This window comes from Pinirhizobacter sp. (genome assembly GCF_036499745.1).
GTDB lineage: Bacteria > Pseudomonadota > Gammaproteobacteria > Xanthomonadales > Rhodanobacteraceae > Pinirhizobacter.
This window is the reverse complement of sequence record NZ_DASYDG010000004.1, coordinates 1-56914: the sequence shown is the minus strand read 5'-3', so window position 1 is coordinate 56914 and position 56914 is coordinate 1. Positions and strand designations below refer to the sequence as shown.

At 64.3% G+C, this 56914-nt stretch carries 53 protein-coding genes and 1 riboswitch; of the genes, 33 read left to right on the top strand and 20 right to left on the bottom strand.

The window, feature by feature from the left end:
• The first annotated feature begins 153 nt into the window (after positions 1 to 153).
• From VGM61_RS01360 to VGM61_RS01335, 6 genes are all read left to right on the top strand, one after another.
• Complete coding sequence (locus VGM61_RS01360) at positions 154 to 2445, top strand: NADP-dependent malic enzyme (RefSeq protein WP_331520906.1); 2292 nt, start codon at positions 154 to 156, stop codon at positions 2443 to 2445.
• Positions 2446 to 2667: 222 nt separating this feature from the next.
• The gene (gene aceE, locus VGM61_RS01355) at positions 2668 to 5361 is read left to right on the top strand and encodes a pyruvate dehydrogenase (acetyl-transferring), homodimeric type (RefSeq protein WP_331520905.1); all 2694 of its coding nucleotides are present in this window, start codon (positions 2668 to 2670) and stop codon (positions 5359 to 5361) included.
• Positions 5362 to 5510: 149 nt separating this feature from the next.
• Positions 5511 to 6902: an SH3 domain-containing protein gene (locus VGM61_RS01350; RefSeq protein ID WP_331520904.1), complete on the top strand. Its 1392-nt coding sequence runs from the start codon at positions 5511 to 5513 to the stop codon at positions 6900 to 6902.
• Between the two features lie 107 nt (positions 6903 to 7009).
• Positions 7010 to 7891, top strand: a complete 882-nt coding sequence (locus VGM61_RS01345) for an aspartyl/asparaginyl beta-hydroxylase domain-containing protein (protein WP_331520903.1) — start codon at positions 7010 to 7012, stop codon at positions 7889 to 7891.
• The gene (locus VGM61_RS01340; protein ID WP_331520915.1) at positions 7891 to 8751 is read left to right on the top strand and encodes a DMT family transporter; all 861 of its coding nucleotides are present in this window, start codon (positions 7891 to 7893) and stop codon (positions 8749 to 8751) included. The genes VGM61_RS01345 and VGM61_RS01340 overlap by 1 nt, the downstream gene beginning before the upstream one ends.
• Before the next feature lie 96 nt (positions 8752 to 8847).
• The gene (locus VGM61_RS01335; RefSeq protein WP_331520902.1) at positions 8848 to 9795 is read left to right on the top strand and encodes a LysR family transcriptional regulator; all 948 of its coding nucleotides are present in this window, start codon (positions 8848 to 8850) and stop codon (positions 9793 to 9795) included.
• Positions 9796 to 9859: 64 nt separating this feature from the next.
• On the opposite strand, the gene VGM61_RS01330 is transcribed toward VGM61_RS01335, so the two are convergent.
• Together VGM61_RS01330 and VGM61_RS01325 are read right to left on the bottom strand one after the other, a co-directional pair.
• Positions 9860 to 10210 carry a hypothetical protein gene (locus tag VGM61_RS01330; protein ID WP_331520901.1) on the bottom strand — a complete coding sequence of 117 codons (351 nt, stop codon included), beginning with the start codon at positions 10208 to 10210 and terminating at the stop codon, positions 9860 to 9862.
• 93 nt (positions 10211 to 10303) lie between these two features.
• Positions 10304 to 10975: a glutathione S-transferase gene (locus VGM61_RS01325; protein WP_331520900.1), complete on the bottom strand. Its 672-nt coding sequence runs from the start codon at positions 10973 to 10975 to the stop codon at positions 10304 to 10306.
• 95 nt (positions 10976 to 11070) lie between these two features.
• Between VGM61_RS01325 and VGM61_RS01320 the strand changes: the two genes are divergently transcribed.
• The gene (locus VGM61_RS01320; protein ID WP_331520899.1) at positions 11071 to 11376 is read left to right on the top strand and encodes a DUF3247 family protein; all 306 of its coding nucleotides are present in this window, start codon (positions 11071 to 11073) and stop codon (positions 11374 to 11376) included.
• On the opposite strand, the gene VGM61_RS01315 is transcribed toward VGM61_RS01320, so the two are convergent.
• Both VGM61_RS01315 and VGM61_RS01310 read right to left on the bottom strand, forming a co-directional pair.
• Entirely contained in the window at positions 11373 to 12683 is a 1311-nt protein-coding gene (locus tag VGM61_RS01315; protein ID WP_331520898.1) for a thioredoxin family protein, read from the bottom strand. The genes VGM61_RS01320 and VGM61_RS01315 overlap by 4 nt on opposite strands.
• 65 nt (positions 12684 to 12748) lie before the next feature.
• On the bottom strand, positions 12749 to 14011 hold the full coding sequence (locus VGM61_RS01310; protein WP_331520897.1) for an MFS transporter: 1263 nt from the start codon (positions 14009 to 14011) through the stop codon (positions 12749 to 12751).
• Between the two features lie 104 nt (positions 14012 to 14115).
• On the opposite strand from VGM61_RS01310, the gene VGM61_RS01305 reads away from it, so the two are divergent.
• Entirely contained in the window at positions 14116 to 14820 is a 705-nt protein-coding gene (locus VGM61_RS01305; RefSeq protein WP_331520896.1) for a hypothetical protein, read from the top strand.
• A 46-nt stretch (positions 14821 to 14866) separates the two neighbouring features.
• Here the strand turns inward: VGM61_RS01305 and VGM61_RS01300 are convergent, their stop codons facing one another.
• Positions 14867 to 15685, bottom strand: a complete 819-nt coding sequence (locus tag VGM61_RS01300; protein WP_331520914.1) for a ferritin-like domain-containing protein — start codon at positions 15683 to 15685, stop codon at positions 14867 to 14869.
• A gap of 127 nt (positions 15686 to 15812) precedes the next feature.
• Here VGM61_RS01300 and VGM61_RS01295 point away from each other — a divergent pair, with 127 nt between their 5' ends.
• Positions 15813 to 16871, top strand: coding sequence for an NAD(P)-dependent alcohol dehydrogenase (locus tag VGM61_RS01295; RefSeq protein ID WP_331520895.1), 1059 nt, complete (start codon positions 15813 to 15815; stop codon positions 16869 to 16871).
• Here the strand turns inward: VGM61_RS01295 and VGM61_RS01290 are convergent.
• From VGM61_RS01290 to VGM61_RS01280, 3 genes are read right to left on the bottom strand one after another with little or no spacing between them, the layout of a single operon-like run.
• Positions 16868 to 17284 (bottom strand): universal stress protein, encoded by a 417-nt coding sequence (locus VGM61_RS01290; RefSeq protein WP_331520894.1) that lies wholly within the window; start codon positions 17282 to 17284, stop codon positions 16868 to 16870. The two genes, VGM61_RS01295 and VGM61_RS01290, sit on opposite strands and share 4 nt — an antisense overlap.
• Before the next feature lie 40 nt (positions 17285 to 17324).
• Positions 17325 to 17636: a glycine zipper 2TM domain-containing protein gene (locus VGM61_RS01285; protein ID WP_331520893.1), complete on the bottom strand. Its 312-nt coding sequence runs from the start codon at positions 17634 to 17636 to the stop codon at positions 17325 to 17327.
• A gap of 58 nt (positions 17637 to 17694) precedes the next feature.
• Entirely contained in the window at positions 17695 to 18588 is an 894-nt protein-coding gene (locus VGM61_RS01280; protein ID WP_331520891.1) for a YihY/virulence factor BrkB family protein, read from the bottom strand.
• A 212-nt stretch (positions 18589 to 18800) separates the two neighbouring features.
• Between VGM61_RS01280 and VGM61_RS01275 the strand changes: the two genes are divergently transcribed.
• From VGM61_RS01275 to VGM61_RS01255, 5 genes are all read left to right on the top strand, one after another.
• Positions 18801 to 19253 carry a hypothetical protein gene (locus tag VGM61_RS01275; RefSeq protein WP_331520889.1) on the top strand — a complete coding sequence of 151 codons (453 nt, stop codon included), beginning with the start codon at positions 18801 to 18803 and terminating at the stop codon, positions 19251 to 19253.
• Between the two features lie 120 nt (positions 19254 to 19373).
• Complete coding sequence (locus VGM61_RS01270) at positions 19374 to 19922, top strand: peroxiredoxin (protein ID WP_331520888.1); 549 nt, start codon at positions 19374 to 19376, stop codon at positions 19920 to 19922.
• A complete protein-coding gene (locus VGM61_RS01265) occupies positions 19922 to 20422 on the top strand; it encodes a hypothetical protein (RefSeq protein WP_331520887.1) in 501 nt (166 codons plus the stop codon). Before VGM61_RS01270 ends, VGM61_RS01265 begins: the two co-directional genes overlap by 1 nt.
• Before the next feature lie 82 nt (positions 20423 to 20504).
• Positions 20505 to 21251, top strand: a complete 747-nt coding sequence (locus tag VGM61_RS01260) for a DUF2884 family protein (RefSeq protein ID WP_331520886.1) — start codon at positions 20505 to 20507, stop codon at positions 21249 to 21251.
• 85 nt (positions 21252 to 21336) lie between these two features.
• Entirely contained in the window at positions 21337 to 21774 is a 438-nt protein-coding gene (locus VGM61_RS01255) for a PA2169 family four-helix-bundle protein (RefSeq protein ID WP_331520885.1), read from the top strand.
• A gap of 19 nt (positions 21775 to 21793) precedes the next feature.
• Here the strand turns inward: VGM61_RS01255 and VGM61_RS01250 are convergent, their stop codons facing one another.
• Complete coding sequence (locus VGM61_RS01250; protein ID WP_331520884.1) at positions 21794 to 24934, bottom strand: ATP-binding protein; 3141 nt, start codon at positions 24932 to 24934, stop codon at positions 21794 to 21796.
• Positions 24935 to 25014: 80 nt separating this feature from the next.
• Between VGM61_RS01250 and VGM61_RS01245 the strand changes: the two genes are divergently transcribed.
• From VGM61_RS01245 to VGM61_RS01215, 7 genes are all read left to right on the top strand, one after another.
• Entirely contained in the window at positions 25015 to 25677 is a 663-nt protein-coding gene (locus tag VGM61_RS01245) for a response regulator transcription factor (protein WP_331520883.1), read from the top strand.
• A gap of 19 nt (positions 25678 to 25696) precedes the next feature.
• Positions 25697 to 26368, top strand: a complete 672-nt coding sequence (locus VGM61_RS01240; RefSeq protein WP_331520882.1) for a M24 family metallopeptidase — start codon at positions 25697 to 25699, stop codon at positions 26366 to 26368.
• Between the two features lie 110 nt (positions 26369 to 26478).
• Positions 26479 to 27279, top strand: coding sequence for a DUF2884 family protein (locus VGM61_RS01235; protein ID WP_331520881.1), 801 nt, complete (start codon positions 26479 to 26481; stop codon positions 27277 to 27279).
• Positions 27280 to 27561: 282 nt separating this feature from the next.
• Entirely contained in the window at positions 27562 to 29304 is a 1743-nt protein-coding gene (aceF, locus tag VGM61_RS01230) for a dihydrolipoyllysine-residue acetyltransferase (RefSeq protein WP_331520880.1), read from the top strand.
• 14 nt (positions 29305 to 29318) lie between these two features.
• Positions 29319 to 31202 carry a dihydrolipoyl dehydrogenase gene (lpdA, locus tag VGM61_RS01225; protein ID WP_331520879.1) on the top strand — a complete coding sequence of 628 codons (1884 nt, stop codon included), beginning with the start codon at positions 29319 to 29321 and terminating at the stop codon, positions 31200 to 31202.
• A gap of 16 nt (positions 31203 to 31218) precedes the next feature.
• Positions 31219 to 32580 (top strand): APC family permease, encoded by a 1362-nt coding sequence (locus tag VGM61_RS01220; RefSeq protein WP_331520878.1) that lies wholly within the window; start codon positions 31219 to 31221, stop codon positions 32578 to 32580.
• 10 nt (positions 32581 to 32590) lie between these two features.
• Positions 32591 to 34759, top strand: coding sequence for a beta-galactosidase (locus tag VGM61_RS01215; RefSeq protein ID WP_331520876.1), 2169 nt, complete (start codon positions 32591 to 32593; stop codon positions 34757 to 34759).
• A gap of 7 nt (positions 34760 to 34766) precedes the next feature.
• On the opposite strand, the gene VGM61_RS01210 is transcribed toward VGM61_RS01215, so the two are convergent.
• From VGM61_RS01210 to VGM61_RS01200, 3 genes are read right to left on the bottom strand one after another with little or no spacing between them, the layout of a single operon-like run.
• A complete protein-coding gene (locus VGM61_RS01210; RefSeq protein ID WP_331520875.1) occupies positions 34767 to 35183 on the bottom strand; it encodes a hypothetical protein in 417 nt (138 codons plus the stop codon).
• A gap of 7 nt (positions 35184 to 35190) precedes the next feature.
• On the bottom strand, positions 35191 to 35658 hold the full coding sequence (locus VGM61_RS01205) for a DUF962 domain-containing protein (protein WP_331520874.1): 468 nt from the start codon (positions 35656 to 35658) through the stop codon (positions 35191 to 35193).
• Positions 35659 to 35680: 22 nt separating this feature from the next.
• Positions 35681 to 36577 (bottom strand): phosphoribosylaminoimidazolesuccinocarboxamide synthase, encoded by an 897-nt coding sequence (locus VGM61_RS01200; protein ID WP_331520873.1) that lies wholly within the window; start codon positions 36575 to 36577, stop codon positions 35681 to 35683.
• A 115-nt stretch (positions 36578 to 36692) separates the two neighbouring features.
• On the opposite strand from VGM61_RS01200, the gene VGM61_RS01195 reads away from it, so the two are divergent.
• The 4 genes from VGM61_RS01195 to VGM61_RS01180 all read left to right on the top strand — a co-directional run bounded on the left by VGM61_RS01195 (position 36693) and on the right by VGM61_RS01180 (position 39354).
• Positions 36693 to 37007 carry a c-type cytochrome gene (locus tag VGM61_RS01195; RefSeq protein ID WP_331520872.1) on the top strand — a complete coding sequence of 105 codons (315 nt, stop codon included), beginning with the start codon at positions 36693 to 36695 and terminating at the stop codon, positions 37005 to 37007.
• Entirely contained in the window at positions 37004 to 37804 is an 801-nt protein-coding gene (gene djlA, locus VGM61_RS01190; protein ID WP_331520871.1) for a co-chaperone DjlA, read from the top strand. Before VGM61_RS01195 ends, djlA begins: the two co-directional genes overlap by 4 nt.
• A gap of 26 nt (positions 37805 to 37830) precedes the next feature.
• A complete protein-coding gene (gene rpe / locus VGM61_RS01185; RefSeq protein ID WP_331520870.1) occupies positions 37831 to 38499 on the top strand; it encodes a ribulose-phosphate 3-epimerase in 669 nt (222 codons plus the stop codon).
• A 99-nt stretch (positions 38500 to 38598) separates the two neighbouring features.
• Entirely contained in the window at positions 38599 to 39354 is a 756-nt protein-coding gene (locus tag VGM61_RS01180) for an SEL1-like repeat protein (RefSeq protein ID WP_331520869.1), read from the top strand.
• Between the two features lie 82 nt (positions 39355 to 39436).
• Here the strand turns inward: VGM61_RS01180 and VGM61_RS01175 are convergent, their stop codons facing one another.
• Positions 39437 to 39679, bottom strand: a complete 243-nt coding sequence (locus tag VGM61_RS01175; RefSeq protein WP_331520868.1) for a hypothetical protein — start codon at positions 39677 to 39679, stop codon at positions 39437 to 39439.
• Positions 39680 to 39711: 32 nt separating this feature from the next.
• On the opposite strand from VGM61_RS01175, the gene pdsR reads away from it, so the two are divergent.
• The 5 genes from pdsR to VGM61_RS01150 all read left to right on the top strand — a co-directional run bounded on the left by pdsR (position 39712) and on the right by VGM61_RS01150 (position 45105).
• Positions 39712 to 40401 carry a proteobacterial dedicated sortase system response regulator gene (gene pdsR / locus VGM61_RS01170; RefSeq protein ID WP_331520867.1) on the top strand — a complete coding sequence of 230 codons (690 nt, stop codon included), beginning with the start codon at positions 39712 to 39714 and terminating at the stop codon, positions 40399 to 40401.
• A gap of 13 nt (positions 40402 to 40414) precedes the next feature.
• Positions 40415 to 42412 carry an ATP-binding protein gene (locus tag VGM61_RS01165; protein WP_331520866.1) on the top strand — a complete coding sequence of 666 codons (1998 nt, stop codon included), beginning with the start codon at positions 40415 to 40417 and terminating at the stop codon, positions 42410 to 42412.
• 45 nt (positions 42413 to 42457) lie between these two features.
• Positions 42458 to 43933: an anthranilate synthase component I gene (gene trpE, locus VGM61_RS01160; RefSeq protein ID WP_331520865.1), complete on the top strand. Its 1476-nt coding sequence runs from the start codon at positions 42458 to 42460 to the stop codon at positions 43931 to 43933.
• On the top strand, positions 43933 to 44634 hold the full coding sequence (locus VGM61_RS01155) for a hypothetical protein (protein ID WP_331520864.1): 702 nt from the start codon (positions 43933 to 43935) through the stop codon (positions 44632 to 44634). Before trpE ends, VGM61_RS01155 begins: the two co-directional genes overlap by 1 nt.
• 72 nt (positions 44635 to 44706) lie before the next feature.
• Positions 44707 to 45105, top strand: a complete 399-nt coding sequence (locus VGM61_RS01150; protein ID WP_331520863.1) for a hypothetical protein — start codon at positions 44707 to 44709, stop codon at positions 45103 to 45105.
• A 3-nt stretch (positions 45106 to 45108) separates the two neighbouring features.
• Here VGM61_RS01150 and VGM61_RS01145 read toward each other — a convergent pair whose 3' ends face one another.
• The gene (locus tag VGM61_RS01145) at positions 45109 to 45372 is read right to left on the bottom strand and encodes a DksA/TraR family C4-type zinc finger protein (protein ID WP_331520862.1); all 264 of its coding nucleotides are present in this window, start codon (positions 45370 to 45372) and stop codon (positions 45109 to 45111) included.
• A 125-nt stretch (positions 45373 to 45497) separates the two neighbouring features.
• A riboswitch (cobalamin riboswitch) is annotated at positions 45498 to 45731 on the top strand.
• 215 nt (positions 45732 to 45946) lie between these two features.
• Here VGM61_RS01145 and metE point away from each other — a divergent pair.
• Positions 45947 to 48238, top strand: coding sequence for a 5-methyltetrahydropteroyltriglutamate--homocysteine S-methyltransferase (gene metE, locus VGM61_RS01140; RefSeq protein WP_331520861.1), 2292 nt, complete (start codon positions 45947 to 45949; stop codon positions 48236 to 48238).
• 132 nt (positions 48239 to 48370) lie between these two features.
• Positions 48371 to 48646 (top strand): type II toxin-antitoxin system HicB family antitoxin, encoded by a 276-nt coding sequence (locus VGM61_RS01135; RefSeq protein ID WP_331520860.1) that lies wholly within the window; start codon positions 48371 to 48373, stop codon positions 48644 to 48646.
• On the opposite strand, the gene VGM61_RS01130 is transcribed toward VGM61_RS01135, so the two are convergent.
• Genes VGM61_RS01130 through VGM61_RS01105 form a run of 6 tightly spaced genes read right to left on the bottom strand, consistent with a single transcriptional unit; the run spans position 48601 to position 56102 of the window.
• Positions 48601 to 49386 carry an N-acetylmuramoyl-L-alanine amidase gene (locus tag VGM61_RS01130; protein WP_331520859.1) on the bottom strand — a complete coding sequence of 262 codons (786 nt, stop codon included), beginning with the start codon at positions 49384 to 49386 and terminating at the stop codon, positions 48601 to 48603. The two genes, VGM61_RS01135 and VGM61_RS01130, sit on opposite strands and share 46 nt — an antisense overlap.
• A 33-nt stretch (positions 49387 to 49419) precedes the next feature.
• Positions 49420 to 50490 (bottom strand): serine hydrolase domain-containing protein, encoded by a 1071-nt coding sequence (locus VGM61_RS01125; protein WP_331520858.1) that lies wholly within the window; start codon positions 50488 to 50490, stop codon positions 49420 to 49422.
• A gap of 32 nt (positions 50491 to 50522) precedes the next feature.
• The gene (locus tag VGM61_RS01120) at positions 50523 to 52079 is read right to left on the bottom strand and encodes a serine hydrolase (protein ID WP_331520857.1); all 1557 of its coding nucleotides are present in this window, start codon (positions 52077 to 52079) and stop codon (positions 50523 to 50525) included.
• Entirely contained in the window at positions 52066 to 53277 is a 1212-nt protein-coding gene (locus VGM61_RS01115; RefSeq protein ID WP_331520856.1) for a dipeptidase, read from the bottom strand. The genes VGM61_RS01120 and VGM61_RS01115 overlap by 14 nt, the downstream gene beginning before the upstream one ends.
• 13 nt (positions 53278 to 53290) lie before the next feature.
• The gene (gene lysA / locus VGM61_RS01110) at positions 53291 to 54553 is read right to left on the bottom strand and encodes a diaminopimelate decarboxylase (protein WP_331520855.1); all 1263 of its coding nucleotides are present in this window, start codon (positions 54551 to 54553) and stop codon (positions 53291 to 53293) included.
• Positions 54554 to 54578: 25 nt separating this feature from the next.
• Positions 54579 to 56102 (bottom strand): transglutaminase domain-containing protein, encoded by a 1524-nt coding sequence (locus VGM61_RS01105; RefSeq protein ID WP_331520913.1) that lies wholly within the window; start codon positions 56100 to 56102, stop codon positions 54579 to 54581.
• 178 nt (positions 56103 to 56280) lie between these two features.
• Here VGM61_RS01105 and VGM61_RS01100 point away from each other — a divergent pair.
• The coding region (locus VGM61_RS01100) for a DUF819 family protein (protein ID WP_331520854.1) at positions 56281 to 56914 on the top strand (634 nt) is incomplete at its 3' end.

Genomic DNA, 56914 nt, shown 5'->3' with positions numbered 1-56914 from the left:
GCATTGCCATAAAAGCGAATCTGTCCGCAGCCTGTCGTGCGGTGCGTGGCCGGAAGCTTCTTTCGAGGTAGGTAGCCGGGTGGGGTGCTAAGATTCTTCGTCTGATGGCAGCTGCCGTCGCTCCCTCTACTTCTTTCTTCACAGCGGACATTCATGGCCATTTCCGAGGATTTCAGGCAGGCGGCGCTCGAATACCACCGCCATCCGCGCCCAGGCAAAATAAGAGTCACCGCTACCAAGCCCATGGTCACCCAGCGTGACCTGTCGCTGGCCTATTCGCCTGGGGTGGCCTACGCCTGCGAGGCGATCGTGGAAGATCCGCGGCAGGCCAGCGAACTGACCGCGCGCGGCAACCTGGTGGCGGTGATCACCAACGGCACGGCGGTACTGGGCCTTGGCAATATCGGTCCGCTCGCCGGCAAGCCGGTGATGGAAGGCAAGGGCGTGCTGTTCCAGAAGTTCGCCGGCATCGATGTGTTCGACATCGAGATCGCAGAAAACGACCCGGACAAGCTGGTGGACATCATTGCCAGCCTGGAGCCCACCTTCGGCGGCATCAATCTGGAAGACATCAAGGCACCGGAGTGTTTCATCGTCGAGCGCAAGCTGCGCGAGCGCATGAAGATCCCGGTATTCCACGACGACCAGCATGGCACGGCGATCATCGTCGGCGCGGCGGTGGTCAATGCATTGGAAGTGGTTGGCAAGAAGATCAGCGAGGTCAAGCTCGCCACCACCGGCGTCGGCGCGGCTGGCATCGCCTGCCTTGACATGCTCGTGGCGCTGGGGCTGAAGCCGGAGAACATCCTCGGTTTCGACCGTGACGGCGTGCTCTACACCGGCCGCGACAACATGGACCCGGACAAGCAACGCTACGCTCGGGATACCGACAAGCGCATGCTGGCCGAGATCGTCGCGGGTACGGACATTTTCCTGGGCCTTTCCGCCGGCGGCATCCTCAAGCCGGAAATGGTCGCCAGCATGGCCGACCGGCCGATCATCCTGGCCCTGGCCAATCCTTCGCCGGAAATCCTGCCCGAGGATGCCAAGGAGGTGCGCCCGGATTGCATCATCGCCACCGGCCGTTCGGACTATCCAAACCAGGTCAACAACGCGTTGTGCTTCCCCTACCTGTTCCGCGGCGCGCTCGATGTCGGCGCAACGGTGATCAACGAGGCCATGAAACTGGCGTGCGTGCTCGCCATCGCTGAGCTGGCCCGCATGGAAGCGGGGGACCTTGCCAGTGCCTACGGTGGCGAGGTGCCGACCTTCGGTCCGGACTACCTCATCCCGCGTCCGTTCGACCCGCGCCTGCTGGTGATGCTGGCGCCGGCGATTGCCCGTGCGGCGATGGATTCGGGTGTGGCCATGCGTCCGATCCTGGACATGGAAAGCTACATCGAGAAGCTCGACCAGTTCATCTACCGCACCGGCCTGATCATGAAGCCGGTGTACGAGCGCGCGCGCGCCGACCGCAAGCGCGTGGTCTATGCCGAGGGCGAGGAAGAAACCGTCCTGCGCGCCGTGCAGACGGTGATCGACGAAAAGCTTGCTTTCCCCATCCTGATCGGCCGCCCGGACGTCATCGACACCCGCATCCAGCGCCTGGGCCTGCGCATGCGCGTGGGCGTGGATTTCGAGCTGACCAACATCAATGACGATCCGCGTTTCAACGACTACTGGCAGCAGTACCACGCCATGACAGAGCGCCGCGGCGTATCGCCGGCGGCGGCCAAGAACCTGGTGCGTTCGCGTCCGGCCCTGATCGCCTCGATCATGGTCCAGCGCGGCGAAGCCGACGCGATGATCTGCGGCCTGGTCGGTCGTTACCACAAGAAGCTGGGCTACATGCGCAGCGTGTTCGGCCTGGATCCGGGTGTCAGCTGCACCTCGGCAATGACCGGCGTGATCAACGACAAGGGCGCGTGGTTCTTCCTCGACACCCATGTGCAGATCGATCCGACCGCCGAGCAGATCGCTGCGGCCACCTTGCAGGCGGGCTATCGCCTGAAGCTGTTCGGCATCGAGCCGAAGGTGGCGCTGCTGTCGCACTCGAACTTCGGCAGCCACAACAACCCCAGTGCCGCCAAGATGCGCGAGGTCTACCAGATCCTGCGCAAGCGCGCGCCCAAGCTGGAGGTCGACGGCGAGATGCAGGCCGACACCGCCTGGGATCAGAACGTGCGTAGCCTAGTCTTCCCCAATAGCACGCTCAGCGGGCGCGCCAACCTGTTCGTGATGCCGAACCTGGATTCCGCCAACATCGCCTACAACATGGTGCGGGTGATGACCGACGGCGTGGCGATTGGTCCGATCCTCATGGGCGTGGACAAGGCCGCGCACATCCTCACGCCGGCCTCGACACCCCGCCGTGTGGTGAACATGACCGCCATCGCCGCGGTCGATGCGCAGATTCGTGCGGCCCAGGGCGAAATCCGCCGCTAAAGAGGACTGGCAAGGGCCATCCGGGCGGCCTGGTTCGAGCCAGGCACCGTGCGACACAGGGACGCATGGGTGACCATACGGCGCCGTATGTGATTGATTCATGGCAGCTAAGGCGGGCAGGACGGCCCGGGATGGCGCGGGTTTGCTAAACTCGGGGGTGGACCGATTTAAATTCCCCGCCACCCCCACGCCAGGCGCGCCCCACGCGCTGCGGAGAGCACCATGGACCAGATCACCGACATCCTCCACCAGGATCTCGACCCCACCGAAACCCAGGAATGGGTCGAATCGCTCAACGCCGTCATCAACCATGACGGCACCGAGCGCGCGCACTACCTGCTTGAGCGCATGGTGGATTCCACCCGTCGCGCCGGCGGCTACCTGCCGTTCGATCCCACCACTGAATACGTCAACACCATCGCGCCGCAGAACGAGGCCCGCAGCCCGGGCGACGCCGCGCTGGAATGGCGCATCCGCTCGATCATCCGCTGGAACGCGCTGGCGATGGTGGTGCGTACCAACCGCAAGCCCGGCGACCTGGGCGGCCATATCTCAAGCTTCGCGTCATCCGCCACGCTTTACGATGTGGGCTTCAATCATTTCTGGCGTGCACCCAGCGCCGACCATCCCGGCGACCTGGTGTTCCACCAGGGCCATTCCAGCCCGGGCGTGTATGCGCGTTCCTTCCTCGAAGGCCGCATCAGCGCCGAGCAGATGGACCTCTTCCGCATGGACGTGGCCGGCAAGGGCAAGGGGCTTACCTCCTATCCCCACCCCTGGCTGATGCCCGACTACTGGCAGGTGCCGACGGTGTCGATGGGCCTGGGCCCCATCCAGGCCATCTACCAGGCGCAGTTCTGGAAATACCTCGAACACCGCGGCCTGATCCCCAAGACCGACCGCAAGGTCTGGTGCTTCATGGGCGATGGCGAATCCGACGAGCCGGAAAGCCTGGGTGCGATCTCGCTGGCCGGCCGCGAAGGCCTGGACAACCTGATCTTCGTGGTCAACTGCAACCTGCAGCGCCTGGATGGCCCGGTGCGCGGCAACGGCAAGATCATCCAGGAACTGGAAGGCGTGTTCCGCGGCGCCGGCTGGAATGCCATCAAGGTGGTCTGGGGCAGCTACTGGGATCCGCTCCTGGCGCGCGATACCTCCGGCAAGCTGCGCCAGCTGATGATGGAAACCGTCGACGGCGAGTACCAGGCCTGCAAGGCTTTCGGTGGCGCCTATACCCGCGAGCATTTCTTCGGCAAGTATCCGGAAACTGGGGCGCTGGTGGCCAACATGTCCGACGACGACATCTGGCGCCTGAACCGTGGCGGCCACGATCCGCACAAGGTGTACGCGGCCTACCACGCGGCGGTGAACACCCAGGGCATGCCCACGGTAATCCTGGCCAAGACGGTGAAGGGCTATGGCATGGGTACGGCCGGTGAGTCGCAGAACCCGGCTCACCAGCAGAAGAAGATGGACACCGATGCCATCCGCGCCTTCCGTGACCGCTTCAACATCCCGGTGACCGACGCCCAGCTTGAAGAGGTGCCGTTCTACCACCCGGGCAAGGATTCCCCCGAAGTGCAGTACCTGCTCGAGCGCCGCAAGGCCCTGGGCGGCGCGCTGCCTCAACGTCGTCGCAAGGCGGACGAATCGTTCAAGGCGCCGGGCCTTGAGGCCTTCGAACAGATCACCAAGAGCTCCGGCGAACGCGAGATCAGCACCACCATGGCGCTGGTGCGTGGCATGAACCTGATGCTGCGCGACAAGGCCATCGGTCCGCGCGTGGTGCCGATCGTGGCCGACGAGGCACGCACCTTCGGCATGGAGGGCATGTTCCGGCAGATCGGCATCTACGCGCCGTTCGGCCAGAAGTACCGCCCGCAGGATGCCGACCAGCTGCTGTACTACCGTGAAGACCAGAAAGGCCAGGTGCTGCAGCAAGGCATCAGCGAAGCGGGCGGCATGAGTTCATGGATGGCCGCTGCCACCAGCTACAGCATCTCAAACGTGCCGATGCTGCCTTTCTTCATCTACTACTCGATGTTCGGCTTCCAGCGCATCGGCGACCTGTGCTGGGCCGCCGGCGACATGCGCGCGCGAGGTTTCCTGATCGGCGGCACGGCCGGACGCACCACGTTGAATGGCGAAGGCCTGCAGCATGAAGACGGCCATTCGCATTTGATGTCGGGCGCCGTCCCCAACGTGGTGTCGTACGACCCCACATTCTCGTACGAAGTGGCGGTGATCCTGCAAGACGGCACACGCCGGATGATGCAGGAGCAGGAAGACGTTTATTACTACCTCACGGTAATGAACGAAAACTACAGCCATCCGGAAATGCCCAAGGACAGCGCCGAAGGCATCATCAAGGGCATGTACCTGTTCAAGGATGCCGGCAAGCCGAAGAAGAACGAGCCGCGCGTGCAGCTCCTGGGTGCCGGCACCATCCTGCGCGAGGTCATCGCCGCCGCCGAATTGCTGGAGAAGGATTTCGGCGTGTCGGCCGATATCTGGTCGTGCCCGAGCTTCTCCGAAGTCCGTCGCGACGGTTTCGACGCCGAGCGCTGGAACCGCCTGCATCCGGAAGACGAGCCGCGCGTGCCGTATGTCACGGGCCTTCTGAAGGATCGCCAGGGTCCGGCCATCGCTGCCACGGACTACGTGCGCGAATACGCCGACCAGATCCGTGCCTTCATGCCCGATGGCATGCGTTACACGGTGCTCGGTACCGACGGCTTCGGCCGTAGCGACACGCGTGACAACCTGCGCGCCTTTTTCGAGGTCGACCGCTACTACATCGCCCACGCCGCCCTGGCGGCGTTGGCGAAGGATGGCAAGGTCAACGCCAAGGATGTCAGCCGGGCGATCAAGCAGTACAAGCTCGACCAGGACAAGCCGAACCCTTTGACGGTGTAAGCCTCCTGAATCGGACGGTGTCCGGTATAGGCGGACAAAACGTCCGCGGACAACGCCCTCCCTCGTGGAGGGCTTTGTTTTTCAGGCGATTGCGGTTGGCACGCCCGTTGCCATGGATACCGTGAAACCCTCGATACCGGAGTGCACACATGCCCCTTTCCCGCATCGTCATCGGCCTTGCCCTTGCCATCGGCAGCAGCCATGCACTGGCTGCCTCGCCGACCTTGCCCGTGCCCGCATCGGGTGTGATCGGTACCGATGACGCGATGTTCTCGCCGGACTACTGGATTGCCCGCGCGCCGTCGCCGGACAAGGTGATCTTCAGCCGCGGGGACCTACAGGCGCGCAACGCGCGCATGTTCGCCAATGATCCGTCGATGTACGTACTGGCGAAGATTCCCGCGCAGGTGAGCGGTGAGCAGGTCAAGGCATGGATCGGCAAGGTGTCCAAACTGCCGTCCAGCCCGCTGCTCGACATCCACAACAAGCCCCTGCCTGCATCGGTGGTCGATCCGATCGTGGCCAGTATCGCGCTGGAGAAGATTCCCGCGCACGTGACGGCCCGCTATGGCCTCTCCGTGGCCCGGCAGTCGTTGCGTAACTTTCCCACCGACCTTCGCGCCTTCACCACCCCCGACCAGCCTGATTTCGAAAGCTTTCAGGAGAGCATGTTGTTCCCGGGCGATCCGGTGGTGATCGTGCATGAAAGCGAGGATGGCCAGTGGTATTTCGTGGTGAGCCCGCGCTATGCCGCCTGGGTGAAGAAATCGGCGATAGCCGTTGGAACCCGTGACCAGGTGCTGGACTACGCCGAGAAGACGCCCTACCGGGTGGTGACGGGCGCCAAGGTGCGCACCGTGTTCACGCCGGAGGCCCCGGCGGTGTCGGAACTGCAGCTGGACATGGGTGCGCGCGTGCCGTTGGCTAACCTGCCGCCGGAGCAGCCGGTGAACGGGCAGGGGGCGTACGTGTCCTGGACGCTGCTGCTGCCGGTGCGTAGCGAGGATGGGTCGCTCAAGTTCCAGCCCGCACTGTTGCAACGTAACGCCGATAGCGCGCCGGACTACGTGCCACTGACGCAAGCCAACATCATCCGTCAGGCGTTCAAATTCCTTGGTGAGCGTTATGGCTGGGGACACCTCTACAACGGCCGTGACTGCAGCGGTTTCGTTTCCGACGTCTATCGCAGCCTGGGTGTGCAGATGCCGCGCAATACTGGCGATCAGGCCAAAAGCCCGGAGCTTGCACACCTGCCGTTCACCGCCGCCGATAGCCATGAGGCGCGGATGAAGGCGATCGGGCAGGCCCAGGTGGGCGACCTGATCTACATTCCCGGCCACGTGATGATGTTCCTGGGGCGCGTGAATGGTGAGCCGTATGTGATCCAGGATGTCGGCGGTGTGGTCTACCTTGATGCCAAGGGCAAGAAGCACTGGACGCGCACCAACGAAGTATCAGTAACCCCGCTTCTTCCCCTGCTGGTGGACGAGAAACTCTCCTACGTCGATGCCATGACCAGCCTGGTGCATATCCGGCCGTAGCCATCGCCGTCGCCGTCGGGGGATGTCGCTTTTTCTAACTATGTGGGAATACGCGTCGTTGTTAACGTGCCTGTGCTCAAGAACGAGCGGCTGACAGCGGACATGGAATGAGTTCACGCATCATTGCAAATATCGACTTCAAGGATTTCGACTTTACAAGCGCGATTCAATGTCTGGGCGACATCCCCTTCCAGCTGGAAGAGTACGACGAGTTCGGACAGGGACAATGGAGCAATATTTCCCTATACAACGAATCTGGCCTGGCAAGCGACACGCAGTATCGCAACGCAAAGTCCTGCCGCTCCACGCCGCATTGCCTGAAAGTGCCGGAAATTATCAGTTTCATCGAGGAAAATTTCGACACCCCGGCTCTTCGCATGGTCCGGGCCAGGAATCTGGTCGACGGGATGGTAATCCCGCACCGGGATTTTGTTGAACTGGACGAGGGTCAGCGGTACCTGCGGGTTTTTGTTCCGCTAGAAGATAATCTCGAATCCTTCCATTCAGACGATTCAGGTGTATTCCGCATGCGGCGCGGCGAAGTCTGGATGCTTGATGCTAGCCAGGTTCACGCGGCCATCAACTTCGGACGCCACAGTCGCATGTTCCTTTGCCTGGACTTCGCCTTCGACAGGCCCTTCCACGCCTCGGACATATTCTCCCCGGGGGCTGGCGTTTTTTCTCCAGGTGATCCGCTCTATATCCAGCGGTCTGCTATCACGCAGCAGGAGATCGACCAGCTGATCAGTTCTGTTGCCGGCATTATCAACCCGGATACATTCCGGGACGTCCTTTTCGCGCTCTCGAAAGTCCATTTTCGCCATGATGTGGAGGCCGGGGCGTGTTACGACTGGATAGAAAAGGCGGCACGCAGATCCTTGCAGCTGGACATCGTGGAAAAGACTAATGCACTGCGTCGATACCTGGTCGATTCGCGAGACAAAGGCCAGCGATTCTCGATTAACGACTGGGCGCGTGCGGCCGCGTGATGGCCGGGATTCTCCATGCCGCGCCCTGGGCTTTCCTACTTTTATGGGGGAGCGGCGCGGTGGTGGGGAAGATCGGCTTGCAACATGGATCACCATGGTCGTTCCTGTTGGCACGATCGGCCATGGCGCTCGCATTGATGTGGGTGATGGCACGATTCCGCCCGCGCTGGGTAGCTGTTCAAAGTGGGCAAGTGCGGCTATCGATCACTGCGGGCGAAGTGGCGAATGCAGTGCTTCTTCAGGTTGTTTACCAGGCCGCGTTTTTCCTGGCGCTTGCCGGCGGCCTTTCACCAGGAACCCTTGCGGTAATCCTTGGCCTTCAGCCGTTTGTCACTTGCCTGGCCGCCGGTGATCGACTCGACCGCTGGCGCTTTGCAGCGTTGGGGCTTGGCCTTCTCGGGCTGGTCATGGTGGTCTGGGGAACGCGCGATGTCGATGCGCAGGCCGGATGGGCGATGGTGCTTGGATTTGCGGCGATGACCGCACTGGCCTTGGGCACCGCTTTCCAGAGACGGATAGGAGGTGACCCACTGCGCTCGGCAACATTGCAATCACTGGTGTCGACACTGGTGTTCGGTGGCGTGGTGGCATTCACGGGCTGGGATGCAAAGCTTAACGCTGCGTTCGTGCTCTCGGTCATCTGGATGGCTGTCGCAGTGTCCGTGGTGGCGACGCTGCTGCTCCTGGTCATGATCAACCGCCAGCAGGCCAGTCGCGTCGGCATCTTGTTCTACATGGTTCCGGTGGTCACCGCGTGTCTGGACTACCTCGTGTTCGGCACGACCATCGGCTGGCTGGCTGTGTTTGGCGCCGTGATGGTCGTGATGTCCCTGCGTCTTTTTGCGATCGGCACCCGATGATCACGCTTAGATCCCGAGAAAGGGCGAATTCTGCAAATGACTTCTTTCTTCGACGCGTATGCTCGCCAGGCATCATCTAAGGACAGGCCAGCATCCATGCAACGCACGCGTACCAGGGACATCCCGCTCCCTATCCATCATCGCCCTGAAAAGAACCTTCAAACGCTCATCGACACGGCCCAGCTGCGCTCGTTCGTGGTGGTCAACGAGGCCGGCTCGATCGCCGCCGGAGCTGCATCGCTGCATCGCGTGCCGTCGGCGGTGAGCCAGCAGATCCAGCGACTGGAAGGGCAGATGGGTGGCGCCCTGTTCTTGCGTGGCCGCCGCGGGTTGGTACTCACCGAGCGCGGCCGCAAACTGCTGCCACTGGCCATGGACATGTTGGCTTTCAATGACGACGCGCTAACCGCCATGCAGGGCGATGCTTCGGGCGCACGCATTGTCGTGGGTATGTCCGATGCATATGCGTCGAGTTTCCTGCCGTCGATCCTGGCCACCTGCAGCCAGGTCTTGCCCGGCGTTACCGTGGAGTTGCGCACCGGATTCAGCCCGGGGCTCTGGGCAAGTTACGAGCGCGGGGAAATTGATGTCATCCTGGCGCAAGGCTGCCCTGCCGCTGTCATCGCCGAAGTCATACACGTTGAGACACTTCGTTGGGTGGGCAACCATGAAACCAACACGGTTGATGGCGAAGTTGATCTGGTCGTCTTCAGCGAAGGCTGTCCCGACCGCGAAATGGCCATCGATTCCCTGGTGCGGGAGGGCGTGGGCTATCGACTTCGCTTCGAAGGTCATTCGCATGCATCGGTGGTGGCCGCCGTGCGGTCGGGGCTGGGTGTCACGCCCATGTTGCCGAACACCACGCCATCGCGTATCCGTGCTTTCGTGCCCGGTATAACCTTGCCGCGCCTGGGCGCTATAGAGATCTCACTGGCATGCGCCGATCATTCCGAGGGTGGCGTCCCGGCGGCTTTCGCACACATTGTGCGCCAGTGCTTCCGACGTGTTCGCGAATCACCCGGCTCGCATCGCGACACACTTTAAGGGTCGGCTAAAAAAGGCCGGCGCATGGCCGGCCTTCTGACCTGACGCCGCCAGAACAACCGGGTCATTCGTCGCGGTTGTTCCAGATATGGCGCAACAGCAGGAATGTCCCCACGGCGACGGCGGCAATGCCAACGGCGGTCGCCGGGTGACGCTTGACCTGGCGACGCAGACGGCGGTACTGGTAATTCGCCTCATCGGCGAAGTCCTCCGCCAGATAGGCAATCGGGCGAGTTTGTCGAGCCCGTTTGCTCCATTTCAGGCCTAGTTTGCGGCTACGCTCGGCCAGGTCCGATGCGGTATCTCGGCCCCGATCGGCAAGGTCAGACGCCCGGTCAGCAGCTTCGCCCACATAACCACGCACACGGCCAGATACGCCGTTAACGGCACTTTCGAGATCCCGGTACTTGCTCATCAGCCACTCCCTCTCACCCATCATTCCTGATCGAGGTTGCCGCCCGCGTCGTGAGCCTGGCGTAAACAGTTCGCCGTGGGTCGATGACGTCGTTCAGCTAAGCAGGTCGTAAGCGCCGCCGCGATCCAGTGCGCGCTGATAGGCCGGGCGGGCGTGAATGCGTTGCAGGAAAGCGGCAAGCCGTGGATAGGCGCCGTCCAGGTCGATTCGCGCGGCCGCCGCTTCCAGGGGGAAACTCATCTGGATATCAGCGGCGGTAAACTCATCGCCAGCGAACCAGCCATTTTTACCCAATTCGTCTTCCAGGTAATCCAGGTGCAGGCGGATCTGCGGGTCGATGTACGTTTTCTGCCCTTTTTGGGCGATCTTCCTGGCGATCGGTTTGGCGAAGAATGGCATCGGCGCGGTCTCGATGCGGCTGAAGACCAGTTTCAACAACAGCGGCGGCATCGCCGATCCTTCGGCGTAATGCAGCCAGTAGGTGTATCGAAGCTTCCCTTCGCTGCCCGCCGGGGGCACCAGGCGGCCCCGGCCATGGCGTTCCAGGAGGTATTCGATGATGGCCCCGGATTCAGCGACGGTGCGGTTGTCTTCCGTGATCACGGGGGACTTGCCCAGCGGATGCACGCGCTTGAGTTCCGGCGGCGCCAGCATCGTGCGCGAATCGCGCTGGTAGCGCTTCAGTTCGTAATCCAGGCCGAGTTCTTCCAGCAGCCAAAGCACCCGCTGGGACCGTGAATTGTTCAGGTGATGGACGATGATCAAGGGCGTGGCTTTCCGCTGGAGTGAACAGAGAGTCTAGCCCGGCGTCGGCACTGGAGTTCACAGTGCATTGATCGGCCCCGGCTAGGCTAGGCGACATGAGTAAATATGCCCCCCAGGTATATACCGATCCCGGCGACATCGCCCGGCTGGAAACGCTGGTCAGCGATCTCCCCGACAATGCCTGCGTCAGCGTGGTGGAGCATGACGGCACCACCACGACGGGCGTGGTGGCGGCCCTTCCCACCGTGCAGAGCTTCCGCGATGAGAAAGAGAATGAAGGCATGAATGGCGTCGTCCGGTTGGAGGACACCGGCTTGCCCGGCGGCTATCGCACCATCTGGCTCGATCGCATTGAACGTGTGATCCAGCTGGATTCGGTGAAGGGATCGCCGGCCTCTTAGCCGATCACCTGACGTAGACGTGCAGCGGCCTCGGGGAAGGTTTTACCTTCCTGCGCCAACACTGTATCGACCACCTTCTTCGCTTCGTCCTTCCGACCCAACGCAATCAGCGCCTTGGCCCGGTAGGTCGCCACCTGCAGCCTGTTCGCGCCATACGCCTTGGTCGCGGCTTTTTCCAGGAAGGGCAAGCCTTCCTGCGCCCGGCCGTTCTCCACCAGGTTGCGGCCATGGCGGTAGGCGTAGACGTAGTCGTTCGGGTAAGCGGCGATCAGCTTAAGTTCGAGCGCATCTACTTCGTCACCGCGTTTGGCGCGCACCAGGTACACGCGCAGGTTGTCGGCGAGGTTGCGGTCGCTGGCAACGTTGCTGCCCAGCTTGCCCCGTGTCATGTCGATGGCGCGATCCAGGATGGCTTTCTCGCCGGCGGCATCGCCAGCCGCGGCGTCGACGTCGGCCAGCGACAGCACGCCACTGCGGATGTCGGCGCACGGTGGGTTGGCCACCAATACCTGGGTGTCGACATACGATTGCATGGCCTGCTTCTGTTCGGCAGCGGCCGCACGCTTTTCCTCCGGCGGCAACGATGCTGTGGCGCCCAGCAGGTCATCCAGCACATAGGGACGCTGGCAGCCGATACGGCCGGCGAGCACGTGTTTGGCCGCGTCGGCGATGGCGGTGTCGTTCTTGTCGGCTTTGGCCTTGAGCAGCAGCAACTGCTGGCGGCCCAGGGCGACATCGCGATCCTTGTCGGCGACGTTCTTCACCATCGAGGGAAGGGTATCGAACCAGGCCAGGCCCTCTGCCCCGGCGTAGCGCTTCTGGTAGTCGTCCAGCACTGCGGCTACGGCTGCCAGCGAGCCTTTCTGGGCGTCGCCCTTGAGCTTGTCCAGGCGTTGGCTACCGGACAGGATCGCGGCAACCTCGGGATAGAACTTGTCGCGCGGGCGCTCGGCGAGGATGCGGCCGAGCTCGTTGCCGTGTTCGTCCAGTGCCACGTAAGTGGGCAGGAAATGCACGTTGAGCTTTTTCATCCAGGCCTGGCCGTCCGGGTCGTCGGCATCGGCCTCGACGAACACCACCTTGCTTTCCAGGGCCTTGAACTCATCGCCGTTCAGGACGTGCGAAGCCATGAAATAGCACGAGTAGCACCACACGGCCTGGAAATCGATCAGCACCGGCTTGTGTTGGCGGGCGCCCTGCTCGAGCGCGGAGGTGATGGTGGCCGGACCCTTGGGAGGCGTGGCGGCCATGGCCGGGAGGGCGGCGGCGAGCGCCAGGGGCAGCAACACTGCGGCAAGACGCGTCATGGGTGTGCCTTTGGCGGTATAGACGTCCATCCTATGACCAAACCGACACGTTTTGCAAAGTGGCCCTAAAATGCGGTGGAAGCGCCTTCGGATTGCCCGGGCGCCTCGCGCAGCCCCTGGCGCCGCCTGAGTGAGGGAAACCACCACATCCACAGGCCCACCACCAGCAGCGTGCCGACCCCGCCGATCAGGGTGGCGTTGACGGCGCCCACGGCGGCCGCCAGCAGCCCCGACTCAAATTCCCCAAGCTGGTTGGAGGTGTTGATGAAGATGGCATTGACCGCGCTCACCCGGCCGCGCATATCGTCGGGCGTGTCCAGTTGTACCAGGGCGCCGCGGATCACCATGCTGACCATGTCGAAGGCGCCCAGGGCGAACAGGGCAGCCAAGGACAACCACAGCGATGTGGACACGGCAAAGACCATGGTAGCCACGCCGAATGCCGCGACACAGGCGAACATGATCGGCCCTACCCGGCGTTCGAGCGAATGCCGGGCCAGCCAGAATGACATCAGCAGCGCACCCACGGCTGGCGCGGCGCGCAACAGGCCGAGGCCCCATGGGCCGGTGTGCAGGATGTCGCGGGCGAACACGGGCAGCAGCGCGGTGGCCCCACCAAGCAGTACGGCGAAGAGGTCGAGTGAAATCACCCCCAGTACGGCAGGCCGATGGCGGATGAAGTGCACGCCGGCGAAAAGTACCTTCAGCGTCGCCGGTTCCCGCCGCGGTGGCACGTGCTCGTAGCGCAGGCGCCACAGCAAACCCAGGGCCGCCAGATACAGCAGGGCCGACACCCCGTACACCACCTCGGGCCCGAGGATATACAACAAGCCTCCCAGCGCCGGGCCCATGATCATCGCTGCCTGGCCGCCGGAGCCGTTTGCCGCCATGGCGCGGGTGAGCAACGACGGCGGCACCAGCCCTGGCAGCATCGACTGCATTGCCGGCCACTCGAAAGCCTTGGTCACGCCCAGCCCAAATACCAGGCAGAGGATCGATGTTTCGCTCAGCGCGCCCAGCACGGTTCCCAGTGCCAGCAGACCGATACAGCAGAACTCCAGGATATCGGCCCCCAGTACGATGCGCCGGCGTTCGAACTGGTCGGCGACGTGGCCGGCGGGCAAGGCCAGTAGCAGCGAAGGAATGAACTGCACCAGGCCGATCAGGCCCAGGTCGAAGGCGCGATGGGTGATGGCATAAACCTGCCAGCCCACCGCCACGGAAACCATCTGGAAACCGAAGCTCGAGGCGGTGCGTGCCAGCCAGAATTGCGCGAACGCCCGGTGAGCGAAGAGCGAGTCGCCGGTTTCGGCGGTGGAAGGGGACATGCGGGTCATTCGCTGGGACGAAGCCGCCATGGTAGCGGGCTTGCAGCGGCGGGGCGGGGCGGTCCAAGCTAGATGCCCCCATGAATCCAAACCGGATGCCTGCCATGCCCGTTCTCCGTCCTGCGCTCCTGTCGATGCTGCTGCTGGGTACCGTGGCCTGTTCGGGCCACGACGATGCCCAGCAGGCGGCGGCGCCTGCGCCGCAGGCGGATGAATCGGCCGGCAAGCTCGAAACCTACCGCAAGCTGTTGTCGATCCATAACGAGGCGATGGCGGTGCAGATGGGCGACGATATTCTCTCGCGCTATCCCGACACCCCTGCGGCCGCCGAGGTCAACAAGACCCTCCCTGACCTCCGGATCAAGGTCGAGAAGGACGCCGAAGAAGCACGGCTGAAGAACCTCTGGCAGTACCAGACGGCGCCCATGGCCGGTGGTACCCAGCTTACCGCCACGCTCTATTCCAGCCGCCCCTCCGGTGAAGACCGCGTGCGCCTGGTGCTGCGCCGGCACACCGCCTGGGGCCAGAGCGTGTTCCTCTTCGGTAGCGGCAAGGGCTTCACCTGCGCGGGCAATTGCAAGATCACAGCCACCTATGACGGAAAGCCGCACCCGTTGGTGGGCTACCGGCCCACCACGGGCGAGCCTGCGATGTTCATCAAGAACGACCAGGCGTTCATCAAGGAACTTCCGAAGGTGAAGAAGATCCAGATGGACATCGTGTCCGCTGATCGCGGCAAGCAGACACTGGTATTCGAAACGGCTGGCTACGACCCGTCGAAATTCCCAGCGTTGCCGAAGAAGAAGTAACGCGACGCCGTCGCACAGGGCAGCATTACTCGCCGGCGCGGTTTCACTAATGCAGGAGCAACCGCTCGGTGATCTTCGTCAGCGGCTTTTCCAGCGCATCGTGCAGCCGAGCCGGAAGATCCAGGGGTTTGAGTAACATCTTTACCGTCATCTCCGCCGGCAGGTGGCGCTTGAGCAGCCCCTGCGCGCGGCTGGTGATGCGGCGGAACTCCGCATGGTTGCCCGCGAGCCCCGGATAGCGCCGATCGAACACGTGGCGAAGGGCAATGTCACTGTCTTCGCTCTTGATCTCGTTCACGCGTTTCAACACTGCGCGGAAGATGCGGAAGCGGCCGAGCCGTTCGCGGTCGCGATACAGGCGGAAGTGTTGGTAGAAATGCTTGTAGTGGCGCACCTCATCGCTCTTGATGAGGTTGGTGAGGCTCTTCAGTACCGGCTCATCGGTGACATCGTTGAGTGCGCGATAGAAGCTGGCGGTACCTGTCTCCACCACGCAGCGCGCGGCAAGCTCCAGGCCACGGCTCGATTCCAGTTCCTCGGCGGTGCACACCGCGCCGTACTCGTTGAAGAATCCGGTGAAGCCCGCTTCCCAGTCGAACTCCGGCCATACATGCCGTACATAGGCCGACAGCGCCCGGCCGTGCTGCATTTCTTCCTGTTCCCAATGGTCGCGCAGCCACGCCTGCAGAGCGTTGTCGCCGGCGAAGTGGTCGATCAGGTTCTGCGTGTAGAGGTCCGAGCCGCTTTCGACGAATGAGGCGCCGCACAACAGCAGGAAGAGGTCTTCATTGTCGCGGACGCGAGCAAGGTCGATGCCGTCGAGATCGATGTTGTCCAGCGTCCAGGGAAGAGGGGAATAGCTCACTGCGACGACATCCTCGAAGGTGGGCGGTTGAAGGGTTACCGGATTGTTACAAAGCTTGGCCCCGAAGGCGACAGCGGCGGAGGCGATTGGCATACCATCAGCGCTTTCCCCTTCCCTGGAGCTTTCCATGATCCCCGCCGCTAGCTATGCCGCCCCGGCCGCCAGGGCGCCCTTGGGGCCCTATCATTTCCAGCGCCGGGATCCGCGTCCCTCGGACGTGGTGATAGAGATCCTCTGGTGCGGCGTCTGTCATTCGGACCTCCATCAGGTACGGGACGAATGGGGCCAGGGCCAGTTCCCGATGGTCCCCGGTCATGAAATCGTCGGGCGGGTGATCGACATCGGCCACGACGTGAAGAAATTTTCACGCGACCAGCTGGCCGGCGTCGGCTGCATGGTGGACTCTTGCCGGGAATGCGCCCAGTGCAGGGAAGGGCTCGAACAATTCTGCGAAAAAGGCTTCACCGGAACCTATGCCTCGAAGGATCGCCAGGACGGCACGCCCACCCAGGGTGGCTATTCGAGCGTGATCGTGGTGGACGAAGCGTTCGTGCTGCGTATTCCCGACAACCTCGAGCCTGCCGCCGTGGCGCCGCTGCTGTGCGCCGGCATCACCACTTATTCCCCGCTGCGGCACTGGAAGGTCGGGCCGGGAAGCAAGGTGGGCGTGGTCGGCCTGGGCGGACTGGGCCACATGGCGCTGAAGCTTGCCCATGCCTTCGGTGCGCAGGTGGTGCAATTCACCACGTCGCCTTCGAAGAAGGACGACGCCATGCGCCTGGGCGCCGACATCGTGGTGATGTCCAACGACATGCCCGCCATGAAGGAACATGCCGGCACTTTCGATTTCATCCTCGATACCGTCTCGGCCCCGCACGACCTGAACACTTATCTGCAACTGCTCAAGCGCGACGGCACCATGACGCTGGTCGGCTTGCCCGATACGCCACCGACCGTGCATGGTGGTCCGCTGATCTTCGGGCGCCGCCAGCTCGCCGGTTCGCTGATCGGCGGGATCGCCGAAACCCAGGAAATGCTCGATTTCTGTGCCGATCACGGCATCGTCTCGGACATCGAGGTGATCGCCATCCAGGACATCAACGAAGCTTACGAGCGCATGCTGCGCTCGGACGTGAAATACCGCTTCGTGATCGACATGGCCAGTCTTTCAAAGGATGCCGGTTAGCGGATCACCGTCACCGGCACGTGGGCGTGAGCCAGGATGTCGGTAGATACCGAGCCGAGCAGCCAGCGTGCCAACGCACCGCGGTCGGTATGGCCGATCACTACATGATCCACGCCATGCTGGCGCACCTGGTTCAGCAGGACATCGCCGGGGCTGCCGTGGACGATGTCGATGTCGACCAGCGCCTTGGCATCAGGTATCAGGCTGGTCAGTTCCGCCAGCAGGGCGGCACTGCGCTCGGAGCTGCAATCGGCCATCATCAGCACCGAGGCATCGGGTCCGCCCTCGGCCACCTGCAGCACATGGACCACACGAACCCTTCCCCCGGCCAGCCGGGCCAGTTCAACGGCGAAGGCAAAGGCGCGACGGGAGGTATCGGACCCGTCGTAGCCCACCAGTGTGTACTTGACCATGTGCTTCACCCGCTCCCATGCGCTAGCTATCGATGATCCCTCATTCCTCGTGGCAGCGCCGCTCGGTGGTGTAATAGGTGTGCTTGCGCTGGTTGTTCTGCTGGATCTTGTTACCGGCATAGCCGCCGCCGACAGCGCCGGCCACGGTGGCGAGGGTCTTGCCCTTGCCGCCGCCCACCTGGTGGCCGACCAGGCCGCCGGCCACGGCACCGATGGCGGTACCGGCAATGCGGTGGGTATCGCTCGATTCCTTATGCGCCACACGGACATTGCGGCAAACCTCGTGGGCGCCTACCGTCAGGCTGGCCATCGCAAGGCTGGCGGCGGCAACATGGGTGATGATCTTGTTCATGGCTTTCTCCTCCACGGTCTACGCCCTGCATGCTGGTTGCCGCGCCGTGACGCGCACATCAAAAATCGCTGTCTGGCGGCTGACCGGGCCGCGCAACGTGCACGCGCATGGCGTGGGGCCGCGGCTGGATCGCCACGCCACGCTCCTCGGCCACCGCTTCGGTGAGCTCGGCCCCCAGCAGCAGGATCAGCGCGGAGTAATAAACCCACACCAGCAGCACCACCACGCTACCGGCAGGGCCGTAAGGCCCGCCCACATTGGAGTGGTCCAGGTACAGGCCGATGCAGAACTTGCCCACGGCGAATAGCACTGCCGTGAGTGCCGCGCCGACCAAGGCATCCCGCCAGGCAATCACGGCGTCGGGCAACACCTTGAAGATGGCGGCGAAGACGAACACGAACACCGCCATCGCCACCACGGCTTCCAGGGCCGTCCAGGCCACGGTGCCGCCCTGGACGAACACCGCGATCAAGGCACTCACGGAAAACGAGACGATCAACAGGAAGGCAAGGGCAAGGATCAGCCCCACCGCGTGCATGCGCGAGCGGATCCACCCCATCACCGCCTTCCCGGGCTTCGGCTGCAGGCTCCAGACGCGGTTGATCGCGCCCTGCAATTGCGCGAACACCGCCGAGGCGCCCACCAGGGTAACGAAGAGGCCGATGATGCCGGCCATGCTGCCCACTCCCGGCCGCTGGCGGGCATTGTCCAGCACCAGCCGGGTGGTTTCAGCTGCGCGCGGGCCTACCATCTGGTTGAGTCCGTCGATCATCTGCTGCTGCCATTCCGGCCGCAGCGAGGAGGCAATCCAAAGCAGCAGCACCAACAGCGGGGCGAAGGAGAGCGCCGAATAGAACGCCAGCGCCGCGGCGCGGGTCATCAGTTCATCGTCACCGAAACCCCGGGCGGTATTGCGCACGATGCGCCAGCCACGCTGTGCCATGGGATGCATGGGTCTCTCCCTTCAAATGAGCAGTGTGCCCATGTAAGCGCCTGCTTGCGACCGCCCGGGATACCCGTGGGCGTGAAGGCGGGTTCACGCTACCTTGCCGTTGCTGAACAAGCCGTGGCGACATCGCAGAATATTCATGTTTGTGATTGGAGACTGCGCTGCATCCCGGGCCATGCCCGCCCCGTCACACTTTGCTGAAAGGAGAAACAAAAATGATCAAGCGCATGACCGGACTCGCTGTGCTCGCCCTCGTTGCCGCAGGTTCCTTCGCCGCCCCCGCCGCCCATGCGGACGACGCCGGCCTGAAATGCCATATGCGGTTCAACCTGAAGGGTTGGTCGGCCATCTACAAGCACGCTGAAGGTTCCGGCTCCCTCCGCTGTGACGATGGACGCACGGCCACGGTGAAGCTGGAGATCACCGGTGGCGGCCTGACGGCCGGTAAGTGGCGCATCAACGATGGCAAGGGCGAGATCAGCAACGTCCACAGCATCAATGAAGTATTCGGCGATTACATCACCGCCAACGCCGATGCCGGCGTGGTCAAGAGCGCAGGCGCCCAGGTACTGTCCAAGGGCACCGTCTCGCTGGCGCTCAGCGGCACGGGCGAGGGCGTCAACCTTGGCGTGGATGTGGGTAAGCTCACCATCTCCCGGGTCAAGTAAAATGTCTCTGTAAGCAGGGGCCAGCTGGCCCGGTCTGTGCCTTCGGGAGGCGCCCTCAGGTGGGCGCCTTTCTTTTTCCCGGCGTACACTTGCGCCGATAACCAACCCCGAGGGCTCCCCATGCGTCGCTTCCGCCTCTCCACCCTTTCTCTATCGGCGATCTGCCTGTTCCTGCTGGCCGCCGTCATGCCGGCATTCGCCGCCGCGCCCACCGTCGGTTCCCAGGCGCCAGACTTCCACCTGCAGGACCAGAAGGGCGACTGGCATACGCTTGAGACCCACAAGGGCCAGTGGCTGGTGCTCTACTTCTACCCGAAGGATTTCACCTCCGGCTGCACCACCGAGGTCTGCACCTTCCGCGATGACATCGCCAAGCTGCACAAGGCCGGCGCTACGGTGCTCGGCGTGAGCGTGGACGATGTGAAATCCCACTCGGAATTCGCCGCCAAGTACCACGTGCCGTTCCCGCTGCTGGCCGATTCGGAGAAGAAGACCGCCACCAGCTACGACGTGCTGGCCAACCACCTTGGCATGCAGTACGCCCGCCGCGAGACCTTCCTGATCGACCCGACCGGCAAGATCGTGAAGATCTACAAGGACGTCGATCCTGAGAAGAACTCAGGCCAGGTCCTGGCCGACCTCGATGCCATGAAGGCTGGCAAGGCCTGATGGCAAGGGTCGTCGGCTGGCGGATCGCCGCCTGGCTGATCGTCCTGGTCGCTGGCGTCGGCGCGTTCTTTTACGCGCGCGACGCCATCGGCGTCTCGCTCGCCTTGCGCGATGGCGCAACGGGCGTGGGCACGCCGGCCGCGCAGGCCCAGCTCGGCTGGGACATCGTTTCTTTCATTGCCGCCGCGGCCCTGGCCGTGCTGGCGGTTTTGGTCTTGCGCGGCAAGCGCCGCGCCGTATTGCCGCTGCGAATGGTATGCCTGCTGGTGGCGATCTGGGCGGCTACCGGCGTGTTTTCGATGTGGCGGGCCGTTGCCCAGGTACGCGAAGGACTTGCCGTGGCACTGGCCACCCCCGATGCGTCGGGCGATCTCGCCAGCGCCGTGGGACCGATCCTCACCTACATGTATGTATCGCTCGGTCTTAGGATCCTGGTGATTCCGGTGCTTGGCTGGGTGGCTTGGCGCCTGGGCAGGGCGGACGTAGCCCAGGCTGCCTGAAGGCCGCTTGCAGGCGCCGGTTCAGCTGCCATGCGGTCGGCGCGCCCGACGATACGCGCCATTATCGTTTTGGTTTAGATCCATGCGCATCTTCCTGGCGTTTGCCTTCCTGTTTGCTTCCTCCGCCGTCGTGGCCCAGGACCTGGCGACCGCGTGCCACGCCAGCAGCAGCTACGACCTCACAGTGCGCTCGCGTGGCATCTTGTTCGACCGCCCGCAACCCGCGCCGCGCCAGGTGGGCCTGGATGATGGCTCAGTGGTGGTCGACGGCCGTACGGTAGCCCTTCGTCCCGACATCCAGGACCAGGCGGCGCTGTTCGAACGCCAGCTTCGCGCGCTGGTGCCGCGCCTGCGCGCGGTGGCCGATGCAGGGGTGGACAGTGCCGCGCGCGCCGTGCGCGAGGAAGTGGCTAGAAGTGCCCCGGCGGCCTTGCAGGATGGTGAATTCGATCGAAAGCTCAGTGGCCATGTCGCGGATCTGCACGGTCGCATCGCCCGCAGCAACAGCACGCACGACTGGCAGGGCGATGCCTTCGAAAACTACGCCAATGGCATGGTTTCCGATCTTGCTCCCCTGGTAGCTGCGAGCCTCACTTCCGATGCCGTGGACCTGGCGATGAACGGCGACCTGGCCGGTGCCGCTGATCTTCGCGACCGCGCGTCGTCCTTGAGCACAGGCCTGGAAGCCCGGGTCCAAATGCGGGTAAACCGTGAACTCCGCCCCAAGGTGCAGGCTCTGTGTCCTGACATTCGCCGCCTGGCGGAGCTTTCCGAAGGACTGACCGACGATCATGGCCGTCCCCTGAACCTGCTCCAGATCGCGCCTTAGCGGGAACGCCACGTAAATGCTCCCGGGGCTTCCCGGGGCTGGTTTAGGCACGGGTAAGGGCCATGACGCTAGTTTGTGCACCGTCATGGACCGCACCGTCATCCGTTCGTTGTCCCAGCTCCTGCGCCGCGCCAGCGACGATCGCGAGCTGTACCTGAAGGCGGCGTCGATGGTTTCCGAGCCTGGACTGCGCGCCGTATTCACCGAAATCGCCGCCGCCCTGGCCGCCACCGTAGGCGAGTTGCGCCGCGAGATCGAAACCCGGGGTGGCACCGTTCCTGCCGATGTGAGCCTGGCCGGTCGCCAACGGGCGCGTATGGCCGCATGGCGCATGCGCCTGGCCGGCAACGCCGACAATGCCGGGATCGCCCTGTTGGAACGGGCTGAAAATCGCCTGTTGCGCCATTTCGAAGCGGCTGCTGAAAACGACCCCTCGCTTGCGGCACTCGCCAGCCGTCTCCTGCCGAGGTTGCGCGCCGTCCACCTGGACATGGCCACGCTCGTCCACGGTTTGCGCGGTTGAGGGTATTTATCCGGCGAGCTCAGGCTTCGGGGATATCCTTGGTCCATTCGTCGATTTCATCCAGCAGCGCGCGAAGGTTCACGCCGAAGGTGGCGAAGGCTTCGTGTGCCGCGGCGGGCTCCAGCGAATCGATGATCTGTTCCAGCACATCGCCACGGTCGGTGAGGGGCGTGTTGCCGAAAACGTGCATGCCGCCAACCGTCCTGTGCAGCCACAGGCGAAGTTCGGCGAGGGTCGACGTTTCGAGCGTGTCCATGACGGTGGTGAGTTCCGAACGCGTCACCCGGGAGAATTCCCGGGCAATCCGCGCGGCGACAGCATCGGAGCCGAAGTTCTCCCGCAGCAAGTCGTAGTCGAGCATCGTCGGCGGTGGTGATGCGGTTTCCGGCAGCCACGTGTCGAGCATCCTGCGCAGGTCCGCCAGTTTCGCCGGTTTGGCGATGAAGCCGTCCATGCCCGCCGAGCGACAGCGCAGCACTTCCTCGGGCTGGGCGTTGGCCGTCATCGCCACGATGGGAAGGTGTCCGCCGATGGCGACCTCTCGTTCACGCCATTGCCGGGCGACCGTGTAACCATCGAACACCGGCATGTGCACGTCCAGGATGACCAGGTCCCAGGGTCTGTTTGTCAGCGCATCCATTGCCTGGCCGCCGTCGTCGACGACCGTGCAGGTTCGACCCAAGCGCGCCAGCTGCGCACGGATCAGTGCCTGGTTGGTGGGATTGTCGTCGGCCACCAGGATCCGCGCGGACGACGAAGGCACCGGCGCCTCGGGCTTGTCCGGCAGGGCCGGCGAGGCCTCGCCCAGCCCCAGGGCAAGCTCGCAAACGTGCGCCAGCAGCGAACTTTTCACTGGGCAGGCGCTCATCAGCAGCATGCCGTCGCGTTGCGAGAAGCCCCGGGGATCGGCCTGGGGGGATACCAGCACGACATTCGCTGGCGGCGACATTTGGCTGCGGGTGGTGAATACAACATCCGCGTGAGTCGCGGAGCCGGGATCGACAAGGCCCATACCCAACGCCTGCAGGCCGTGCGCCAGCGCCTGGGCGGTGAAGGCATCGTCCACGTCGAGGCTGGCTGTCTTTTCCATCAGCAACATGTTGTGCCGATGAAGCAGGTTGATCTTCAACCCGAGCTCGACGCGGACACACGTCCCGGCACCCTGAGTACTTTGTATCTGGATCGTGCCGCCCATCAACTGCACCAGCTGATGACAGATGGAAAGGCCAAGGCCACTGCCGCCGAAACGGCGTCGCGTGGAACCCTCGCCCTGGGTGAAGGGCGCGAACAGGGTAGGCAGGACCTCCGCGGCGATGCCCACGCCGGTGTCGATGATCTCGACGCAGATTCGCTGGCGTTCGCCCGTGGTGTCGTCGGGAGCGACGGTGGCCTGGATCGTCACCGAGCCCACCGACGTGAATTTGATCGCGTTGCCGATAAGGTTCAGCAGAACCTGCCTGACGCGCACATCGTCGGCCAAGACCATCGCCGCAATGCCTGCGTCTATGCTTACGCGCAGATCGATGCCGCGGCCATGTGCCTGGCCGGCGAGCATGCCGACGGTGCGGTCGATCAGCTCGCGCATGTCCACCGGTACGATTTCGAGGCTGAGCCGGCCTGCCTCGATCATGGAAAAATCCAGGACATCATCAAGTACCTGAAGCAGGAGAGTGGCCGAATCGCCTGCCGTCCCAAGCAGGCTTCGCTGCTCTTCGTCCAGGCGGGTGCCTCCGAGGAGTTCCAGCGTGCCCAGCACGCCGTACATGGGCGTGCGTATCTCGTGGCTCATCGTGGCGAGGAAAACGGTTTTCGCCTGTGTGGCAGATTCAGCCTCGTCGCGCGCGGCGGCGAGTGCCAGGCCTTGCTCGTGCGTGACGGTGACGTCCACCCAGTAGCCATCGAACTGCGTGACTCCACCTTGCAGGCGGCGCGGCAGTGCATGGGTGGTGACCCAGCGATCACCGTGTACCCGCACGGTGGTGTGCAACGGTTCGAGCGACTGGACCGAACTATGCACGTGCTCCCGGAGCATCTGGCGGTGTCCAGGCGATACCGTGCGGAATGCGGAAGGCTCATCGCGCAGGAAGGTAGCCGGATCGACGCCAAAGATCGCCTTGGTGTCGCCGTCGACATAGAGGAACGTGATCTCGCCCTGCCGGTCGATGACGAAGCGGAAGACCACGGCGGGCAGGTTGCGCGTGACATCCTGCAGCTGTTGTTCCGAATGACGTCGCCGGCGCACCTCGCGGCGAAGACGCACCCAGGCGAAGATGACCATGGCCAGCGCAATACCGAAGATCAATACGATCGGCCAGGTTTTTTGCCATACGGCGGACCAGGAACCACCCCACGTGTAGTTCACCGATAGCCACGTATTGCGGATCTGGGCGGCCCCGCGAGCATCCACGCGGTCGATCGAACGATTGATCAGCGGCACCAGCCTGGCGTAGTCGCGGCGCACCGCGAAAGCCAGAGGCTCGGTCAGGGCGGTGGGTGCGCCCACGCGAAGATGCGGAAAGCGCGAACGGATGAAGAGATCGACCGAAGCGAGATTGCCGACCACGGCGTCGACCTTGCCTCGGTTGAGCAACTCAAGCGCTTGGGCACCGTCGTGGGTGGTGACCGTGTGCACGGGGCGGGGCGCGTCGGCGAGCATCCGCAGCACCGCTTCCCGGTCGGTGTCCGCAGCCACCCGCTCGCCCGCCAGGTCTGTAAGGCCGGCGATGCTGGGGGTGTCCTGGCGCGTGGCGATCACCAGTGGGAACTCGATGTATGGCTGGCTGAAGACCAGGTCTTTCCCGGCGCGTCCACCGGGATTGAAGGCGAGGACGATGTCGACCTGCCCCTGGTCGAGCATCTTGCGCGTGGCGCTGAGATCGCCGCTGCGCACGTAACGGACCTTCAGGCCAAGGTCGTGCACCACGTGCTGGAAATAATCCGCTGAGATGCCCTCTGGAAGGCCGTCGCTGTTTGCGCTCACGAACGGCGCGAAAGCGTCGTCGTAAGTGACATTGAGCACGGGCAGTGCATCGAGCCAGGCGCGTTCGGCGACGGAAACGGGCATCCGGCTGGGACTTGCATCGTCCGCGTGCAGGGAACAGCCGGCGAAGATCAAGAGACCGGCGACGACACGCGACAGGTACGGGCGAAGCCGTGTCATGAGGTTTTCCTCGGGTTTACTTGCTGTATCCTGCCCTAAAGCGCAACCAGTACGGGATGACGACGGGTGCTGATACGGACATGAGCGAGCAGGGCACTTCCAGTGCCACTCGGGTGATTATCGCAGATGATCATCCAGTGGTGATCCTCGGCGCACGCGCCGCACTCGACCAGGCGGGCGACATGCTCGTTGTCGGCGAAGCCGCCGACGGCGATCGGCTCATGGCATTGCTCGCCAGCAAGCCCTGCGATGTCCTGGTCACCGATTTCTCCATGCCCGCAGGTCGTCATGGCGACGGTTTGCAATTGCTCGATGTGATCCGTCGCCGGTATCCGCGATTGCCCGTGGCGGTGCTCACCATGGTCAATAACATTGGCGTGCTTCGCGCCATGCAGGCCCGTGGCGCCCTTGGCCTGTGTGACAAGCGCGCTCCGATGCGAGAGTTACCTGCCGCGATCCGCAGCGTCGCTGCCGGGCGCACTTATATCAGCGATTCCATCCGCCAGCAGTTCTCGACGGCTGATGCATCCAGCGCCGACGGCACGGCGCCGATAAGGTTGTCGGCGCGCGAGATGGAAGTGGTGCGCCTTTACGTGGGCGGCCTGTCGCTTACACAAATTGCCGATCGGCTCAGTCGCAGCGTGAAAACGGTTAGCCGGCAGAAGCGTGACGCCATGCGCAAGCTTGGCATCGACCACGATAGCCTGCTGGCCGATTACGCCCGCGAACACGGGCTGGCATGAGTATTCGGTCCAGTCTTTCATGACGATGTCCATCAAGCCCAACCCGCAGGCTACCGGTATCCACTTCGAAGCCGGGCGCATGCTCGCCGCGCGCGAGCGCTCCTGGGTCGCCCTGCGCGAGATCGCCCGGCGCATCATGCCGGGCATGACCGAGCCTGAGGCCCAGGTGCTTGCCGGCGAAGTCCTGGCCGACGCCGGCATGCAACGCATCTGGCATCCATCGTTGATCCGCTTCGGTGCCAACACGCTCAAAACCTACCGCCAGCCGTCAGTGCCCGATACCCGACTGGGCGAGCACGACATCTTCTTCGTCGACCTGGGGCCGGTGTTCGATGGCCACGAAGGGGATGTCGGCGATACCTTCGTGCTCGGTGACGACCCACTGATGCATGCCTGCGCGACCGCAGCCCGCGAGCTCTACACGAGCGTCGCGGCCTGCTGGCGCGAGGGTGGCCGGAGCGGCCAGGGGCTCTACGAGTTCGCCACGGCCCAGGCCCAGGCCATGGGCTGGCGGCTCAACCATGCCGCCAAGGGCCACCGGGTGGGGGATTTCCCGCATGCGGTGCACAAGGCCGGCAACCTGGGCGACTTCGATGCCGAGCCCGTCCCGGGCTTGTGGGTACTGGAAATCCAGATCGCCCATCCCGACCGGCCCATCGGCGCCTTCTTCGAAGACCTCCTGGTGCAGTGACCTTCGGCAGGGTGTGACAACCGGCCCATGCAGCGGCGGTCGCGGGGGACTAAACCTTCTTCCGTCGTACGGCATCCAAACCGGCAACAAACCCAAGGGAGTGCACCACCATGCGCCTGACCATCGTTGCCCTCGCCTGCGTCTTGGGTCTGGCCAGCCTGTCTGTCTCCGCCCGCGGCATCCATGTCAACAACGACGGCTGCGGGGTCGATTACAAGACGGATTTCGACGTGAGCGTCGCCCGCAATGGCATTGACTTCACCCGTGCCGACGGCACGCCGGCAAAGGTGTTCATGCACGACGGCCATCTCACCGTCGATGGTCGTGATGTCCATGTCACCGACGCCGACGCCCGTCGGCTTAGCGATTACGAAGACGCCGTCCGCGCCCTCGTGCCGGAAATCGCGGCCATCGCCCGCGAAGGCATCGATATCGGTTATTCGGCGATGACCACGGTGGCGGCCACGTTCGTGCAGGACGGCGAGGATCGCCGCAGCATGCTTGCCAAACTCGAACGCAACCACGCCCGTGCGCTGGCCCGGCTGGACGAAAGCATCGGGGCAGGCCGCTGGCGCCAGCACGAAGTGGATGACCTGGTCGAATCCGCCGTGGGCGATTCGGTCTCCGAAGTGGTGGGATCGGTCACCGGCAGTGCCGTCAGTGCCGCCCTTAGTGGCGACTCGGCCAAGATAGCCGCCCTGGAGGCCCGGGCCGATTCGCTGGACAAGGCCATCGATCGCGAAGTGAACTCGCGGGCGGACAAGCTCGGTGAACGCGCCCTGGGCCTGTGCCCGCGCCTGGCCAGCCTGGATCACCTGCAGAAGTCGTGGGGCATCCACCTGGCCGATGGTTCGCGGTTGGTGCTGATGACGGCAACGCCAGCACCAAAGAAGGATTTAGCCGACAAATAAAGTCGATAGCACCCCTGCGGGCAGGATGCCCGCCTTTTTTCTTGCCGATCCCCGGCCCGGCCGCCGATGCCGATGCGCTGGAAACCCGCGCTTGCCGGCGGCGGGAAATCCCCCTGATGTGTCCGCAAAGCTGAAAAAACGCCGCATACGGGGCCGCATGGGGCGCCAAGCCCGACGGTTCGGATTATCATTGGCCGGTTGCCCCGCCCGCGGGGCCTCTCCCCATCCCCTCGTCGGCCGTTTTTCGTTACCTCGCGTCGGCGCAAGCATTCAGGAGGTTTCATGGCCGACGTCAAAGAAGCGCGCGTCCCCGATATTGGGAATTTCGACGGCGTTCCCGTCATCGAAGTGCTGGTCAAGGCCGGTGACCGCGTGGAAAAGGACCAGAGCTTGGTCACGCTCGAATCGGACAAGGCCACCATGGAAGTGCCCACGCCCTTCGCAGGCACCGTCCGCGAAGTGAAGGTCAAGGTAGGCGACGAAGTGGCTGAAGGCGCTGTCATCGCCATGATCGAAGCCGATGGCGAGGCCAGCGGTGATGCTGCCCAGGCCGGTAAGAAGCCCGCGGAGCCCAGCCCGCCGGAAGCTGCAACCCAGGCCCCGGCCGCCAAGGCTGCGCCAGCCCGCGCCGCGGAACCGGCAAAGTCCGAACCTGCACCGAAGAAATCATCCGGCGGCGCGCAGGAAGTCCGCGTTCCGGACATCGGCAATTTCGATGGCGTGCCGGTGATCGAAGTGCTGGTCAAGGTCGGCGACCACGTCGAGAAAGACCAGTCCCTGCTTACGCTTGAATCGGACAAGGCCACCATGGAAGTCCCGGCGCCGTTCGCGGGCACCGTGAAGGAAGTGAAGGTGAAGGTGGGCGACGAGGTCGGCAAAGACGCGGTGATCGCCGTGGTCGAGGCCGACGGCGATACCGGCCAGGCGCCGGCCACGACACCGCAAGCCACCGAACCGAAAGCCGAAGCGAAGCCCGAGGCCGCTCCCGCCGCATCCGAGGCGGCCCGGAGCCCGGCCGATACCAGGGCCGCCGAAGGCGCCTCGACCAGCGCCGGTGGCCCGCGCACGCCGCCGGTGGCATTCGACGCCAGCACGATCATGCCGGACCACGCTCCCTATGCCAGTCCCGCCGTGCGGGCCTTCGCCCGCGAACTGGGCGTGGAGATTGATCAGGTCCAGGGCAGTGGCCGTGGCGGCCGCATCCAGCGTGAAGACGTACAGTCCTGGGTCAAGCACGCGCTCGCCTCGGGCGCCAAGCCCACCGCGGGCGGCACCGTGGCAGCCGGTGGTGGATTGAACCTCTTGCCGTGGCCGAAGATCGACTTCGCCAAATTCGGTGAGATCGAAGAGAAACCCCTGACGCGCATCCAGAAGATTTCCGGCGCCAATCTCGCTCGCAACTGGGCGATGATTCCGCACGTCACCCAGCACGAAGATGCCGACATCACCGAGCTTGAGGCTTTCCGCAAGAAGCTCGGCGAGGAAAACAAGGATCTGAAGATCACCCCGCTGGTGTTCCAGATCAAGGCGGTGGTCGCGGCACTGAAGAAATACCCCACGTTCAATGCATCGCTGGACGTCACCGGCGAAAAGCTCACGTTGAAGAAGTACTTCCATATCGGCATTGCGGTGGACACGCCCGATGGCCTGGTGGTGCCGGTGATCCGCGACGCAGACAAGAAAGGCCTGCTGGACCTCGCCGCCGAACTGGGCGAGCTGTCGAAGAAGGCGCGCGAGAAGAAACTCGGCCCGGCCGACATGTCCGGTGGCTGTTTCTCGATCTCGTCGCTGGGCGGTATTGGCGGCACCTCGTTTACGCCGATCGTCAATGCGCCGGAAGTGGCCATCCTGGGTGTTTCGAAAGCGCAGATGAAACCGGTGTGGAACGGCAAGGAATTCACCCCGCGCCTGATGCTTCCGTTGTCGCTTTCCTATGATCACCGCGTGGTCGATGGCGCGCTCGCCGCGCGTTTCGCGACCTTCCTGGCCAGCCAGCTCGGCGACATCCGTCGCCTGCTGCTTTAACGGGAAGCGCCACGATGCCCAAGACGATTGAACTGAAGGTCCCGGATCTCGGCGGTTCGCACGATGTGCCGGTCATCGAGATCCTGGTGCAGGCCGGCGACACCATCACCAGGGAACAGAGCCTGGTAACGCTCGAATCGGACAAGGCCACCATGGACGTCCCCGCCAGCGACGGCGGCAAGGTTACCGAGGTCAAGGTGAAGATAGGCCAGGAGGTCAATCCCGGCGATGTCCTGGCCGTGATCGAGGTCGTTGATGCCGCTTCCGTTGAGTCGAGCGCGGAAAAGCAGGCAGGTACCGCTGCTTCGACCAGCACAGCTCCTGCCGCGCCGTCGGCTTCCGAAGCATCCGCGCCCTCGAGGCCCGCTGCACAGCCGGCCACGCAGGGCGTACCGCAGCAGAAGACCGATCCAGCGCAGGGGCCGGAAAAGCAGGCACCGGCTCCGCAGGCCGCCGCCGAGACCGGCCGCAAGGCCGACATCGAATGCAAGGTGGTGGTGCTCGGCTCCGGTCCCGGCGGCTATAGCGCCGCGTTCCGCGCCGCCGACCTTGGCCTGGACACTGTCCTGGTCGAGCGTTACGACACCCTGGGCGGTGTCTGCCTCAACGTCGGCTGCATTCCTTCCAAGGCATTGCTCCATGCAGCCGCGGTGATCGAAGAAGCCGGTGCCATGGCGGCACACGGCATCAGCTTCGGTGCGCCGAAGATCGACCTGGACAAGCTCCGGGATTTCAAGATCAAGGTGGTGGGCAAACTCACCGGTGGCCTTGCCAGCATGGGCAAGCAACGCAAGGTCAAGGTGGTAACCGGCACCGGCACGTTTGTGTCCCCGCACGAGATGGAAGTGCAGGGCAAGGACGGCAAGCAACTCATTCGCTTCGAGCACGCCATCATTGCCGCCGGATCGCAGTCGGTGAAGCTGCCGTCGTTCCCCTGGGACGACGAACGCGTCATCGACTCCACCGGCGCGCTGGAGCTGCGCGATGTGCCCAAGACATTGCTGGTGGTCGGCGGCGGCATCATCGGCCTGGAAATGGCCACGGTGTATGCATCACTGGGCAGTGAAGTGACCGTGGTGGAACTGGCCGACCAGCTCATGCCCGGCGCCGACCTCGACCTCGTCAAGCCGTTGCAGACGCGTATCGCCAAGCGCTACAAGGGCATCCACCTGAAAACAAAGGTGGTGGAAGCCAAGGCGGGCAAGAAGGGCATCGACGTTACCTTCGAGGGTGATTCCATCCCTGAAACCAAAACCTTTGATCGCGTGCTGGTGTCGGTGGGACGTTCGCCCAACGGCGGGCGCATCGGCGCGGACAAGGCCGGCGTGGCGGTGAGCGACCGCGGTTTCATCGCGGTCGATAAGCAGATGCGCACCAATGTGCCGCACATCCACGCCATCGGCGACCTCGTCGGCCAGCCGATGCTGGCGCACAAGGCGGTGCACGAGGCGCACGTCGCTGCCGAGGCGATTGCAGGTGAGAAGAGCTTCTTCGACGCCCGCGTGGTGCCTTCGGTGGCATATACCGATCCGGAGATTGCCTGGGTCGGTGTGACCGAGCGCGAAGCGAAGGAGAAAGGCCTGAAGGTCGGCGTGGGCAAATTCCCCTGGGTGGCCTCGGGTCGCGCGATAGGCATCGATCGCACCGAGGGCTTCACCAAGCTGATCTTCGACGAGGAAACCCATCGCATCGTTGGTGCCGGCATCGTCGGCGTGCATGCGGGCGACCTCATCTCGGAACTGGCGCTGGCCATCGAGATGGGTGCCGAAGCTTCCGATATCGCCAAGACCATCCATCCGCATCCGACCCTGGGCGAATCGGTGGGCATGGCCGCAGAAGTTTACGAAGGCACGATTACCGACCTCTACATCCCGAAGAAGAAGCCATCGGCGACATGATGTAACGGTTTATGGCATGGTCGCACCCATGCCATCACCCGTACCTACTGGACCTTATGTCCGCCGCCTGGGAATTTGGGACGCCGCCGCGATCGTTATCGGCGGCGTCATCGGCGCCGGCATCTTCCGCACGCCGGCTTCCGTCGCCGGGCGCACCGACTCCACCACAGGCCTCATCGTGCTGTGGGCGCTGGGCGGCCTACTTACCCTTGCGGGTGTCTTAAGCTACGCCGAGCTCGGCGCGCGGCGACCGCAGGCGGGCGGTACCTACATCTACCTGCGCGAAGCCTTCGGCAAGTTGCCGGCGTTCCTGTTCGGCTGGACGATGGCGCTGATCAACTACCCCGGCAGCATCGCCGCGGTCGCCACCACCTTCGCCGACTACGTCTGCTCGGCCCTTGGGCTGCCACTGACATGGGTCAAGCCGCTGGCCGTCGGTGCCATCGCCTTCCTGGTGATGGTGAACCTCCGCGGCATCCGCGCCGGCGCCTGGGTGCAGAACATCTTCACCGTGCTCAAGCTCGGCGTCATCGCCATGCTGATCGTGGTCGGCCTGGTGCTGGCCTTCGGACATGGCGCGCCGCCGCCGCCCGCGCCGCCGCTGCCGACTACCTCGCCATTTGCGCTGATAGGCGCCCTGCTGCCGGTATTGTTTGCCTACGGTGGTTTTCACTACCTCAACGACCTGGCCGGCGAAGTGCGCGATCCCCAGCGCGTGTTGCCGCGGGCGCTGGGCCTGGGCATGGGCGCGGTGGCGCTGTGCTATGTGCTGGTGAACATCGCGTATCTGGCGGGTCTGGGCCATGCGGGCCTCGCCGCCAGCCAGGCGCCAGCGGCCGACCTGATGGAAAGATTGTTCGGCCCCACGGGCCGCACGGTGATCGCCGTTGGCATCGCCTGTTCCACCTTCGGCTACTGCAGCATCGCCATTGCCGGTGGTGCCCGCGTGCTGCAGGTGATGAGCGCCGACGGCATGTTCTTCCGCGCCGTCGGCAGGGTGGACATGCGCACGCATGCGCCTCAGGTGGCGCTGTCAGTGCTGGGCCTGTGGGCGGTTATCCTGATCCTCTCGGGAAGCTTCGACGCCCTGCTGGACTACACCACTGTCGGTGAATGGCTTAGCCATGCCGCGGGCATCGCCACCGTGTTCTGGTACCGGCGCATGTTGAAAGACGAACCCTCGCCGTATCGCGTGCCCGGTTATCCATGGGTGCCGCTGGCTTTCGTGGTCACGGTGGTCTGCGTGATCCTGGCCACGGCGATCGACACACCGGCCAATGCCGGCATGAGCCTGCTGATCATCGCCCTCGGCGTACCGGTCTATTACGCGTGGCGCTGGCGCGAAAGCCGCGGCGCGGCGGGCGTACCTCCTCCGTAAAGGCTTCAGAATGTTTCCTGTGCGATCGACCTTCCATGGCCTTCTCAAGAGCATGGTCGCAGTAACGGCCTTCGTCGCGGCATCATCCGGAGCTGCGCCGGCGATGGCAGCGGTTGCCGCCGTTAAATCTCCCGCGACTTCCCCGATGGTTGTCGGTGATGTCGCCCACGCCAATGATGGCCTGCACATCACCACGCAGGGAGCGACCCTCGATCCAACGCCGCGTCCCGTGGCCGGTGGCGCGACGATGGCCGCGCTCACCTTCGCCCCCGGTGCAAAGCCCGGGATAACACTCCAGCCTTCATCGGGCCACTGGACGTGGCCGATGGGCGAGTTGCACATGCATCTGCAGAACGGCATGGCCTGGCCGGTAACGCTGGCCGTTGAAGTGCACAGTGACCGCGGCACGCTGCATGCCGTCGTGGCGTTGCCGCCCGGACCGCCGATGACACTGGCCATTCCCCTGAAAGCCACCACGCCGCGCGCCTTCGGCATGCAGGTGGGGCCGCCGATGCCATGGCACGACACCATTGTCGCCACCACCGTCGATGGCAGCTTCAATCCGGGTTCGGTCATTGCCCTGCACGTATCGATGCCCTCGCCCAATGCGCCGCAGGTGGTGTTGTTCGGCGCCGTGTCCGTTGCCGCGGGCACGCCGGCGCTCGATGCCGCCTACACCGGGATCGTCGATGCGTATGGGCAATACACACGCTCGACATGGCCTGAAAAAATCGCCGACGACGCGGCGTTGAAGAAAGCATCGCTTCATGCCGATCCCGCTACGCCCGCGATTTCCGGCTATGGAGGCGTGGCGCGCCCGGGCCTGAAGGCCACCGGTTGGTTCAGCCTGGCCAAAGTGCAGGGCGCCTGGACCCTGGTCACGCCCGACGGCAAGGCGTTCTTCTCACTCGGCGTCAATGCCGTGGCCATCGACGGCGGCATGACCTACGTCGAGGGCCGCAAGACGATGTTTGAGAACCTGCCGGCGGCGAATGGGCCGCTGGGCAGGTTCTATGGCAAGGGCGACGACCGCAGCGACAACGGCTCGCAACGCGACAACGGCATGAACCACGGCCAATGGTTCGATTTCTACCGGGCCAACCTGCAACGCACGTATGGCGATGCGTGGCCAAAACAGTGGGCAAAGGTGACCTTGGATCGACTGCGCGGCTGGGGCTTCAACACGTTGGGGAACTGGAGCGATCCATCGCTGTTTGCGACCCATCGCATCGCCTACACCGTGCCGGTGCTGATCGATGGCGACTTCGCCACCGTGTCCACCGGCTACGACTATTGGGGCCGCATGCCCGATCCCTTCGATCCGAAGTTCGTTGCTGCTGCCACTGTCGCCGTGACCAACGCCAGCAAAGGCGTGCGCGACGACCCATGGCTTCTTGGCTACTTTGCCGACAACGAACTGGCATGGGCTGGACGTGGCCCGCAGGGCCGCTGGGGCCTGGTCACCGGTACCCTGCAACGGGGCCCGGATAGTCCCGCCAAGCAAGCCTTCGTTGCCTCATTGCGGAAGAAATACGGCGATGCCGGCAAGCTCGCCGCTGCCTGGGGTGTAACGCTGCAAAGCTGGGACCGGTTATTGGCCCCGGGTTTCCACGCGCCGGTGCCGGCTGAAGCCCACCCGGCCATCGCCGCCGATTACATCGAGTTCCTCACCCTCTATGCCGAAACCTATTTCCGCACCGTCGCCACGGCGCTGAAGAAGGCCGATCCGCACCATCTGTTCCTTGGCGGTCGCCTGGCCGTGCGCACTCCCGAGGTGGAGGCCGCGTGCGCGCGTTACTGCGATGTGGTCAGCATCAATGCCTATGCCGACCTTCCCGAACACGGCCTGGACGTGGCGGCCTTCAAACGCATGGACAAACCGGTGATGGTGACCGAATTCCATTTCGGCTCCTCCGACCGCGGGCCGTTCGGCAATGGCGTGGTGGCCGTGGCCAGCGAGGGCGAGCGAGGCAAAGCCTATGCGCGTTTCGTCGAAGCGGCCAAAGCGAGCGGTGTGATCGTGGGCGCGCACTGGTTCGACTACGCCGACCAGCCGGTGACCGGGCGCATCCTGGATGGTGAGAACAGTCACATCGGCCTGGTCGGCATCACCGATATTCCCTTCGCCGGTTTCGTCCAGGACGTAACGAAGGCCAACCGGCGCGCGGCCGGGCAATGAACGCCGGTTAGCGCGAGGCGAGGATCGTGCCCAGTATCAGGGCCAGGACAGTCACCGCCGCCACCGCCATGCAGGCGCTGGTGATTCGCACGCGGCGCGCGTCCACGCGCGGCACCAGGCGCCACACCAGCAGCACGCCGACCAGCATGTCCACGATCAGCGCGCCGCGCATCCACGGCGAGGCGAACAGGGCGTAGCCCGCGGCCGGCGAACTCTTCTGCGCCAGCAGCACCAGGCCCGCCGTGGCTACGCCGAATAGCGTCCACAACAGGCTGGCGAAGTACGCACGGTTGAACACCACCGGCGTCCTTTCCACCATGCGCAGCATGAAGTAGACAAGCAGCGCCGGCACGATGGCAGCCGCACTGGAATAAAGCACCCACCAGATCAGGGCGCTAAGCAGGGTCAGGATGGTTTGCGTCACCAGGTTCTCAATAAGCGATGCCGACGCGCCGGAATACTTTGCTCATCAGCCATGCGGGGCCGATCAACAAGTACTGGATGTCGGTGAAGAAAGATGGGCGGCGGCCTTCGATGTGATGGCCGATGAACTGGCCGATCCAGGCCGCCACGAACACCGCCAGGGCCAGCCAGCCGAGGTTGGCCGGCCCCAGGATGCGGTACAGCCCCTCGGTGATGAGCGACATCAACACGAACACCGCGGCCATGGCCAGGCCAATGCCGCGTGACAGGCGGAAGTAATAGAAGGCGAAGGCCAGGAACATCGCCATCACCGAGAAGAAGCCTGGCCGTCCGAGCCACTGTGGTACCGGCACGATCCACAGGAAGGCAATCGCGCACCAGGTGATCGCCGGCACGCAGATCCAGTGGATCGTGCGGTTGGTCGGGTTCTGATGGTCGGCGGCGTAGTTGCCGAACCAGGTATTCGCGTCACGCATGGCCTTTCCCCTTGCCGTGTGGTCAGTCGATATGGATACCGGCCAGTCGTTCCAGCGCCTCGGCGTACTTGGCCGCGGTACCGGCAATGACATCGGCGGGAATCCGCGGGCCTGGCGCTGTCTTGTTCCAGCCGAGAGTTTCCAGGTAGTCGCGGACATACTGCTTGTCGTAGCTGGGTGGGCTGATGCCCACCGAATAGTGTTCGGCCGGCCAGAAGCGCGACGAATCCGGCGTGAGCATCTCGTCCATCACGTACAGCGTGCCATTTTCATCGGTGCCGAATTCAAACTTGGTATCGGCGATGATGATGCCGCGTTCAGCGGCATAAGTGGCGGCAAAGCGATACAGGGCGAGGGTGGCGTCGCGCACCTTGCCTGCCAGTTCCGCGCCTACCGTATTCACCACGTGCTCGAAGCTCACATTCTCGTCGTGGTCGCCCACGGCAGCCTTGCTCGACGGGGTGAAGATCGGCTCGGGCAACTGCTGGGCCTGCTGCAAGCCTGCTGGCAGGGCGATGCCGCACACGGCGCCGGTGGCCTGGTAATCCTTCCAGCCCGAGCCGATGAGGTAGCCGCGGGCAATGGCCTCCACCGGTACTGGCTTCAGCCGCCGGGTGACCACCGCGCGGCGGCGATAGAGCTCCAGGTCCGCCGCAGGGGGCAGTACCTCTTGCACGGGCGTGCCGGTGAGATGGTTGGGGATGATATGGGCTGTTTTGTCGAACCAGAAGTTGGAGATCTGCGTGAGCATCTCGCCCTTGCCGGGGATCGGATCGGGCAACACCACATCGAAAGCCGACAAGCGATCGGTGGCCACCATCAGCAGGCGGTTGCCGGGCAGGGCGATCACGTCGCGGACCTTGCCGCGGTGGACCAGCTCAAGGCCAGGCAGGTCGGATTGCAGCAGGGTGGTCGGCACGACGTCGGGCTCCGGGGCTGAAAAAGGTGCGGCGTCCATTGTAGCTGGGCGGTCGCCCGGGGCGGATGGCTGCGGCACTGCTAGAATCTCGTTCTGTCGTCCCCACAACTGATCCATGCGAAACCTCGTCCTCGCGGCGGCCATGCTCGCCGCCCCCGTCCTTGCCCAAGGCGCCACGCCGGTGAAACCGGCGCGCCTGGGCCTGTGCGCGGCCTGCCATGGCGCGGACGGCATGGCGACGATGGCCGGAGTCCCGAACCTGGCCGGCCAGCGTGTGGATTATCTTCGCCAGGCCATGGGCCAGTACCGCGACGGTCGGCGCGACGTTGCCGTGATGCGCGCGGCCCTGGGCCCCCTCTCCGAGGCCGAACTCGACCAGCTGGCGGCCTGGTACGCCGCCCAGTCGCCACAACGCCAGGCCAATCCATGAATTTCACCGGCACCCTGATCGGCGCGCTGATCGGTTTCTTCCTGTTGCACGGCCCGATCGGGGCCGTGATCGGCGGCATGCTCGGCTTTATGTTCGATGCAGGCCGGAACCGGCGCGCGGCGACGCCTGCCGCGGGAGGCTTCATCGGCCCGCTGTACGCCATTCTCGGCGCCGTGGCCAAGGCCGATGGCCGGGTTTCACCCCAAGAGATCGCCGTAGCCGAGCGCCTGATGGGACGCATGAACCTCAATCCCGAGCAGCGCCGCGACGCCATCGAGGCGTTCAACGTGGGGAAATCCGCCGAGTTCAACGTCACCCGCTCCATCGAGCAACTACGCAACTGGGTAGGGAGCCGCCGCGACCACGCCTTCCCGGTGCTCGACGTGGTGATCGAAACCGTGCTGGCCGAAGGTTCTCCCTCCAACGAAAAAATGGCGATCCTGCGCCAGGTGGCCTTTGCCCTGCGCGTGAGCGACATGGAGTTGATGGCCCTGATGGCGATGAAGGGCTATGCCTGGAACCATGCCGGCGGCCGCAGCTCAGGCCAGTACCAGGGTCGCCAGGGGGGCTATGCGCCGCATCGCGTGCCCGAAGGCCCCGATCCCTATGCCATCCTCGGCATTGGTCGCGATGTCGACGACCGGGCGGTCAAGCGGGCCTATCGCAAGCTCATTTCCGACAACCACCCCGACCGCCTGGGCGACCTGCCCGACGACATGCGCCGACGCGCCGAATCGCGCGCCAGCGAGATCAACGCCGCCTACGAGCGGATCAAGACCGAACGCGGCTTCAAGTAACCGTCATCCCGTTAACGAGGCATTCCATGGCCAGGCAGACTCCCGTCATTGCGCCCTCCATCCTTTCCGCCGACTTCGCGCGGCTGGGTCCGGACACCCAGGCCGTGCTCGATGCCGGCGCCGACTGGGTGCACTTCGACGTGATGGACAACCACTACGTTCCGAACCTTTCGATCGGCCCGATGGTGCTTAAATCCCTGCGCAAGTACGGCATCAAGGCGCACATCGACGTGCACCTGATGGTGAGCCCGGTCGACCGCATCGTGCCCGACTTCGCCGAGGCTGGCGCCAGCGGCATCAGCTTCCATCCCGAGGCCACCGACCACGTCGACCGCACCATTGGACTGATCCGCGACCACGGCTGCCAGCCGGGCCTGGTGTTCAATCCGGCAACGCCGCTGTCCTACCTCGACTATGTGCTCGACAAGATCGACCTGATCCTGTTGATGTCGGTGAACCCCGGCTTCGGCGGTCAGAAATTCATTCCATCGGCCTTGCATAAAATTGCCCAGGTGCGGGACATCATCGACCGCAGTGGCCGGCCGATCCGCCTGGAAGTGGATGGCGGCGTGACCGCCGACAATATCGGCGAGATCTTCGCTGCGGGCGCCGACACCTTCGTGGCGGGCTCGGCCGTGTTCAATAGTGCCGATTACGCACAGACGATTGCCCGGATGAAGTCGACGTTCCGTTAATTTCCGCAGCCGTGCGATGAAACAAGCTTCATCCTGTGGTGATTCGCGGGAAGTTACGATAGTGCTGCTCGGGGGAGCATCGCCATCGAGGGCTTGAAGATGAATCCGCTTCGTTCTGTCAGCCTGGCTGCCGTCGTTCTTCCTGCTGTATTGCTTGCCTGCAACGCTGCCGCGTCAGACCGCCCCCAGCCGTTGCCGGGCCAGAAGGCCGAAGTGTCCCAGGCGCTGATGCTTTGCCCATCCTCGCTGGAACGGATCCTGCCGGGCCGTTACTACATGTGCGAGGCACAGCGCGACTTCTGGCTGGGACGCCAGGACCAGTCGATGGAAATGATGCGCGACGCCGCGGCCTGGGGCAGCAAGCAAGCCCAGTACACGCTTGGCATCATGTACTTCAATGGACAGCGTACGCCGGTCAACCGGCCGCTGGGCCTGGCGTGGCTGGCCATCGCCGCCGAACGGCACGATCCGAACTTCGAGCCGGCGTTCATTTCGGCATTCCGCGACGTCACACCCGCCGAGCGCGACCAGGCCAATGAGCTATGGAGGCAGATGTTGCCCAAATACGCCGACCGTGTTGCCGCCAAGCGCGCCCGGACGCGCTATGACCGGGAGATGCGGCCACTGGAGTACGGCATGGACTTTGGCGGACAGCTGTACCTGTCCGGACTCACTTTCGGCGAATTGGGCGGCACGCCAGGGAACTCGATGACCGGCAGCGCCTTCGCGGCCGGGCGCGGCTTGCAAGCGATGGCGGCGAACTACTTCTACGGATGGCACGAAAACGTGACGGTCGGCGACCTCGAGCTCGTGCCCGTCACCGAGGCTGCCCGGCGGATGCCACGCAAGCCCTGAAAAAAAATGGCCCCCTCGCGCACGAGGGGGCCAAACAGCCCGGAAATCTAGACGGGTATCCAGGTCGGATCGGGTTCGGTCATCAGTGCAGTCCCATCAGCAGTCCCAGCAGCAGGGCACCGATCGCCAGGCCCACGCGTAGCGGCTCGAAATTACGCTCAAGTTCGGCGTTGCGGTCCGGGCGGGGTTCCATGGCGGGTCTCAAGTCGTGGCGGCAGGTGTAGTTCACCGCCACCATCGGCCCGGTGGGCGGCGCGGATATGGCAATGTGCGGGCAATGGGTGCCGGTGGCTTGCGCGTTGCGCGGCCACGCGCCACGCTTCACGCCGACCACCTGCCACCCACTATGGAAAGCCCATGGCCCGCAGCATCGCGATCGTCGAGGACGAACCGCTCATCCGCGCCAATTACGTCGAAGCGTTGAATCGCTTCGGCTACGAGGCGCGCGGCTATGGTTCGCGGGGCGATGCTTCCACCGCCTTTGCCATGCGCCTGCCGGAGCTGGTGATCATCGACATCGGCCTGGGCGATGAACCCGAAGGCGGATTCGACCTGTGCCGGGAACTGCGCGCGAAGTCCGCCACCTTGCCGATCATCTTCCTTACCGCCCGGGATTCGGACTTCGACGTGATCTCGGGCCTGCGCCTTGGCGCGGACGATTACCTTTCCAAAGACACCAGCCTGCACCAGCTGGCCGCCCGCATCGCGGCGCTTTTCCGCCGCATCGAGTCGCTCAAGGCGCCGGCATCCAGCGAGACGGTGGTAAGCCACGGGCCTTTGAAGCTGGAGTCCGAGCGGATGCGTGTTACCTGGAACGGTATCGAGATCCCACTGACGGTCACTGAGTTCTGGATGGTGCACACGCTGGTGCGTTTCCCCGGCCATGTGAAAAACCGCGACCAGCTGATGCGCGAGGCAGAGCTGGTGGTGGACGATGCCACCATCACCTCGCACATCAAGCGCATCCGCAAGAAATTCATTGCGCTGGCGCCGGATTTCGACGCCATCGAGACGGTGCACGGCGTGGGTTACCGCTGGCACCCGTGAGCACGCCCCGCCAATGACCCTGCGGCGCAAACTGCTGCTGGTGGCCTTGTGCACATTGGTGCTGCCGCTGGCCGGCTGGCTGTACGTGCGCCAGATGGAATCCCTGCTGCGCGATGGCCAGGCCCAGGCGCTGTCTGCGTCGGCACGCGCGCTGGCGCGGACCCTTGCCGTGCTCGATACCGATCTTCCGTCCGCGCGTGGAGGATGGTATGTGCAGGACACCGCGGTGCCGATTACCGTGGACGGTTATGGCGACGACTGGGCCACGCTAACACCCTGGTCACAGTCCCTGCCGGGTAACGCCAAGCTGATGCTGGCACGCGAGGGTGACTGGCTTTACCTTTTCATCGACGTGCGCACGGCCCATCGCACGCGGCCGGACGTTTTCGACAATGCGGCGCGTCGTGCAGACCACGTGACCCTGCTGCTGGGCCGCGGGGTGGAGCAACGCCGTTACCTGATTGCCTCCGACGCTCCGGGCGCAGTCACGGCCACGAGCATCGACGAGGCCGCCGGCAACCTTCCCGCGCAGTTGCAGGCGCAGTGGCAGGAAGATGGCAGCGGTTATCGCGTGGAACTGCGCATCCCCGCCAGCGTTACCCTCGACCGGCTTGGGGTGGGCGTCTATAGCGCCGCCGCGGGCGGCGATCCGGTGGCGCAGGAAACACGGCCGTTGATGGGTTTTTCACCGTCGACTTCCGCCGAACTCGGTCGCCTGGCGCCGCCGGAAGTACGCGTGCGCCTGCTGGCACCAGGCGCTTGGCTGCTGGCGCAACATGGCAGGCTTGGCTTGACGGACCTGCCGCCGGCGAAGCGGCCGGGATGGTTCGCGTCGCTGGTGTACGCCTCGCTACTGTCACGGCGCCTGGACCCGGCCGCCGAATGGGCCGAGGACGCGCCGCGCGTGGATCTTCCCGAAGTGCGTCAAGCGCTCGGTGGCGCCCCGGCGGTAGCCTGGCGCGCCGGGCAATCGCGCGGCAGCGTGGTGCTTAGCGCCGCCATGCCGGTGGACGTGGAAGGCAGCGTGCGTGGCGTGGTGCTGCTTGAACAGGCCAACCGCGACGTGCCCCTTCTGGCCAACCGCGCCTTGCTTGGGCTCTTCATCATCAGCTTCCTCGCCCTGCTGGTGGCAGGCGGCGTGTTGCTGGCTTTCGCCACCCGCCTCACCCTGCGCCTTCGCCGCCTGCGCGACGCAGCGGAGTTGGCGCAGCAGAACGATGGCCGTCTGGACGGCCGGTTCCCGCTGACCGATGCCAGCGACGAACTGGGCGACCTGGCCCGGAGCTTCGACCAGTTGCTGCAGGTGGTGGGTGGTTACACCGACTACCTGCGCACGCTGGCCTCGAAGTTGTCACATGAACTCAATACGCCGCTGGCGATCGTCAAATCCTCGCTGGACAATCTCGAGCAGGCCGCGCTGCCTCCCGAAGCCGGCCCGTACCTGGCGCGTGCCCGCGACGGCGTGGCGCGCCTGGGTACGCTGGTGCGGGCGATGAGCGAAGCCAGCCGCATGGAGCGGGCCATCGCCGCGGCGGAAGCTGAGGACGTGGATCTTGCCGCCGTGGTGGGCGGCTGCGCGGCGGCCTATCGCGGCCTGGCTGGCGATCGCAGCGTTGAGTGCGTGCTGCCCGAGGGGCCGCTGCGCATGCATGCGGCGCCCGAATTGCTGGCGCAGGCACTGGATAAACTGTTCGACAACGCACTGTCGTTCACGCCGCCGGGCGGCTGGTTGCGCGTGAGCCTGCGGGAGGTCCCCGATGGCGCGCAGATCGAGGTGGCCAACCAGGGTCCACCACTGCCTGAAGCCATGCAGGGCCGCCTGTTCGATTCCCTGGTGAGCCTGCGCGACAGGGCCACACCCGGTGATGCCCCGCACCTGGGCCTGGGGCTGTACGTGGTACGGCTGGTGGCCGAGCGCCACGATGGCAGCGCCAGTGCGCACAATCTTGCCGATGGCTCGGGCGTGGCCTTTGTGCTGCATGTGCGTCCGATGACACGTCACCGACTGTAATCTGCCGCTACAATCGAACGTCTTTGACGCGCGGATGCGAACGACGTGATCTCCCGTGACGAATTCGATGCACTGGCGGCCCAGGGCCACACGCGCATCCCCCTGGTACGCGAGGTCTTCTCCGACCTGGACACCCCGCTGTCGGTTTACCTGAAGCTTGCCGACGGGCCATACACCTTTCTGTTCGAATCGGTCGAAGGCGGCGCCACCTGGGGTCGTTATTCGATGATCGGCCTGCCGGCGCGGCGTGTGTATCGGCTGCGCGGGCACACACTGGAAGTGGAAGAAAGCGGTGAGGTGGTGGAAACCCGCACCCTGGCCGATCCCCTGGCGGAAATCGAAAAGCTCCGCGCCCAGTACGACGTCCCCAGGCTGCCGGGCTTGCCCGCCTTCACCGGCGGCCTGGTGGGCTATTTCGGTTTCGAAACCATCGGCTACATCGAGCCGCGCCTGGCGCAATGGGATAAACCCGATGAACTGGGCACACCCGACGTCTTACTGATGCTGGCCGAGGAGCTGGCGGTTTTTGACAATCTCAAGGGCCGGCTATACCTCATTGTCCACGCCGACCCCTCGCGTCCCCAGGCCTATGCCGAAGGCCAGCGCAGGCTTGATGCGCTGGTCCACCGCCTGCGCCAGGGCGGGGCAGGCTATCCGCAGCCCACGCAGTCCGTGGCGCTGGACGAAAGCGATTTCAAATCGTCATTCACGCGTGGGGAATACGAGGCGATGGTGCGCCGCGCGCAGGAATACATCCGCGCCGGCGACATCTTCCAGGTAGTGCCTTCGCAGCGCCTGTCCGTGGGCTTCCATGCGCGGCCGGTGGACGTCTACCGCGCCCTGCGCGCGATGAATCCTTCGCCGTACATGTACTTCATCGACATCGGCAAGACGCAGATCGTCGGTTCCTCACCGGAGATCCTGGTGCGGCTGCAGGAGGGCAAGGTGGTGCTGCGGCCGATCGCCGGCACCCGGCGGCGTGGCGACGACGAAGCCCACGACAAGGCCCTGGAAGAAGAACTCCTCGCCGATCCGAAGGAACGCGCCGAGCACCTGATGCTGATCGACCTCGGCCGCAACGACGTCGGCCGGGTCAGCCGCACCGGCACGGTGCAGCTGACCGATTCCTTCGTGGTCGAGCGCTATTCGCACGTGATGCACATCGTCTCGCAGGTGGAAGGCCAGGTCGCCGACGGCATGTCGTACATGGATGTCATCAAGGCCACGTTTCCCGCCGGCACCGTCAGCGGTGCACCGAAGATCCGCGCCCTTGAGATCATCCAGGAACTGGAACCCTTCAAGCGCAACATCTACGCCGGGGCCATCGGCTGGCTGGGCTGGTGGGGTGACGGCGATACCTGCATTGCCATCCGCACCGCGGTGATCCAGGAGGGCCGCCTGCATGTGCAGGCCGGCGGCGGCGTGGTATTCGATTCCGACCCCGGCGCCGAGTGGGAGGAAACCATGAACAAGGGACGCGCGCTTTTCCGCGCCGTGGCGCAAGCGGTGGAGGGACTTTGATGAACGAATTCGCCTTGCCGCGCGTGCTTGTCGCCGGTTCGCTGTTCGCGCTGGCCAGTGTCGCCCCTCTGCCCGCGCTGTCGCGTGACGCACCGTCATGGCCCGATTCCCAGCTCACGCGCACGCAGGCGGTGGCGTTGCTGCAGACTTTCAATGCAGACCTGCTGAGCCACCCCAGCGCCACACTCACCCTGGAAGGCTGGTGCGGCGCCCATCACCTGGCCGACCCGGCGAAAATCACTGCCCAGCGCGACCACATCGACAAGCCACTGTCGGCCGAAGACCGGCAGCTGATGGGCATCGGCGCCGATGAGCCGGTGCGCTACCGCCGCGTCAAGCTGGCCTGTGGCGGCCATGTGCTTTCCGAAGCCGATAACTGGTACGTACCAGCACGGCTCACACCACAGATGAACCACATCCTGGACACCACCGACCAGCCCTTCGGGAAGGTTGTTGCCGCACTGCATTTCCGCCGGGAAACGAAGTCGGCGCAAACGCTGTGGCATGCATTGCCCGACGGGTGGGAAACCGCCGCCGCATTGCCGGAGGCGAGCCGGCCGCTGGCGATACCCGACCAGGTACTCCGGCACAAGGCCGTACTCTACGACGGCCAGGGACGACCCTTCAGCCTGGTGGTGGAGACCTATACCCGGGAGCTTTTCGCCTTCCCGGCACCCCCGGGGTCGGCTTTCCCGCGCTAGGGGAGATTCAAGCCTCGTGGGATTTTGCCGATAGAGCAGGCATCGAATCTCCCATGCCTGGGACTGCATGCCATGAGCGACCTCAACTTCCGTCCGTACCAACGTCCGCCGATGACCCGCGGCCTCGATCCGCAGCGCGTGAACTGGCTGTGGCGCCTGGTGTGCGAAGTATCGGGCCTGGACGCCGGCGATGTCGTGGCCGCCCTGCACGCGATGCAGGTGCCCGTGGATCACCAGCGCGTGGCCAGCTGGCTGGCCAATGACTTCGAAGACAATTATTTTCCGCTGACTGTCGCCGAAATGGAGCGGAACCTGCGCTCGGTACTTGCCCTGCGCAAGATGCAGGCGAATGCCAGCGACGAGGCACCCAACGCCGAACAAGCCGACGCCGGGCATCACTACACTCCCGAGCTTGCTTCATTCGAGGCCGTGGAACCGGTGGAACCGGTAGAAGGCGCCGCCACCGCCTGACCATCAACGCAGCTGGCTATCCTTGCTGCCACGCCGGTTGAACAGGCGGGCACCCGGTTCGTCATCGGCTGCCTGCTGACAGGCCACGCACAGGCGAACGCCGGGAACGGCCTTTCGCCGTGCCGCGGGAATCGGCGCGTCACATTCCTCGCATCGCTCAAGGCCAGGGCCACCTTTGAGCTGGCGGCGCGCACGCTCTACCGCGTCGTTCACCGTCGCGTCGATCTGGTCCTGCACCGCGCCATCACCTGCCCAGCCGGTTGCCATGTCGCCTCCGCTTTATTCTTTGCACCAACGGTCCTGATATCGGGGTGAACCGATACGAATCAATCCGTTGCGGCTATCCACGGATAGTACGCCCCTGCCAGTTTGACCTTTCATCCGTGCAGGCGTAACTTACGCCTCGTCGTGGTTTGCATCTCTTCATCAAGATAAAGAGATGTAATTAAAAGGGAAGTCCGGTGCGGCCTCACGGCCCATTCCGGCGCTGCCCCGCAGCGGTGTGTGGAAACGAACTTCGCCACAAGCACTGGCCCAACAAGGGCCGGGAAGCGGCGAACAGTAGGCAAGGCGCGATGCGCCTTTCGTCCACGAGCCCGAAGACCTGCCGCGACCAGGGAGTGATCCCTGTTTTGACCTGGAGCTTCCGCGGGGAGGCGACCGGAGCCATGCGTTGCGGCCCTTCGGCGCCGTGGCGCGTTCCTCCGTGCGATCCCTCGTGTTGATCCGGCTCGCCCGCGGGGGCGAAGGTCGCTGGCGTGGCGGGTGCGTCCTTTTCCAGGGTCGCCTTGCGCGCGGTTCCTTCGTTCCTCTTCATCACGCATGAGAGGAAACGCTACACATGACCAACATTGCCAACCTTGGATTCCCGCGCATGGGCGCCAGGCGAGAGCTCAAGCGAGCGCTGGAAGTCTATTGGGCCGGCGGCGCCGAAGCCGAAGCCCTGCAGGACACCGCACGGGAACTGCGGCATCGCCACTGGACCCTGCAGCGCGACGCCGGCGCCGACATCGTGCCGTGCAACGACTTTTCGCTTTACGACCATGTGCTCGATACCGCCTTCCTGTTCGATGCCATTCCCGAGCGCTATCGCGCCCTCGCCGATGCCGATCCGTTAGCCGGCTACTTCGCCCTGGCCCGCGGCACGCAGAAAGATGGCTTCGACTTGCACGCGCTGGAGATGACCAAGTGGTTCGATACCAACTATCACTACCTGGTGCCGGAGCTGACCGGCGACCAGCAGTTCCGCCTGCGCGGCGACAAGCCCATCGCTGAATTCCTTGAAGCCAGGGCGCTGGGCCTGCAGGCCCGCCCCGTACTGCTGGGGCCGGTGAGCTTTCTCCTGCTGGCCAAGACAGTCGATGGCAGTGACCGCCTGGATCTGCTCGATCGCCTCTTGCCGGCCTATGCGGAACTACTGGGCAGGCTGAAGGCCGCCGGCGCCGAATGGGTACAGATCGACGAGCCCTGCCTGGTGCTCGATCTGGATGCCGACGACCATGCGGCGTATCGACGTGCTTATGCGGCCCTGGCCAAGGTGGACCGGCCAAACCTGATGCTGGCGACCTACTTCGGTGATGTTGGCGACAACCTCCCTCTGGTGCGGGAACTGGCCATCGATGGCCTGCATATCGACCTGGTGCGCGCGCCCGGCCAGCTGGATACCGTGTTGCTGGCATGGCCGCGGGACCTGGTGTTGTCGCTCGGCGTGGTGGACGGACGCAACGTATGGCGCGCCGATCTCGACCGCGCCCTTGTCCTTGCCCGGCACGCGCGCGATGCGATCGGCTCGGCAGCCCTCCAACTGGCGCCCTCGTGTTCGCTGCTGCACGTGCCGATCGACGCTTCGCTGGAAAACGCGCTGCCGGAAGACATCCACGAGTGGCTCGCCTTTGCGCGCCAGAAGATTGAAGAACTGCGTGTGGTGGGCGATGCCCTGGACGGAAAGGTCCAGGCACAATCCGCGCTGCTCGATGCACGCGGGCGCCAGGATCGCCGCCGTCACTCGGACAAGGTGCATCGTCCGGACGTCACCGCCCGACTGGCCGCGATCGGTCCATCAGCCACGCGTCGTCAGTCCGCCTACCCGGAGCGCCAGCAGGCACAGGCCAAACGGCTTGGCTTGCCGCTGTTCCCGACCACCACCATCGGCTCCTTCCCCCAGACCCATGAGGTTCGTGAGGCACGGGCCCGGAACAAGTCAGGCAAGCTCAGCGATGCCGACTACGATGCTTTCCTGGCCGCCGAGACCGAAAAGTGCGTGCGCTTCCAGGAGCAGATCGGCCTTGATGTACTCGTCCATGGCGAATTCGAACGCAACGACATGGTGGAATACTTCGGCGAGCAGCTCGATGGCTTCGCCTTCACCAAGCTCGGATGGGTGCAGAGTTACGGCTCGCGCTGCGTCAAGCCGCCGATCATCTTCGGCGACGTGCGTCGCCCGACGGCGATGACGGTTCGCTGGTCGCAGTATGCGCAATCGCTCACCGACCGGCCGATGAAAGGCATGCTCACCGGCCCGGTTACCGTATTGCAGTGGTCGTTCGTGCGCGATGACCAGCCACGCTCGGCCACTTGTCGACAGATTGCCCTGGCACTGCGCGACGAGGTATTGAACCTGGAAGGCGCGGGCATCGGTGTGATCCAGATCGACGAGCCGGCCCTGCGTGAGGGCTTGCCGTTACGCCGAGCGGATTGGAAGGGTTATCTGGACTGGGCTGTAAACGCATTCCGCCTCACCGCATCAGGCGTGGCTGACGAAACCCAGGTGCACACTCACATGTGCTACTCGGAATTCAACGACATCATGGAGGCCGTGGCGGCGATGGACGCGGACGTCATCTCCATCGAGACCTCGCGCTCGCGCATGGAGTTGCTCGACGCGTTCGTACGCTTCCGTTACCCCAACGACATCGGCCCTGGTGTTTACGATATCCATTCACCCCGGGTACCGCAGTCTTCGGAAATGATCGCTTTGTTAGAGAAGGCCGCCGCGGTACTGAAGCCACAGCAGTTATGGGTGAATCCTGATTGCGGGTTGAAGACGCGTGGGTGGCCCGAGACACGCGCGGCGCTGGAAGCCATGGTGGCCGCAGCGAGGGTGATGCGGTCGGGTCTGACGCTGGCGGCCTGAGGTAGCCCTTGCCGAAGGGTGGCTGTGTGCACAACACGTGAGCGCTACCTACATGCCGGGACCGATGTGACAAAACAACACAAGTGTTGTCGATAACACTTGTGTTGCTATGCGGCACTCAATGGAGCGGTGATGCGATACGCAGTGAAAATCGTGCAGGACGGCGGCGCTTACGTAGTGACTTGCCGCGACCTCCCTGCCTTCAATAGTGTCGACGATTCCCAGGTGGAAGCACTGCAGGAGTCGATCGATGCCATTGCCCTTGTCTTGCAGTGGCACATGGACCATCGGGAACCACTACCCCGCCCGAGCGACAAGAAACGGGGTGAGTTCTGGGTAGGCGCAACGCACCGGCTAATTGATCAGCGCACGTTGTCGCCGCGCTCGATGATCTGCGACAGGTTGTAGAGGATGCGCAGGTCCTGCTGATCGAGCGTGTCGCCGTCGATGCCGCGGAAGTGGTTGTGGAACGCTTTCACCGCGGCGGGACGATCCTCCAGCGGATAGCCGACTACCGCCATCGCCATCCATGGATCGAATCCCGCAGGCGGGTCGACCAGTTCGCCCCGCGGCCACAATCCGAAGCCGGCGTCGGCCAGCTGCTTCCACGGGAACAGCTTGCCGGGATCGGGCTTGCGGGTGGGCGCGAGATCCTGGTGGCCGATGATCTGCGCGCGCGGAATGTGCAGGCGCGTGGTGAGGTCGGTGAGCAGCTGCAGCAGGCTGTTGATCTGCGCCTGCGCGAACGGCGACTGGCCGTCGTTGTCCAGCTCGATGCCGATGGAGGCCGAGTTGACATCGGTGATGGTGCCCCAATGCCCCGAGCCCGCATGCCATGCGCGGCGTTCGTCCGATACCAACTGGTAGACGTGGCCATCGTTGCCTATCAGGTAGGTGGCGCTCACCCGGCCGCCGCTGTTCTGGGTACGTAGCGTTTCCAGGCTCTCCTGCACCGAATGCTGTTCGGTGAAATGCACCACGATCAGCACCGGCCGGCGCATGTCCTGGTTGGGCGAATGCACCCATGTCGCCAGTGGATTGTGCGGGGGCAGGTGCGCGCAGGCGGCCAGCAGCAGCAACGGCGCAAGCACGACGACGCGGAACATCGACAGGGCGCTTTTATGAAGCCTTGGCAGGAAGCGTTGCATGGTGGACATCTCTTGACTGAATCTGCGCGCGCGTCAGTGCGCGAGGAATGACTGCGCGATCGCCAGCACCGTGCGATACGGCTCCGGATCGTTGCGGTTGCTGAGCAGGATAATGGTCAGGTGCTGCCTAGGCCAGCGCACGATCACATTGCGGAAGCCGATGCTTTCGCCCGAATGCCACAGCGTGTCACCGGTGATGCGCCAGCCGAAACCGTAGCTGGCCTGGTACGGCTCGCCGACCACTTTCACGTGCGGGCTGAAGGCCAGCTTGCGCGAGGCATCGCTGAGCAGGCGGTGGTCATAGAGTGCAGCGTCCCACAATGCCAGGTCATCGATCGATGAATAAATGCCGCCGTCGCCGCGCGTCGCGCTGGTCAGGTCCTGGTCGGTGCGCTGCCACGCGCCGCCGACCTGGCTGTAGCCGTAAGCGCGGTGGCCGACTTCCGGGCCGCCGCGCACGTACATCAGGGTGTGGTCCATGTGCAGCGGCTTGAAGATGCGTTGCTGCATGAACGCCGGCAGGCTTTCGCCGGAGGCTTTTTCAACCACCAGTCCGAGCAGTACATAGCCCGAATTGCTGTATCGATACGCCGTGCCTGGTGCGAAATAGGTCTTGCTGGTGGCCGACAGCATGCGCAGAACGTCCTGGTCGTTGAGCTGCTGGGTGGTGTTCGCCGGCATCAGGTCTTCGTAGTCGATCAGGCCGCCGGTATGGCTCAGAAGCTCCTGCAGGGTGACCTTGTCGGTGCTGGCCGGCAGCGACGGCAGCCAGTGGCGGATCGAATCGGTAAGCTTCAGCTTGCCATCCTCGGCCAGCAGCAGGATCGACGCGGCGGTGAACTGCTTGCTTACCGATGCCAGCCGGTAGTTGGTGTCGGGTGCGGCGGCGGTGTGCTGTTCGAGGTCGGCCATGCCGTAGCCCTGGCGCACCAGCGGCACGCCATCCCTGATCACCAGCAGCGATGCGCCGGGCGCATCGCCCTGGTATTTCTGCATTAACTTGTCGACCGGTGCCGAAGCTGCCGGTGCATGGGTTGCGTGCGCCTGCGAGGCATGGCCGGGAAACATCAGCATCGAAGCCAGGACAAGATTCAGTGGATTCATGGCGATCCCCGGTGATGGCAGTGCGGTAGCCGTCAGTGGCAGGCGCTGATGCGGCTGAAATGAAGGTCTTCATAATCGGAACTGAAGTCTCCCTGCGGATCGGTTTTGGCCATGGTCAGGGTGATAGGTTGCGCACCCTGCGCGGCATGGAAATTCAGCCAGGCATCCAGCTCGCCGCTGTGGTCCCAGTGCACCAGGTATCGCGTGCCCGCATGCATTACCGTGCCTGCCATGCCCGGCGACTTGGCGGCGGCGAAATGCACCTGGCCGTCGCGCGGGCACAGCGACATTTCACCGAACCACGGGTCGCGGTAGACGCCGGTCCATGCCGCCAGTTCAGCGCCGGCGGCGGGGTGCTGCGCGGCGATGTCGGGGACGGCGGATTTTTGCGCATGCTTCGCAGCGTCGCGTTCGAGCTGATCGGCATACCAGTTCACGTCGCGTTGTTCGCCGGGCGCGGTGAAGTGCTTGACCAGCAGTTCGCCGAGCACGGTGCGCGCTTCATCGGCCTCGCCATTGATCATGAACACGAAACCATCTTTATGGTCCGGCAGCAGGGCCAGCATGGAATACATCCCGCTCAGCGTGCCGGTATGCCAGACCAGCCACTGGCCGTTGACGTCGGTCATGCGCCAGCCGTAGCCGTAGGCCATGACGTGCGAGTTGTCCCATGCACGGCGCTGCGCGGACAGTGGAATCAGCATGTGCGGTGACTGCAGCACCTGGCGCTGCGTGCCGGAAAGCCAGCGCAACTGCTCCGGGCTTGGATCGAGCCACTGGTGCGCCCAGGTCAGCATGTCGTCGAGGTCGCAGCGGATGCCGCCGGCCGCATCGGAGGTGATCGCAGGCACCACCAGGCCGTCTGCGCGCATCACCACGTTGTGACCCTGGTCCCGCCGGTGCGGCTGCGCCACATTGCCGATGGCGTCCCGATTCCATTCGCCGACCTGGCAGCGCGAAAGCCCCAGCGGGGTGAACACTTCGCGGTGCATCAGCGTTTCATAAGGCGCGCCGCCGGCGGCGGCGGCCACTTCGCCGGCCACCACGTAGAGCAGGTTGTCGTACTGGTACTGAGAGCGGAAGCTGTATCCGGGCTTTATGTATTGCAGGCCGTGGATGATGTCCGCGCGGGTGAAAAGGTTCGGTTCCGGCCACAGCATCAGGTCGCCGCCGCCTTCGGGCAGGCCGCTGGAATGGGTGAGGAGGTCCGCCACACGCATGTTGGCGGTCACCCAAGGGTCGTGCATGCGGAACTGCGGCAGGTACTTGGTCACCGGGTCGTCCCAGCGCAGCTTGCCCTGGTCGACCAGCCGTCCAAGCAGCGCAGTGGTCATCGCCTTGCTATTGGAGGCGATCTTGAACAGCGTCTGCGGATTGATCTTCTGCCCGGAGCCCGCCACGGTCTCGCCAACCGTACGGACGTAGACGACCTTGCCGTTCTCGATCACGCCGACGGCAAGGCCGGGCAGGTGATAGCGCGCGACCGTGTCGTCGATGATCTTGTCGAAGTCATTTGCAGGTCCGTTCGCGGCATGCGCGGTGCAGCTGCATGCGAACCAGAGCAACAGGGTGAGCTTAATGTTCCGCATCGCGATCTACCTCGCGCCATACGCGCAGCAGGTTGTCGCCCCATAGCTTGGCGATGTCGGCGTCGCTGAAGCCGCGCTTGCGCAGCGCCGCGGTGACGTTGTGCGTTTCACCGGCATTGGCCCAGCCGGTGATGCCGCCGCCGCCGTCGAAATCCGAGGCGATGCCGACATGGTCGATGCCGGCGACCTTCACCATGTGCTGGATCTGGTTCATATAGTCGTCAAGCGTGGCCAGCGGATACTTTTTCTGGATTTCGGCCATGCCTGCATCCATCGCCGGCAGGTAGTCGTGCTTGTCGCTGTCGTACTTCGCGTCGCCCTGCTGTTTGGCGATGGCGTCCTGCAGTTTCTTTTCGGCGGCCTCGCGACCCGGATCATGCTTGAGGAATTCCTTGTAGGCCACTGCATCGACCACGCCGCCCTTGTCGGCGATCGCGCGCAGCAGGTCGTCAGGCAGGTTGCGCGGATGATCGAGCACCGCGCGCGCGCCAGAGTGCGAGGCGTAGACCGGCGCGGTGGATAGCTTGAGTGCTTCGCGCACGCAGGCATCGGAGGAGTGCGAGACATCCACCAGCATCCCCAGCTGGTTGGCGCGCTTGACCACCGCGCGGCCGAAGTCGCTCATGCCGGTGTCGCCGGCGCTGTTCATCTCAGGCTCGCCGTGCTTGGTATCGGGAAGCGAACTGGTGCAAAGGTCGTTGTTACCGACGTGGGCCAAACCGATCGAGCGTGCGCCGCGATCGTAGGCTGCATCCAGGCGATGGATGTCGTGGCCGAGCGAGTAGCCGTTCTCGATCTCGATGGTCGCCGACAGCAGGCCAGCCTTGTGGTTGGCCATCAGTTGCTCCGGCGTGGTGGCCAGGCGGATACGGTCGGGGTACTGAAGCAGCATGCGGCCGATGGCGTCGTATTTCTGCTCGCCCTGCGCCACCGCCTTGGCGTAGCCGGCCGCATCGAGCTTGTGCTGCGGCACCCACACCACGAAGAAAGCGGCGTTCAACCCACCGCGCTCCATCTTGCCCAGGTCGACCAGCAGCGGCGTGGCTTTGCCGACGTCGAACTTCGGATCTTTCATATATGAAAACGGGATGTCCACATGCGTGTCGATGGTGATCGGCGGATCGGGCTGTGCGTGTGCCGGCAGCACCCCGAAAACGGACAGTGAGGCGAAGGCTGCAATGCGTGCGATCGGTGTCATGGGGTTTCCCGGTTCATGTCGTTTGCCAGTTCCGCGCGGGCTGTTCGCCGGCGATCATCTCTTCGAATGGTTGGCGGCGACGGATCACCGCATACCTTCCCTGGTTGAGCATCGCTTCGGCGGCCAGCGGTCGCGAATTGTAGGTCGAGGCCATCGATGCGCCGTACGCACCGGTGGCCATGATCATCAGCAGGTCACCCGCCCGGCATTCGGGCAGTTCACGTGCCCGGGCGAAGGTATCGCCGGTTTCACAGACGGGACCTACGATGTCGTAGCGGGTCATCGGCCGGGTCGGGTCCGCGACCACCGGCACGATGTCATGCCAGGCATCGTAAAGGCTCGGTCGCTGCAGGTCGTTCATGGCCGCGTCGATCACCAGGAACTGCCGCTCTTCGCCCTGCTTGATGCGCAGCACCCGGGTCAGCAGGATGCCGGCCTCGGCAACCAAGTAGCGCCCCGGTTCCAGCAGCAGGCGCCCTTGGTAGCCGGCCAGCGCCTCGCCGATCACCGCGGCGTAATCGGCCGCGGCGATAGGTTGGTCTTCTTCGGCGCGGTAGCGCACGCCCAGGCCGCCGCCGACGTCGATGCTGCGGATCGGATGGCCGGCCTGTTCAAGCTCGCGCCAGAAATCGGCGACCCGCGCCAGCGCCAGCCGGTACGGCTGCAGCGAAAGAATTTGCGATCCGATGTGCACGTGCAGGCCGTCGAGTTGCACGTGCGAAAGCCGTGCCCGTCCGGCGAACCAGCGGCGCGCCTCGTCGATGCTCACGCCGAACTTGTTCTCCGACTTGCCCGTGGAAATCTTCGCGTGGGTCTGTGCGTCCACGTCGGGGTTGATGCGCACTGCGGCACGCGCGACCGATCCGCGCGCCTGGGCGATCCGCTGCAGGGTCAGAAGCTCATCGTGCGACTCGACATTGAAGCGCTCGATGCCCGCGTCGAGCGCGCCGGTCATCTCGTCCTCGGTCTTGCCGACGCCGGAGAAGACGATCCGGTCGGCGGGGATGCCGGCATGCAGGCAGCGGCGCAGCTCACCGGATGAAACGATGTCGGCGCCCACGCCAGCCGCGGCCATCAATTGCAGCACGGCGAGATTCGAATTGGCCTTGACCGCATAGCGGATGCCGGCATCAAGGCCATGCAGCGCGGACTGCAGTCCCTCGATGCGCGCGCGGATCGCGCTGGCCGAATAGGCATGCAGCGGCGTGCCGAGTTGTGCCGCCAGGGCGGTGAGGTCGACACCGTCCAAGGTGGCAGGGACGGCTGGGGCAGGCATAGGGGACGGCATGGCGGGCGAAGGGTTATTCACCGCTGCGCTTTTGCGTGCCGTTGATGGCCGTCTTGCTGAGGAACGTCCACTTGAAATCGTAGCCCAACTGGTCGAAGTACAGGTTGCCGCCGCTCCACTCCGCCTCGCCGCGCTGTGAGTCGACATCGTCTGAACGGAACTGGGTCTTGGGCGGCACAAAGGGCTGGCCGAAGTCGTCGTTGAAGGCCAGTCGATAATTGTCCAGGCCGCCGAGGTAAAACCATTCCAGCGCCTTGTCGTCGCCGGGGCCGGGCTGCAGCCGTCCGGTAGTCACATCCATCGGCACCCAGCCGTACGGCGCCAGATACAGGTAACCCCAGTCGTGGATGTCGTTGTACTTGCCGTCGTCGGCGAACACCATGCCGGACTGCCAGCGTGTGGGGATGCCGTTGAGGCGCAGCAGGGTCATCAGCAGCAGCGTCTGCTGCCCACAGTCGGCATGGCCGGCGTGCAGCGCGTAGTCGCTGATATTGGAGATGGTCGAGTACTCCCGCGCACCGGCCCAGGGAATGCGATCCACTGCGGCGAATAGCTTCTGCGCGATGCGGTACGGGTTGGTCTCGTTGCCCACCACCTTGCGCGAGAACGCGCGCATGGCGTCGGTGAACACGATGTGCGGTGGACGCTCCGCCACGAACGGCGCCAGCTGCGGGGTGATTTTCTCCGCGGTCACCTTGTTCGCGTCGATATCGTGATATTGCGCGTAAAGGGTTACTTCGTAGGTGACCGAAAACTTCGTCGGCTGTCCGGCCTGCGCCGGTTTCTCCAGGTACACCGTGCTTTGCATCGCCGACGCGGGGGCCATGCGGTGCGCGGCCGGTTCGCTGGAAACGTAACGGATATCTTCCTGCTGGCCGGGAATGGCACGCGGATAGGGAATCCATGCGCGTACGGTCTGGCCTGCCGGCAGCGCATCGGCTTTCACCGTCAGCAGTTGGGTCATGCGTATGCGTTGCGGCAGGACGCTGCCGCGATGCTCCGCCAGCGCCGTACGGCGGATCGCGCGCTGGTAGTCATTCAAGCTTTCCATCGGGCCGCCGCTGATCGGCGTCTGCACGGCACGACGTGCCAGCGCTTCGGGGCTGATCCGGAACAGGTTGCCGGGTGAGCGCTTGAAGTACAGCGTGCGACCGTCGATGTCCTGATGTTCGAACAGTCCCGCCGCATCCCAACGGGCGAATTCAGCATCGGAAAGATCGGGGATTTGCTTGCGCACACGCGCCTTGACGTCGTCCGCGTCCAGGGTGAAATCAAGCAAAATGCGGTGCATGCGCTCGCGCTGGAACAGCACGGCGTTCCGCGCGTCCGCCGACAAGCCTGGCTGTTGCAGCGCCGTGGCGATCGCTGCATCGGCGGCCTTGAAATGGCCGGCGTCGATCTGCGTAATGATCGCGGCGGGAGGAGTGACATGGTCATCCGCAAGAACTTGCGATGAGACGAGCAGCGTGGCCAGCAGAATCGCCTGCAAACCCCGATTTTGGCGCGCGCTTCTCGTGATCGAATGCTGCCTGATCATCATCGAATGCTCATGGTCGAACGCCCCGGGTCGAGCCCCTTGAAAGCGTTGTGTAACATGCTTGCAAATCGCGGTCAATAATTTATGCTCCGGTGGAATCAGAAAGGAATTACCTATTCCTTTCCTAATGAATCCATCGCCCCGGCTACGCCGATGGGCGACCACCTGGGGGACACTGGTGATCCATACGGTCTGGCCTTATCTGGCGGTGATGTTGCTGGCTGCCGGGCTGTTCCCCGCGGTGGAGCGCCGCTTCAACTGGCGCATCTTCAATGTGTTGCCGCCGATCGTACTGACCTATCTGTTCGTGACAGCGCTGGCGGTGTCAGGGTTGTGGCAGGTCAACGATGACATCCGCGCGGCGCAGTCGATGCTCACCACGCACATGGTGCCGGCGCTGCTGTTTCTGTTGATGATCAATTGCGACCTGCGCGCGATCTGGCGGCTGGGGCCGCGCGTGCTCGCAGTGTTCACCTGCGCCGCGATCGCGCTGTTCGTTGCTTTCGTTGCAACCTTTCTGCTGTATCGCCGCTGGCTGCCCGGCGATGCCTGGCATCCGCTGGCCGCGTTGTCAGGGAGCTGGATGGGCGGCACCGCCAACATGATCGCGGTCAAGCAGGCGATCGGCATGTCCGACCAGCACTTGGCGATGTCGTTGCTCACCGATGCGGTGTGCTACTCGATGTGGGTGGTGGTGCTGTTTTCGGTCGGCCCGCTGGCACCGGCATTCAATCGCTGGACCAAGGCGAAATCCAGCGGCGACCTGACGGTGCCCGAAACGCCGACCCATGGGCCGACCACCTACGACAGCG

Coding starts and splice junctions, on each gene's coding strand:
- VGM61_RS01345 (WP_331520903.1), top strand. CDS start 7,010: ATGAGTTCACGCATCATTGCAAATATCGACTTCAAGGATTTCGACTTT.
- VGM61_RS01165 (WP_331520866.1), top strand. CDS start 40,415: ATGACCCTGCGGCGCAAACTGCTGCTGGTGGCCTTGTGCACATTGGTG.
- VGM61_RS01250 (WP_331520884.1), bottom strand. CDS start 24,934: ATGACACGGCTTCGCCCGTACCTGTCGCGTGTCGTCGCCGGTCTCTTG.
- VGM61_RS01180 (WP_331520869.1), top strand. CDS start 38,599: ATGAATCCGCTTCGTTCTGTCAGCCTGGCTGCCGTCGTTCTTCCTGCT.
- VGM61_RS01270 (WP_331520888.1), top strand. CDS start 19,374: ATGCGTCGCTTCCGCCTCTCCACCCTTTCTCTATCGGCGATCTGCCTG.
- VGM61_RS01305 (WP_331520896.1), top strand. CDS start 14,116: ATGCCCGTTCTCCGTCCTGCGCTCCTGTCGATGCTGCTGCTGGGTACC.
- VGM61_RS01330 (WP_331520901.1), bottom strand. CDS start 10,210: ATGAGCAAGTACCGGGATCTCGAAAGTGCCGTTAACGGCGTATCTGGC.
- VGM61_RS01245 (WP_331520883.1), top strand. CDS start 25,015: ATGAGCGAGCAGGGCACTTCCAGTGCCACTCGGGTGATTATCGCAGAT.
- VGM61_RS01145 (WP_331520862.1), bottom strand. CDS start 45,372: ATGGCAACCGGCTGGGCAGGTGATGGCGCGGTGCAGGACCAGATCGAC.
- VGM61_RS01205 (WP_331520874.1), bottom strand. CDS start 35,658: ATGCGTGACGCGAATACCTGGTTCGGCAACTACGCCGCCGACCATCAG.
- VGM61_RS01265 (WP_331520887.1), top strand. CDS start 19,922: ATGGCAAGGGTCGTCGGCTGGCGGATCGCCGCCTGGCTGATCGTCCTG.
- VGM61_RS01335 (WP_331520902.1), top strand. CDS start 8,848: ATGCAACGCACGCGTACCAGGGACATCCCGCTCCCTATCCATCATCGC.
- lysA (WP_331520855.1), bottom strand. CDS start 54,553: ATGCCTGCCCCAGCCGTCCCTGCCACCTTGGACGGTGTCGACCTCACC.
- VGM61_RS01280 (WP_331520891.1), bottom strand. CDS start 18,588: ATGCATCCCATGGCACAGCGTGGCTGGCGCATCGTGCGCAATACCGCC.
- VGM61_RS01105 (WP_331520913.1), bottom strand. CDS start 56,102: ATGATCAGGCAGCATTCGATCACGAGAAGCGCGCGCCAAAATCGGGGT.
- VGM61_RS01195 (WP_331520872.1), top strand. CDS start 36,693: ATGCGAAACCTCGTCCTCGCGGCGGCCATGCTCGCCGCCCCCGTCCTT.
- VGM61_RS01320 (WP_331520899.1), top strand. CDS start 11,071: ATGAGTAAATATGCCCCCCAGGTATATACCGATCCCGGCGACATCGCC.
- VGM61_RS01135 (WP_331520860.1), top strand. CDS start 48,371: ATGCGATACGCAGTGAAAATCGTGCAGGACGGCGGCGCTTACGTAGTG.
- VGM61_RS01125 (WP_331520858.1), bottom strand. CDS start 50,490: ATGAATCCACTGAATCTTGTCCTGGCTTCGATGCTGATGTTTCCCGGC.
- VGM61_RS01340 (WP_331520915.1), top strand. CDS start 7,891: ATGGCCGGGATTCTCCATGCCGCGCCCTGGGCTTTCCTACTTTTATGG.
- VGM61_RS01240 (WP_331520882.1), top strand. CDS start 25,697: ATGACGATGTCCATCAAGCCCAACCCGCAGGCTACCGGTATCCACTTC.
- VGM61_RS01220 (WP_331520878.1), top strand. CDS start 31,219: ATGGTCGCACCCATGCCATCACCCGTACCTACTGGACCTTATGTCCGC.
- VGM61_RS01215 (WP_331520876.1), top strand. CDS start 32,591: ATGTTTCCTGTGCGATCGACCTTCCATGGCCTTCTCAAGAGCATGGTC.
- pdsR (WP_331520867.1), top strand. CDS start 39,712: ATGGCCCGCAGCATCGCGATCGTCGAGGACGAACCGCTCATCCGCGCC.
- VGM61_RS01260 (WP_331520886.1), top strand. CDS start 20,505: ATGCGCATCTTCCTGGCGTTTGCCTTCCTGTTTGCTTCCTCCGCCGTC.
- VGM61_RS01255 (WP_331520885.1), top strand. CDS start 21,337: ATGGACCGCACCGTCATCCGTTCGTTGTCCCAGCTCCTGCGCCGCGCC.
- VGM61_RS01350 (WP_331520904.1), top strand. CDS start 5,511: ATGCCCCTTTCCCGCATCGTCATCGGCCTTGCCCTTGCCATCGGCAGC.
- djlA (WP_331520871.1), top strand. CDS start 37,004: ATGAATTTCACCGGCACCCTGATCGGCGCGCTGATCGGTTTCTTCCTG.
- VGM61_RS01290 (WP_331520894.1), bottom strand. CDS start 17,284: ATGGTCAAGTACACACTGGTGGGCTACGACGGGTCCGATACCTCCCGT.
- VGM61_RS01285 (WP_331520893.1), bottom strand. CDS start 17,636: ATGAACAAGATCATCACCCATGTTGCCGCCGCCAGCCTTGCGATGGCC.
- VGM61_RS01235 (WP_331520881.1), top strand. CDS start 26,479: ATGCGCCTGACCATCGTTGCCCTCGCCTGCGTCTTGGGTCTGGCCAGC.
- aceE (WP_331520905.1), top strand. CDS start 2,668: ATGGACCAGATCACCGACATCCTCCACCAGGATCTCGACCCCACCGAA.
- aceF (WP_331520880.1), top strand. CDS start 27,562: ATGGCCGACGTCAAAGAAGCGCGCGTCCCCGATATTGGGAATTTCGAC.
- VGM61_RS01155 (WP_331520864.1), top strand. CDS start 43,933: ATGAACGAATTCGCCTTGCCGCGCGTGCTTGTCGCCGGTTCGCTGTTC.
- VGM61_RS01120 (WP_331520857.1), bottom strand. CDS start 52,079: ATGCGGAACATTAAGCTCACCCTGTTGCTCTGGTTCGCATGCAGCTGC.
- VGM61_RS01275 (WP_331520889.1), top strand. CDS start 18,801: ATGATCAAGCGCATGACCGGACTCGCTGTGCTCGCCCTCGTTGCCGCA.
- VGM61_RS01360 (WP_331520906.1), top strand. CDS start 154: ATGGCCATTTCCGAGGATTTCAGGCAGGCGGCGCTCGAATACCACCGC.
- VGM61_RS01130 (WP_331520859.1), bottom strand. CDS start 49,386: ATGCAACGCTTCCTGCCAAGGCTTCATAAAAGCGCCCTGTCGATGTTC.
- VGM61_RS01150 (WP_331520863.1), top strand. CDS start 44,707: ATGAGCGACCTCAACTTCCGTCCGTACCAACGTCCGCCGATGACCCGC.
- rpe (WP_331520870.1), top strand. CDS start 37,831: ATGGCCAGGCAGACTCCCGTCATTGCGCCCTCCATCCTTTCCGCCGAC.
- lpdA (WP_331520879.1), top strand. CDS start 29,319: ATGCCCAAGACGATTGAACTGAAGGTCCCGGATCTCGGCGGTTCGCAC.
- VGM61_RS01115 (WP_331520856.1), bottom strand. CDS start 53,277: ATGACACCGATCGCACGCATTGCAGCCTTCGCCTCACTGTCCGTTTTC.
- VGM61_RS01315 (WP_331520898.1), bottom strand. CDS start 12,683: ATGACGCGTCTTGCCGCAGTGTTGCTGCCCCTGGCGCTCGCCGCCGCC.
- VGM61_RS01310 (WP_331520897.1), bottom strand. CDS start 14,011: ATGTCCCCTTCCACCGCCGAAACCGGCGACTCGCTCTTCGCTCACCGG.
- metE (WP_331520861.1), top strand. CDS start 45,947: ATGACCAACATTGCCAACCTTGGATTCCCGCGCATGGGCGCCAGGCGA.
- VGM61_RS01295 (WP_331520895.1), top strand. CDS start 15,813: ATGATCCCCGCCGCTAGCTATGCCGCCCCGGCCGCCAGGGCGCCCTTG.